This is a genomic window from Streptomyces sp. YIM S03343, assembly GCF_054729195.1.
In genome coordinates this window covers 1,145,316-1,202,986 of sequence record NZ_JBPUKX010000001.1, presented here as the reverse complement: position 1 = coordinate 1,202,986, position 57,671 = coordinate 1,145,316, and the positions used below count along the sequence as shown (strand labels likewise).

The window sequence follows — 57,671 nt, the reverse complement described above, 5'->3', positions numbered from 1 at the left end:
CGATGCCGAAGCCCTGCCACTCCCGGAAGCACTCCCGCACCAACTCCCGCTGCTCCTTGGCGCCCACCCACGACACCCGCCGTGTCTCCCCGGTGCCGGGGACCGGGATGGCGGAGGCGTCGGCGTCGCCGTCGAAGAACCAGTAGTGCAGGACCGTGCCGTTGACCCACATCTGCCGCCCGCTCATCAGCGCGCTCAGCCGTTCCGCGGCCAGCCCCGGTGGATAGAAAGGGGCCGGCTGCTGCGTGAGCGAGCAGTAACGGGCGGTCATGCCCCAAGCCTGCCGCCGCCCGTGCCCGGACGCCTGAGTCGGGGGGTACTCAAGTCGCCCTGTATCAGAGCTGAGTACGGATGCTCATGACTCCGTGACGACTTTTGAGCTGCCCTGGCCTTTCATCGGACGAGAGGACGAACTGGAACTGATCCGCCGCGCGTTGACCGCGGGCCGCCCCGGCATCATGGTCACCGGCCCGGCGGGCCGGGGCAAGACCAGGCTGGCCACCGAGGCCCTACGGGGCACCGGCTGCGCCCGGGTGACTGGAACCCCCGAGTCCCGGGACATCCCCTTCGCGGCCTTCGCCCACCTCCTCCCCGAGCCGGTGTCCCTGCACCGCGCGGTGCGATGCCTGTCCGGGGCCGGTTCCGGTTCTGGCTCTGGCTCTGCTTCCGGTTCTGGCTCTGCTTCCGGTTCTGGTTCTGCTTCCGGTTCTGGGGCGAGGGTGCTGCTCGTGGACGACGCGCACCTCCTCGACGACGCCTCCGCGGCCCTCGTCCACCAACTCGCCGTCCACGGCCGCGTCCGCCTCCTCGTCACCGCGGCCGACTCCGGCCCCGTACCCCCACCCGCGGTGTCCCGCCTGTGGACCGGCGACCTGCTGCCCCGCCTCCCCTTGACCCCCCTGTCCCACGAGGACACGACACACCTCCTCACAGCCGCGACGGGCACCACCCCGGACCCCCTCACAGCCTCCCGCCTGCACCGCCTGTGCCAGGGAGACCTACGGCTGCTGCGGGACCTGGTGGCGGCGGTGCGCGAGGAGGGCTGGGTGAGCGCGGGAGCCCCGGTGGTGGGCGTGCACGGGGGAGGTTCTTCGGCGACCGCGGGTGTGGGGCGCGAGTCCGGTGGGCCGACCGCCGCGCTGCGAGGGGTTGCGGTACCGATCGACTCGGGGCGTGGGTCCCGTGAGGCGGCTGCCGCGGTGCCGGGTGCCGGCGTGTCGGCCGACGCGGGGCGTGTGCGCGGACCGCTGGGCGGTGGGCAGGGTCGGCTCGATGCCTCGAACCCCGCGCGCCATGCGGCGGAGGCGTCGGCCGGCGTGGCTTGCGGGGCAGCCGCGTCCGCCGAACGGACGCACGGAGCCGCCGGACCGCGCGGTCAGGCCCCCCTGTACGGCGCCGGAGAATGGGCCTGGCGCGGGCCTGTGCCCGTCACCGCTGCCGTGCGGGAGCGCACCGCCGCAGTGCTCGCCCATCCGCATCCCGGCGCCCGCGACGTGCTGGAGCGGCTTGCCTTCGCCGAGCCCCTGGCGCTGCATCTGGACGACGCGCTCGACGCCGTAGATCTGGCCGTCCTGGAACAGTTGGAGGCCGACGCCCTGATCCAGGTCGACGACCACGGCTCCGTACGTCTCGCGCACCCCCTGCACGGCCCGGCGCTTCGGGCCGCGGCCGGGCGGCTGCGGGCCAGGCGGCTGGCCCGCAGCCCCGAGCAGTGCGCCGCCGCCCTCGACGCCGAGGCGGCCGTCCTGCTGCGGCACATCGAGGAGGCGGACGTACGGGCCCTGCCGACGCCCGTGGGGGAGTGGCTGGCCGAGGAGGGCGTCCCGGTCCCGGCCGGGTACGCGGCGCTGCGGGCGCGGTTCAGCCGGCTGCGCGGCGAACTGCGGGAGGCCGTGGCCTGGGCCCGCGAGGGTCTGCGCACGGCGCCTGTCGACGCCGCGTGCCGTCTCGAACTCGCCCTGTCCGCCGCCCAGTCCGGCGACATCGCTACCGCGCACAGGGTCTTCCCCGACGGCCGTGCCCCGGCCCGCGCCGCCACCTGGCTCGCCGCCGCGCGCGCCGACGTGCCCGAGGCGCTCGCCGCGATCGACGAGACGGACCCGCTCTCCCGCTATGACGCCGTACGCATCGGCGCCGCCGAACACCTCACCGGCCTGCCCCCGGTCTGCGACCTGTTCGCCCGGCACGCCGAGGCGCTCGCCCGCGCCGACGGTCCTGGCCTCGACCGGGCCGCCCGGGCCCTGGAGGAGCGTGGCTTCCTGCTGTTCGCGGCGGAGGCCCACGCCCAAGCGGTCCGCGCCCACCGTGACCCGCGCGCCGCCCGTACGGCCCGGATCCGCGCGGTGGCACTGGCCCGACGCTGCCAGGGCGCCCGTACACCCGCCCTGTCCGGGCTGGTCCTCGGCGAGCTGACCGCCCGCCAGCGCCAGATCGTCACCCTCGCCGCCGCGGGGCTGAGCAACCGCCAGATCGCCGAGCACCTCACCCTGTCGGTGCGCACCGTCGGCAACCACCTCTACGGCGCCTACACCCGCCTGGGTGACGTCGACCGGGGCACGCTGCCCTGGTTGGTGGACCGTCCGGGCACGGACGGGGAGGGAACGGTGGGCACGGAGGAGGCCGCATCGGCCTAGCAGCCGGAGACCGTGGCAAGGGCAGCCGTACGGCCGTCTGTCGGCTATCCGCCGCCGTCGTTCCAGTCGTACGGTCCGCCGCCGCGCCACTCGATCAGCTCGGGGTCGTCGACGGCGGTGTCGTGGGTGGGCAGCCCGGCGGCGTGCAGGAACTCCAGCACGTCGAAAAGGCTGTAAGCGGTACCCATGCGCTTGCCGTTGATCGTCACCCGGCGCCCGCCGTCCGGCTGAGGCGGAAGCACGACCGCTGGGGGGCGCTCGTCCATACCCCCACCATGCGCCGGAACCGCGCCGCGCGCAGCCCCGTGTGGGCGAAACGGGTGTACGGCGGCGCACAGCGGCGGCGCGCTCCCGGCTGGGCCGCCGACCGCCCTCGTGCGCCGGGGGCGCGCGGTGCACCGAATCCGGTGAGGCCGCGCAACCGACGCGCTCGTGATGCGTGCTGTGCAGGCATCTTCCGGTTCCCAGGAGGGCAGGGAGCGGCTGTACTGGTAAGGCGAAGGGGGACCCATGCCCGCCCAGACACCGTCAGCGTCGTCGTCACCGTCGCCCGGGTACCAGCCGCAGCCCGTGCCGACGACAGGAACGGCCGCCGCCGTCTTCCTGGTCGTCACCGTCGAACCGGGCGGCGAGCCGGTGGCCCGCGATCTGCTGGCCGCACTCGCGGGTCTGGTGAGGTCCTTCGGCTTCGGGTATCCGGACGGCGGCCTCGGCTGTGTGGCCGGGGTCGGCTCGGCGGCCTGGGACCGGCTGTCCGGCGCCCCGCGCCCGGCCGCCCTGCACCCCTTCCCGGAGGTCACCGGGCCACGCCACCACGCCCCGGCCACCGAGGGCGACCTCCTCTTCCACGTCACCGCAACCCGCCCCGACCTCTGCTTCGCGCTCACCGCCGAGATCGGCAGGCGGCTGCGCGGGGTCGCCGTCGTACAGGACGAGGTCCAGGGGTTCTCGTACCTCGACCGGCGCAATCTGCTCGGCTTCGTCGACGGCACCGAGAACCCTGTGGGGCAGGCCGCCGCCCGCGCGGCCCTGGTCGGCGACGAGGACCCCGGCTTCCGCGGCGGCTCCTACGTTCTCGTCCAGAAGTACCTCCACGACATGGACGCTTGGGAGAAGCTGCCCACCGAGGCACAGGAGCGGGTGATCGGCCGCACCAAGCCGACCAATCTCGAACTCGACGTGCCCGGCTCCCACGTCGACGTCAACTCCCTCGTGGACGAGCACGGCACCGAACAGCGCGTCCTGCGGGCCTCGATGCCCTTCGGACGGCCGGGACAGGGCGAGTTCGGCACATACTTCGTCGCCTACGCCCGCGATCCCGGGGTCACCGAGACCCTGCTGAGCCGGATGTTCCTCGGGACGGGCGAGACCGGCCCCGACCCCATCCTCGACTACTCCCGCGCCGTCACCGGCACCCTGTTCTTCGCCCCGCCGACCGGCTTCCTGGAGGGCCTCCAGGCCTGACGGCGCCCCCGGGCGTCGTCTCGTCAGGGACGGCGTCTTCAGGGGCCGTGTGGACCCCGTAAGGACCCGTGGATCCCACATGCCCCCGCCCACGCCCTCTCAGGCCGCCCCGAAGGACTCTCAGGCCGCCCCGAAGGACCTTCAGGCCGCCCCGAAGGCCGCGAACGCCCACCCCGTCGCCAGATGCGCCGCGTCCCGGGGCACGGCGGCCCGGGCGTCGCGCAGGGCCTCGGCCAGGGTCAGACCCGCCGCCAGGCCCTTGTGCAACGCCAGCATCAACGGCACGACGGCCTCGTCGCTGACCGGCGCGCTCGACGCCACCACCCCGGCCGTGCCCAGCGGCAGCAGGGCGGTGACCAGCCCGAGCAGTTCGTCCGCGCCCACCGACGCCAGCCGGGCGGTGTCGCAGCTGGAGAAGATGATGCGGTACGGGCTGCGGGCGAGCCGTTCGAAGTCGTGCACGATCAGCGGGCCGTCGGCCATCCGCAGCGAGGAGAACAGCGGGCTGTCCGCGCGGAACGTGCCGTGCGCGGCGAGATGAGCGAGCGCGGCGCCGTCCAGCGCCTCCAGAACCCGCGGTACGCGCGCGTCGTCGTACTCCAGGACGGTCGTACGGCCGTACCGGTGGACGAGTTCGGTGAGTTCGGCCAGTTCCGGCACCTCGGCGCCGCCGGACGCCAGACCGGGACCGCGCACCAGCACATGGCGCCCGCGCCGCGGGGGCTCCGTCTCGCGGGCCCGCAGCCAGCTGCTCGCCGACGGCGACACGCTGAGCACCCGGTCCCGCAGCGACGGCAGCAGCGCCCAGGTCACCCGGTGCAGCGCGTTCGGCGGCACCACCACGACCGGGCCCGCACCCAGATGCCGCGCCGCCCCGCCCAGCAGCAACTCCTCCAGACGCCGCCCCGCGGCCTCCACCAGCGGCAGCCTGGCCTCCGCGCCCGGATGGGCAAGCCGCCGCAGGGCCGCCTGGATGTGCTCGGCCTCCTCGACGGCCTCCGCCAGCCCGCCCGCCACGAAGCGCCGTACCCGGCCCTCCCCGCACAGCAGCACATGCACCCGCCCGTCGAGCACGGCGAGTTCCACCAGCCGCCCGTCCCCCAGCCGCTCCAGCAGCCGGGCCGGGTCGAAACGGTGCCCGTCGCCGCCCGCCTCGCCGCGCAGATGCAGGGTGCGGGAGCGGATCTCCCGCTCCAGGCGCCGCTGCTCGCGCTCCAGGGCCAGGAGCGGGCGGCCCTCCATCCGGGCGTTCTCGGCCTGGTCGGCGCTCACCCGGTACGCCGTGAGCGCGCTGAGCAGCGCCGGGTCGGCGGGCGGCCGGGTGGGCGGTGCCGTCAGCACCGTGGCCCGCCAGCGCTCGCTCCACACCAGCAGCCGGCGCGGGCCACCGGTGGCGAGGCTGGCCTGCTGGGCCATCGCGGCCAGTTCGGCACCCTGCGCGGTGGCGCGGGCGCGCAGTTCGGGGGCGCCCAGGGTCATCCGGTGGTCGTCGAGGACGGCCAGACCCCGACGGCACGCCTCCAGCACACCCCGGCTGGAGCCGGCCGCCCGGTGCCGCAGCGCCTGCGCCGCCCAGCCGGTCATCCGGGCCAGCGGCGGCCCGCCGTGTCTGCAGCGGGCCGCGGCCGTCAGATGCCGCTCGGCGTCCTCCGTCCAGCCCAGCGCGAGCGAGATCCGGCCCGCCAGCAGCGACGCCTCGGGTGCGCTGGGCGAGCCGAGGGAGGTCAGCTTCTGAGCGACCGCGGCGGCGTCCGCGACCAGCCGTCCGGTGCTGCGGCCCGCGGTGAACCGCGCCTCGATCGCCACCAGCCGGGCATGCGTCTCCCACCAGGTGCGCCGCTGGGCCGCGAACAGCTTCTCGGCGACCACGGCACGGGCTATCGCGGTGTGCGGATCGTCCGCGAGCCGGGCCGCGCGGGCGGCGGCCAGCAGCAGCTCCGCCTTCCGGGTGGACTGGCCGCCGATCGTGTCGAGCACCTGGATCGCCGCGTCGGCCTCGGCCAGCGCCTCCGGGGCGAGACCGGCCGCCATCAGCACGTCGCAGCGGCGGATGCTGAGCATGAAGGTGGGGGTGCCGAGCTTGGCGTACCGCTCCTCGGCCTCGTCGAGCAGCCGCAGCGCGGCGGGGATGTCGCCCGCGCGGAACGCCGCGAGGCCCCGGCTCTCCACCGCGTCCGCCTTGTCGTGCTCCTGCCCCGTGGTCTCCCACAGCCGCTCCGCGGCGGCGAAGTCCGCGTCGGCGCGGTCCACCGAGCCGAGCGCGAGATGCACGGTGGCCCGCAGGGTCAGCGCCCGCGCCGTCCAGATGACGTCGTCCGCCTGACGCAGCACGGGGATCGCCTTGCGTACGTCGTCCAGGGCCTCCCGGTGGTGCCCCAGCACCCACCAGACGTACGCCCGCCGGAACAGCACGCGCGCGCGGGTGTGTCCCGCCCCGCGTGCGACCCCGCGCTCGAAAGCCGCCAGACCTTGCCGAGTGCGCCCCGCGTGCACCAATGCGACGCCGAGCGTCGCGAGGACGTCCGCCTCACGCTCCGCCGAGTCCGCGCGCGCGGCGAGATCACGGGCGCGCCGCAGATGCCTGAGGGCGATCCGCAGATCGCCGAAGTCCCGTTGCCAGATGCCGATCACCTGGTGCGCGACCGAGGCGTGCAACGGCGGAGGATCGGTGCCGAGCACCCCCTTCGCCCCGGCCAGCGCGTCGTTCGGGGCGGCGAACACCATCGGCAGCAGATCGAGAACCGAGTCGCTTCCCGCTGTCACTCCAGCGATGGTAGTGGCCCGGGGCGCACCCGACACGGGTCCGGCGGAGTATCAGACCGTATCCGGCGGTGTAGTGGACTGTATCCAGCCGTATCCAGCCGTATCCGCCGTGTCTGCTGTGTCCGCTGTATGTGCCGTGTCCGCATTCCATCGAAATTCATTTGTATCGAATTCAGTTGTGCCGAACCGGCCGATGTGTACGACGATGCAGTCGCGCACCCGCGGTGCGGCCGGTGGCCGAGGCTGTATCAACCGCGGGCCGTGAGGCTCTGACTGACAACCGCATCCTCAGGGGGAGGGGACTGACACCCCATGGCACTACAGCGATTCCACGAGCAGTTCGACCAGATCCAGCGTTCCCTGCCCGATGTCCCGCTGGCGATGGGGCCGGACGACTCGGCGGAGTTCATCTACGAGAAGGGCGTCGTCCTCGCAAGGGACGGTGAGGAGGCCGCGCTGGTCGAGGACCGGGTGCGCTCCCACTTCACCGAGGCCACCGGACTGACCGCCGACCTTGTGCGCCGCGCCGGTCCGCAGACCAACCGGTCGGGTATCACCCGTATCCAGGTCGGCGACCCCGGCCACGGCGACCGGCACGGCGACCGTGCCGTCCACCACGCGCTGCGCGCCCTCAGCGAGGCGGAGGGTCGCGCCGGACGCCGGCTGGTCAGCCGCAACCACGTGGTGTCGATCGCAAACGTCAACGCCTGCCCCGGCGATGAGCCGGTGCCCGCCCCGCTCACCCAGGGCGTCAACCCGGCCGCGGCCACCACGCCCTACGACACCGACACCGCCGTGGGCGTCCTGGTCATCGACACCGGCCTGATGAGCGACTACCAGGCGTACCCGCTGTTCGCCCACACCCAGGGCGACGCCCAGGTCAGCGAGACCGACGACGGGGGCGTCCTCCAGCAGTACGTCGGCCACGGCACGTTCATCGCCGGACTGGTCGCGGCGGTCGCCCCCAACACCGACATCACCGTCCGCAACACCCTCAACGACGCGGGCGCGATCCTCGAATCCGACTTCGGCATCGCTCTGTTCGACGCGGTCGACGAGCACGGCTGGCCCGACATCATCAGCCTCTCCGCCGGCACCTCCAACGGCCGCACCGACGGACTGCTCGGCGTCGACGCGTTCATGCGCGAACTGCGCACCCAGGGCACCCTGCTGGTCGCCGCGGCGGGCAACAACTCCAGCGCCACGCCGTTCTGGCCCGCCGCCTACGCCGAACTGCCCGACTTCCGGGACGTCGTGCTGTCCGTCGGCGCGCTGCGCAGCGACGGCGAGTTCGGGGCCTGCTTCACCAACCACGGCTCCTGGGTGCAGGCATACGCCCCGGGCGAGCGCCTCACCAGTGCGTTCACCGGTTTCAACACGCCTGTGCCGTACGTCTACCAGCACTCCACCTACGACGCCTGCCGCTTCGGTTTCACCTACACCTGCACCTGCCAGCACCCGCGCCACACCGGGCTGCTCAGCGAGGGCCGGGAGGCCACCGGGGCCAAGCCGGACCAGGTGATGTTCGACGGGTTCGCCCACTGGAGCGGCACCTCGTTCGCCACTCCGGTGGCCGCGGCCATGGTCGCGTCGCGCATGACGGAGCACAAGGAGACCGACCCACGCGTGGCACGCAGTCAACTCCTTGAAGCCACCACCGAGTTCGCGGAAGTGCGCGGGGCGCACGTTCCCGCGCTGCGGCCCGCGACCTGGCGCCCGGTGCCGGTCGTGCGGCTTGCACCGCCGTCATGACAGCCGGAACCATCCACTCCACGGCGTACGATGACGTGCCGTACACGAGGGGTGGGTCTGTGGAGCGTTCAGAGGCCGGGGCGTTGGTCCGGCTGGCCGTCGACGGGGACGCGGCGGCCTGGAAGGCGCTGGTGGAGGGGCTCAGTCCGCTGGTGTGGTCCGTGGTACGCGCACACCGGCTGTCGGACGCCGACGGTCACGAGGTCTACCAGACCGTGTGGTTCCGCTTCGCCCAGCACCTGGGGCGCATCCGGGAGCCCGACAAGTCGGGTTCCTGGCTGGCGAGCACCGCCCGGCACGAGTGCCTCAAGGTGATCAAAAGCCAGACGCGGCTGATGCCGACCGACGATCCGCTGCTGCTCGACCGGGTCAGCGAGGACCGGACGCCCGAGCAGTCGGTCCTCGACTCCGAGGAGGCCGACGCCCAGGCGGAGCGGATCCGGCGGCTGTGGCAGGAGTTCGAGAAACTGGGCGACCGGTGCAGGCAACTGCTGCGTGTACTGATGGCCTCGCCGCCGCCCAGCTACCAGGAGGTGTCCGCGGCGCTCGGTATCGCCGTGGGCAGCATCGGGCCCCTCCGCCAGCGCTGTCTGCGCCGGCTGAGGGCCCGGCTAGACGCGAGAGGGACGGTGTGATGAGCGACGACGCCACCAACGGCAACAACGACGGCGACGAGGCGTTCTCCGACGTCCCGGAGGGCGCCCTGGAGACCGCCCTGGAGGAGGAACTGCGCCAGGCGGCGGCGATCCTGGACCCGGTCCCGGCCGAGCTGCGGCACATCGCCATCGAGGCGTTCGCCCTGCACGACATGGACGCCCGGCTGGCCGAGCTGACCTTCGACTCCCTGGTCGACGCCATCCCGGTCAGGGGCGCCCTGGACGCGCCGCGGATGCTGACGTTCACGGCGGGCGATCTGACGGTCGACGTGGAGGTCACCTCGCACGGCCTGATGGGCCAGCTGATGCCCCCGCAGCCGGCCGGCATCGAGATCCTGGCCGGCCCCCACCCCAAGGCCTCACTGAGGGCCGACCCCCTGGGCCGCTTCACCGGCGACCTCACGGTCTCGGGCCCCTTCGCCCTCCGCCTGTACACGGACGACGAGGTGATCGTCACGGAGTGGCTGCGCGCGTAGCGCTTGAGCGCGGGCGGCGAGGACGGTTCTCGCCCCCGCCGCCCCTTCCCGTCCCGACCCGACCCGGGGGCGCTGCCCCCGTACCCCCGCTCCTCAAACGCCGGAGGGGCTGAATTTCAGCCCGTCCGGCGTTTGAGGACGAGGCCCGAAGGGCCGACAGGGGGGTCTGGGGGCGCAGCCCCCAGGGACGGGAACGGGAAGGGGCGGCGGGGGCGAACCAAACCCGGCAGCGCCGGTGGCCCCCGCCGTCAGCGGCTGAGACGGTCGATCAGGCCGGTCAGGGCCGCGGCCAGGCGGCGGAGGCCGGGCCCCGACGGCCCACCGGGCTCCGTCATATAACTGTCACGGCGAATCTCCACCATCAGAGCCTCCACACGCCGATCTCGCCCGTAGTGGCCCAACGGGACGTACGTCCCCGAGAACGGACTGTCCAGCCCCACGTCGCCGACCGGCCCGAAAGCCTCCTGGGCCGCAGCCAGAAGCCCGGGAGGGGTGTGGAAGGCATCGGTACCCAGACAGATCACCGGCCGGGGCCCGTCGCCGTGAAGCTCGTAGGGCAGCGCGCGCGTCGGGTACGAGTGGATGTCGAGGATGACGGCCCGCCCGGCCGAGGCCAGCCGGTCGGCCACCGCGTCCGCCATCGCCCGAGCGTACCGGTGGAAGTACCGCTCGATCAGCGGCGCAGGGTCGGTGCCTTGGCCACGCAGGGGCGCGAGGTGCGTGGTGCCTGTGTAGACGGCGCCCATCCCGACCGCCAGCATCTCCTCCCGCTCGTCCGGGAACCGCTCGGGGTCGACGACCAGCCGTGACAGCCGGTTGACGAACCGCCAGGGGGTGACCGAGGCCGACTCGGCGGCCAACGCGGCCAGTTCGGCGGTGTGCGCGTCGGTGATGTGGTCCAGCTCGCGCTCCAGCGCCTCGTCGTCCAGCACGATGCCCTGGCGTACATCCGCCGGTACGGCACGTGCCGAGTGCGGCACATGCAGCAGCACGGGGGAGCGGCTGCTGCCGGGGAGGACCTCGAAGGACGGGGGCTGCGGTGCTGCGTCGGGCATCGGACGGCTCCTGGTGTCGATCTTCTCGCCAACCAGGAAATAATACGAAACGGCCTGGTCGGGGCCGTTGTCAGTACCGTGGTGCAGTATCGGAGATGCCGGACCGAGCGAACCGGAAAGCAGCCCAGCCGACGGCACGGCCGATCACCCATCTGCACACCCGACCACACAACCCAGTGCACGACCCCGGGGGAGCCCATGCCCGTAAGCAATCTGAAGGTGACCGACCACCCGTTCCTCCACGTCCTCTACCAGGACCCCTACTTCCCCGACCCTGTCGTCGACCGAGGCAGCGCGATCCTGCTGCGCCTGTGCGAGCGCATCGAGGCCGAGCACCCCTCCGGCCTGCCCGCGCTCTACGCACTGACCCACGCCACGACCGAGGAGTTCAACGCGCTGGAGGCCGAGTTCGAAGCGGCGGGCAGCGAGATCGAGACGGTGGCGCGTGAGGAGATAGCCGGCGACATCTGGTTCATCGCCCAGGCATACGGCTTCCCGGACGCGGACGTGGAGGAGCTGATCGCCCCACGCGAGTGGTGAGCGGCGGCGCACGGCGGACGTGGCATCACCGGCGTACGGCGAAGGGCCCGCACCGGCACGGGTGCGAGCCCTCCGACGGCGGACGGGCGACAGCCAACCGGCGGCCGACAGCCGACAGCCGACAGCCCACCGGGCCCCGACAGGGCGTCAGGCCAGCGTGGCCAGTACCTCGTTCCAGGTGGCCGAGGGACGCATCACCGCGTCGGCCTTGGCCGGGTCGGGGCGGTAGTAGCCGCCGATGTCGGCCGGCTTGCCCTGGACGGCGAGGAGTTCGTCGACGATCTTCTGCTCGTTGGCGGCGAGCGTCTCGGCGAGCGGGGCGAACGCCTTGGCCAGGTCGGCGTCCTCGGTCTGCGCGGCCAGCTCCTGCGCCCAGTACAGGGAGAGGTAGAAGTGGCTGCCGCGGTTGTCGATGCCGCCGACGCGCCGGGTCGGCGACTTGTTCTCGTTGAGGAAGGTCGCCGTGGCACGGTCGAGGGCGTCGGCGAGCACCTGGGCGCGGGCGTTGCCGGTGGTCTTGGCGTACTGCTCGAAGGACGGCACCAGCGCGAAGAACTCACCGAGCGAGTCCCAGCGCAGGTAGTCCTCCTTGAGGAGCTGCTGGACGTGCTTGGGCGCGGAGCCGCCGGCGCCGGTCTCGAAGAGGCCGCCGCCCGCCATCAGCGGGACGACCGACAGCATCTTGGCGCTGGTGCCCAGCTCCAGGATCGGGAAGAGGTCGGTGAGGTAGTCGCGCAGGACGTTGCCGGTGACGGAGATGGTGTCCTCGCCGCGGCGGATGCGCTCCACGGACAGCTTGGTCGCTTCGATCGGCGACAGGATCCGGATGTCCAGGCCCTCGGTGTCGTGCTCGGGGAGGTACTGCTTGACCTTGTTGATGAGCACGGCGTCGTGGGCGCGGTTCTCGTCCAGCCAGAACACGGCCGGGTCGCCGGTGGCGGCGGCGCGGGTGACGGCGAGCTTGACCCAGTCGCGGATCGGCGCGTCCTTGGCCTGGCAGGCACGGAAGATGTCGCCCTCGGCCACCGGCTGCTCCAGGACCACGGTGCCGTCCAGGTCGACGAGGCGGACCGTGCCGTCGGCCGGGATCTCGAAGGTCTTGTCGTGGGAGCCGTACTCCTCGGCCTTCTGCGCCATCAGGCCGACGTTGGCCACCGAGCCCATGGTCGACGGGTCGTAGGCGCCGTGGGCGCGGCAGTCCTCGATCACGGCCTGGTAGACGCCGGAGTAGCTGTGGTCGGGCAGCACCGCGAGGGTGTCGTGCTCCTCGCCGTCCGGGCCCCACATGTGGCCGGAGGTGCGGATCATGGCCGGCATGGAGGCGTCGACGATGACATCGGACGGAACGTGGAGGTTGGTGATGCCGCGGTCGGAGTCGACCATGGCGAGGGAGGGGCCGTCGGTGATCTCGTCGTCGATGGACGCCTTGATCGCGTCGCCCTCGGGCAGTGCCTCCAGGCCCTTGAGGATGGCGCCGAGGCCGTCGTTCGGGGACAGCCCGGCGGCGGCGAGCGTGGTGCCGTACTCCTCGAAGGTCTTCGGGAAGAAGGCGCGGACGACATGACCGAAGACGATCGGGTCGGAGACCTTCATCATCGTGGCCTTGAGGTGCACGGAGAACAGCACGTTCTCCGCCTTGGCGCGGGCGACCTGCACGGCGAGGAACTCGCGCAGCGCGGCGACCCGCATCACAGAGGCGTCGACGACCTCGTCCTTGAGTACGGGCACCGACTCGCGCAGCACGGTGGTGGTGCCGTCGGCGCCGAGCAGCTCGATGCGCAGGGAGCCGTCGGCGGCAATGACGGCGGACTTCTCGGTGGCGGCGAAGTCGTCGTCGCTCATGGTCGCCACATTGGTCTTGGACTCAGGGGTCCAGGCGCCCATGCGGTGCGGGTGGTTCCTGGCGTAGTTCTTCACCGAGGCGGGCGCGCGGCGGTCGGAGTTGCCCTCGCGTAGCACCGGGTTGACGGCGGAGCCCTTGACCTTGTCGTAGCGGGCCCGGATCTCGCGCTCCTCGTCGGTCTTGGGGTCGTCCGGGTAGTCCGGCAGCGCGAAGCCCTTCTCCCGCAGCTCGGCCACCGCGGCCCTGAGCTGCGGGATGGACGCCGAGATGTTCGGCAGCTTCACGATGTTGGCCGCGGGCGTCCTGGCCAGCTCGCCCAGCTCGGTCAGGGCGTCCGGGACGCGCTGGTCCTCCTGGAGATACTCGGAGAACAAGGCGAGGATGCGCCCGGACAGCGAGATGTCACGGGTCTCCACGGCGACGCCGGCCTGCGCGGCGTACGCCTGGACCACCGGCAGGAACGAGTGCGTGGCCAGCGCCGGGGCCTCGTCTGTGTAGGTGTAGAAGATGGTCGAGTCAGTCACCGGGTGCTCCGCTCCACGTCTGCACGTTGCCAACATTGCTCGACATCAAGATATCTGGTGGCGGTGCACTGCTCGACAGGGGGCCGACGGGATCCGCCCGGCCCGCATCACCTACCAGGTCGGTTCCAGACGGCCGTGCGGCCCGAATCCACTCAGCGGATTGGCTCGATGCAGCCGCACGGTCTTGACGCCGATGAACAGCGGCCCGGCAGGTACCGCCGACCCGTGTGCGCACCGTGTAGGGGTCGCAACCCGGGGTAAATGGGTCCTGGGCCCGATGGAAACCCGGGAGAGCGGCGGCCAGAGTTGAAGCATGACCGATCTCGAAGCCCCCCGGACCACGGCGCCCCGGGCCGTAGCCCCCCTGCGCCGCCCGGCCGCCGTCCACGACGCCCGCCGACGCCTCGAACACGCCCGCACCACCTGCACCATCGACACCACCAGCACCACCCGCCTCACCCGGCTGCGGGAGCCGGCCGAGACCGGCCACAGCACGGACGACCATCTGGTGAGAGAGATCCTCATCCTCCCGGGCACCCCGCGTCGCTTGACCTGGCGGCACGCGGCGCGCTGAGATGCACCCCCGCCCCCGAATCCTCCCAGTCCGCTCAGCCTTCCCGGAGGGGTGAAGTGGTGAAGCACCGGACGATCGACGACAGTGGTACCCACGACAGTCGTATCCACGACAGTGGTACCCATCTGACACCCGAGGACCTCGCCGCCCTGCGCGAGAACCTCGACGAGCAGCGCCTGTTCCGCAACGAGCAGCTGGCCCAGCTCGCCCCCGCCCACCCGTCCCGCGCGGACCATTGGCTGGAGCGGCAGGCGGCGGCGCAGATCGAGGTCCGCGTGAAGCTGGCCGCGTCCGCCCGAGCTGTCCTGGCCGACGTACAGGCGGCCCTGCGACGCATGGACGAGGGCCGCTACGGCATCTGCCACCGCTGCCGGGGCCGTATCGACCGCGAACGCCTGATGGTTCTCCCGCAGACGCGCTACTGTGCCCGGTGTCAGAACGTCAGAGAGTCGGGCCGATGACCGCCGTACGCCACCCCGCTCCGCCCCTGCACCGCCACCGCCCCTGGCCGTCGTGCCGCCGGTGCTACGGCATCGCCCTGGACCTGGGCAGCGCCCGCACCCGAGCGGTCGTCCCCGGCCGGGGCCTGATCCTGGACGCCCCCACGGCCACCGCCCGGAGACCGGACGGAACGCACCCGGGCCGACGCGGCACGGTCATCGACGCACCGGCCTGCGCGAGCATGCTGGACCACCTGCTCGATGAGAACCAACTGCCCCGTTCGCTGCGCCCGTTGGTGATGATCACCACCCCGGTCCTGGACGGCCCCGCACACCGTACGGCGGCCCGGGCAGCGGTCGACGTCCTGCACCCACGCTCCGTATCGACGGTCCCCACCGCCCGAGCGGTCGCCGAGGCGGCAGGCACCGACCTCTCCCGCCCGCTCCTCGTGGTGGACCTCGGGGCGCAATTCATCGAGACGGTCCTGCTGACCGACGGCGCAGTGAGCGACGCCCGCAGCACGGCACTGGCCACCGGCGACCTGGAAACCGCCGACGCCGGCGACGCGGTGGTGTCGATGCTGACGGCGATGCTCCACCAGGACCGCACCTCGGTCACCCTGGACGCCCTCCGGCGAGGCATCCTCCTCTCCGGCGGCGGCGCACTCCGCCCAGGCATCAGCGACCACTTGACCGCCCGCCTCGACACCCCGATCCACCTGACCCCGGCCCCGCAAACGGCAGCGGTCCGAGGCGCGGCCGAACTCCTGGATTCGACCCACACCCACCCGCCCACACCGCCCCCGCCACGCCGACCGCCCGGCCGGATGCGCTAGAGACACCGGACGGCGCCGCCGAACGCCACCCCGGAACGACCAGGGCCCGCACCGGTCAGCCAGACTGGTGCGGGCCCGAAGCCCCTTAGCTGTTGTCGATCTTCAAGGGCGGTCCCAGCCGGATCTCGACATGACACCGCAGATCCTGCTGGTACTCGGTACCACCTTGCCGGTACCAGTAACGGCAACCGCTCAGCGCGCCATGGATGGGCCCGGTCACTTTCACGTACGCAGCGAAGTACTTGTCGGGATCCGTCTTGGGTTCAAGACTGATCGGCCGACCCGCATAGTTGTGGACCTTGGCCAGATCCGGCATGCCGTACTTCCCGTGGGCGTAGATGGTGTTCGGAAATCCGTCCGTCTCCTCGGCACTGATCACCCGGTACTCCAGGACCTTCAGCCCTTTGGGCACATGGGTGATCCGAGCTTTCCGCAACGTCACCGGCGTCGATGACCGGTTCGCCGCCATGGGCAGCGCAACCCAGTACTCGGTGCCGATCTGCGCGTGAGGGCTGATCAGATCCCAGTCCGACCCGCCGTCGAGCGCGGTGCCCCCGTGCTGGGCCGTGTAGCCGACCCAGGCGACGAACATCCAGATCGCTGCGAGTACGGCGATGCAGGCGGTTCCGAACAGCATCCACGACTTACGTGGAACCGAAGACACCGGCTGTGCCACCGCCGGTACCTACTCCCCGCGCCCCACCGGCACTTGACCATTCTCCTCCGCATGCCGCTGTTGAGGGATCGTCACCGTGCCCTGGGAGAGGGCGACCGTGCGTTGGGGGGCCGGGATGCGGATGCCCTCTTGTCGGAAGCGGCGGTGGAGGCGCTTCACGAACTCGTGCTTGACTCGGTACTGGTCGCTGAACTCGCCGACGCCGAGGATCACCGTGAAGTCGATACGGTATTCGCCGAAAGTGTGGAAACGGATCGCCGGTTCATGGTCGGGGACGGCACCGGTGATCTCCGTCATCACGTCGGCGACCACCTCGGACGTCACGCGCTCCACGTGCTCCAGGTCGCTGTCGTAGCCCACCCCCACCTGCACCAGCACCGTCAACTGCTGTTCCGGGCGGGTGAAGTTGGTCATGTTGGTGCCCGCGAGCTTGCCGTTGGGGATGATGACCAGGTTGTTGGAGAGCTGACGGACCGTCGTCTGGCGCCAGTTGATGTCCTCGACGTAGCCCTCCTCACCGCTGCTGAGGCGGATGTAGTCGCCGGGCTGCACGGTCTTGGAGGCGAGGATGTGGATGCCGGCGAACAGGTTGGCGAGCGTGTCCTGAAGGGCCAGGGCCACCGCGAGGCCGCCCACGCCGAGGGCGGTGAGCAGCGGTGCGATCGAGATGCCCAGCGTCTGGAGTACCACCAGACCGCCGATCGCCAGCACCACGACCCGGGTGATGTTGACGAAGATCGTCGCGGATCCGGCGACTCCGGAGCGGGACTGGGTGAGCGCGTGCACCAGGTTCGAGATGACCCGGGCCGCGGACATCGTCACCGTGATGATCAGCAGCACCTGGAGGCTCTGGTTGGTGTGCCGCTGGACCGTCCGGGTCAGCGGCAGCACCGCAGCGGCGGCTGCCGCGCCGCCCGCTATCGCCGCCCACGGCACCACCGTGCGCAGCGCGTCCACGATCATGTCGTCCCCGCTCCAGCGGGTCCGCTTGGCGTGCTTGGCCAGCCAGCGCAGCAGCGTCCGCGACAGGAACGCCGCCAGCAGGCCCGCGCCCACCGCTATGCCGGCGATGATCCAGTCGTCCAGGGTCGGTGTGCGGTTCACCGGTCACCTCCGGAGCGGAACGGGGCGGCAAGGGCGTCCACCGCCGACGGCCGGATGGGGAGTCTGGTCACGTTCTCACTCTCATCGGGGTACGGGATGTGCGGCAGTACCGGCCCACCGGAGCGGCGGGACCGGTACGGCCGTTCATCCTGCCCTATCCGGCAGGGGAGTTCGTACCGGGACCGGGGCCGTACGCAGGGCTTTCAGACGATCCCCTCCGCCAGTTCGGCCTGGTCGCGGTCCGAACCGTACGCGGCGGTGGTCGGAGTTCCGTACGAACGGCGGGCGATGTACCACCACACGCTGGCGAGGACGAGTACGACGGCCAGCGCGATGGACGCGTAGTTCATCGAGTCGACCGTCACCGGCGACGACTGCGGCAGACAGAACAGCACCGTCACCAGCGCCACCCACACCACCGCGATCCAGCCGATCGGCCGGCTGAAGCGGCCCAGGCTCCACGGCCCCGGCTGGAAACGGTCGCCCGCGCGCAGCCGCAGGAAGACCGGGATGGCGTACGCCGGGGTGATGCCGATGACGTTGATGGCGGTCACCGCGTTGTAGGCAGTCGCCGAGTACAGCGACGGCAGCGCCAGCACGCACGCCACCACGACCGACAGCCACACCGCCGCGACCGGGGTCTGGGTACGGGGACTGACGCGCCGCCAGAGTGCCGATCCCGGCAGGGCCTTGTCGCGGCTGAACGCGAACACCATCCGGCTCGCCGCAGCGACCTCGGCGTTCCCGCAGAACAACTGCGCCATGATCACCACCAGCAGCAGCGCGCTCGCCCCGTTCGTGCCGAGGCCGTCGAGGAAGATCTGCGCGGGCGGCACGCCGGTGGCGCTCTTGCGCGTCGCGTCGTAGTCCTGGATGGCGAAGGTCAGACCCGCCAGCAGCACGAAGCCCGCGATCCACGAGACCCAGATCGAGCGGACGATGCCGCGCGCCGCCGACACCGACGCGTTCGACGTCTCCTCCGACAGATGCGCCGAGGCGTCGTAGCCGGAGAAGGTGTACTGCGCCAACAGCAGGCCGATCGCCGTCACATACAGCGAGTTGGACCAGCCGGTGTCGTTCACGAACTTGGTGAACACGAACGACGCCGACTGATGGTGGTCCGGCCAGATCGCCAGCGCGCCCACGATCAGCGCGACACCGGCCAGATGCCACCACACACTGACCGAGTTGAGCACGCTCACCAGCCGCACCCCGAACAGGTTCAGCACGGCGTGCAGTAACAGGATCACCACGAAGATCAGCATCGTCTTGCCGGGCGTGGGCTCGAAGCCCCACTGGATGTTTGCGAACGCGCCTGTGAACAGGGCCGCTCCGTAGTCGATACCGGCGATCGCGCCCAGCAGACCGAGCAGGTTCAGCCAGCCGGTGTACCAGCCCCAGCGGCGCCCGCCGAGCCGGTCGGCCATGTAGTACAGCGCGCCCGAGGTCGGGTACGCGCTGGTGACCTCGGCCAGCGCCAGACCGACGCACAGCACGAACAGGCCGACGCCCGCCCAGCCCCACAGCATCACGGCCGGGCCGCCCGTGACCAGGCCGAAGCCGTACAGGGTCATACAGCCGGACAGGATCGAGATCACCGAGAAGCTGATCGCGAAATTGCCGAAGCCGCCCATACGACGGGCGAGCACCGGCCGGTACCCGAGTTCGCGCAGGCGCTGCTCCTCGTCGCGTTGCGGAACGCCGGGGGGAGCGGACGGTTGTTCAGAGGTGCTGGTCATGCGGAAACCTCCGAGAGAACGACATAGAGAGGGAACAAAGGAGAAAGACGGAAAAAAATAGGGGGAGTTGGCGCTCAGGCGGGGCGGTCCGGGTCGCGGGCCGCCGCCCGGCTGCGGGCGCGGGCCTGCACGAACACCTCCACGGCCTGGCCGCGGTCGGCGGTATCGGCCGTGCGGTACGCCCACGGCAGCGGTGTGCAGTACGGCCCCAGTGCCTCGAACACCCTGGCGGCGTCCGGGAATTGAAGCGCACCCCACAGCGCGTGCGCCAGATGGTTGAGATCGAGCTGGGAACGTTCGACGGGACGTGTCAGCTCGAACCAGGCGTGCAGCGCGTGCTGCGCCTCCCGCGCCGCGTCCTCCGCCACCCAGTGCAGATCGAGCGCGGCGGTACGGCCGCTGGTGCGCCGGTACCGCTCGACACGCACGTACAGCGGCAGCACATGCAGCGCCGAGCCCGGCGGCGCGGTCCCGGACGCCCACTGCGCGTACCCGACGGCCTCGGCGAGCCGCTCCCCGGAGCCGCGGGTGTAGAGGAACTGGAGCATCCGGTGGTAGGCCTCGCGGTTGTACGGGTCGCGCTTGTCGGCCTCGGCGAGCAGTCCCCACGGCCCCGGCGGCAGCATCGGCTCCGGGGCCCGCGCACGGTGCTCCTGCCAGCTCTGCTCCTTGTCGAGCTGGGCCAGCGCCAGCAGACACACCCAGGGCACCGGGTCGTGCGGCGCGGTCCGGGTGGCGCTCTGACTGGCGTCCCACGCCTCGATCCACAGTTCGTGCGTACGGCGGTGCCGCTCCCGGTGCGCCCGCAGCGCCCGCTCCACCGCGACCCGGGCGTGCATCACCACTGCCGGGACACTGAACGGCTCCTCCGCCAGCCAAGCGCGCACCACATCGGTGCCGGCCGCCGCCGCGCCGAGGACCTGGGTGCGCTGCGTCCACTGCCACCAGGCCCTGGTGTCCTCCAGCAGCCCGCGCATGGCCATCCAGCGGCCGGTGCGCAGATCCTGGAGCGCGGTGCGGAGCGCGGCGTCGTTCCCAGCCGGGTCGTACGCCGGTCGTGCTCCGTCTCTGGCCATCAGCCGCCCGCCCCGCGGACGTTGCGGGACTGGACGGACGGGTGGAGTAACAACAGCCCTCCTCTGGGCGGCAGATGAGGAGATCATGCGGGGACGGCCGTCACTATAGAGGTGCACGATCCGGATCACCGCGGTTTCTCGAACGTATCTAACGCGCCGTTCGATGGCGGATTCTGAGCGCCAGCCGGTACATCGTGTCAGTCAACTTGCCCTTGATACGTGTCAGTTGATTCGAACGCCGCGGCGGGGGCGATGCGCTTGACGGCGTGCTCGGCCCGGCGGCAGGCTGTCGCGCAGTGATCAGCCCTGCGACAGGTCCCAGAAGGGCTGACCGGCCCGGGAGGGGCTCGGGGCGGGGCTCGGAGAGGAACTCGATGACAGGTCCGGCCGGTCAGACAGGCCACCCGGCGCCGGTGACCGCGGCGGGTCCGGCAGCCCGGCCGGGCCCCGTGGCTCCGGCGGGGCCGGTGCTCGCCGTCGACCAGGGCACCTCCGGTACCAAGGCCCTCGTCATCTGCCCCGAACGGGGCGTCATCGGCAGCGGGTTCGCCGAGGTTCGGCCCCGGCATCTGCCCGGCGGACTCGTCGAGGCCGACCCGCAGGAGCTCTACGACTCGGTCGTCGCCGCCGGTCACCGAGCGCTCGCCGAGGCGGGCGAACCCGTCACGGCGCTGGGCCTGGCCAACCAGGGCGAGACCGTCCTCGCCTGGGACCGGGCGACCGGCCGCCCGCTGACCGAGGCCCTGGTGTGGCAGGACCGCCGCGCCGCATCCGTCTGCGACGAACTAGCCGCACACGCCGACGAGTTACGCCACCTCACCGGACTGCCCCTGGACCCCTACTTCGCCGCCCCCAAGATGGCCTGGATCCGGCGCCGGCTCACCCGCGAGGGCGTCGTCACCACCTCCGACGCCTGGCTGATCCACCGGCTCACCGGCGCGTACGTCACCGACGCCGCCACCGCGGGCCGTACCCAGCTCCTCGATCTCGACCGCACCGAGTGGTCACCCCGCGCCCTCGACCTCTACGGCCTGTCCGCCGAACGCCTCCCCGAAGTCGTCGACGTCGCCCAACCGGTGGGCACCACCGCGGCGTTCGGCCCCGAGATCCCGGTCACCGGACTCGTCGTCGACCAGCAGGCCGCCCTCCTCGCCCAACGGGTCACCACGCCCGGCGGCGCCAAGTGCACCTACGGCACCGGGGCGTTCCTGCTCGCCCACACCGGGGACCGGCCGCGGCGCAGCTCCTCGGGCCTGGTCGGCTGTGTCGCCTGGCGGCTGCGCGGCCGCACCAGTTACTGCCTCGACGGCCAGGTCTACACCGCCGCGTCCGCCGTCCGCTGGCTCACCGACCTCGGCGTCATCGCCGGTCCCGGCGACCTCGACCGCGTCGGCGGCGCCGTCCCGGACAGCGGCGGCGTCACCTTCGTACCGGCCCTCGCGGGACTGGCCGCCCCCTGGTGGCGCGGCGACCTGCGCGGCTCCCTCACCGGTCTCGGCCTCGACACCGGCCCCGGGCATCTGGTGCGCGCCCTGTGCGAGGGCCTCGCCGCCCAGGTCGCCGAGCTCGCCGACGCCGCCGCGGCCGACCTGGGCACACCGCTCGACGTGCTGCGTGCCGACGGCGGTCTGACCCGCTCGGCGCTGCTCATGCAGACCCAGGCCGATCTGCTGCAACGCCCCGTCGAGGTGTCCCCGCTGCCCGACGCGACGGCCCTCGGCGTGGGCGCCCTGGCCCGCCTCGGCGCCGATCCCCGGCTGACGATCGAGGACGCCCTGCCCGACGGGAAGCCCGCCGCCGTGTACGAACCGAGCATCCCGGCCGACCAGGCCGCCGAGCGGCGGTCCGGATTCCGGGCGGCGGTGACGGCACTGGTGGAGGGAACGGCCGGATGAAGGCCGGAGGGAGCGGCACGATGAAGGAACGGACGGAAGAGCCGAGTACAACGGTGGCGGAAGAGCCGAGTACAACGGTGGCGGAAGAGCCGGGGACCACGGTGACGGAAGAGCCGAGGACGACGGTGACGGTCACCGCCGAAGGCCCGCTGCCCCCGGTCACGTACGACGTGGCGGTCGTCGGTGCGGGCGTCGTCGGCTGTGCGATCGCCCGCGAACTCGCCCACCACACAAGCCTGCGCGTCGCTCTCGTCGAGGCCCAGGACGATGTCGGCCAGGGCACCTCCAAGGCCAACACGGCGATCCTGCACACCGGCTTCGACGCCGCCCCGGGCACCCTGGAGGCCCGCCTCGTCCGCGAGGGAAGCCGCCAACTCGCCGAGTACGCGGCCGAATCGGGCATCCCCGTCGAGCGGACCGGCGCGCTGCTCGTCGCCTGGGACGAGGAACAGCTCGCCGCCCTGCCCAAGTTGGCCGAGAAGGCCGTACGCAACGAGTACCGCGACACCGAACTCATCGGCGTCGACGAGCTGTACGACCGCGAACCCCACCTCGGCCCCGGCGCACTCGGCGCCCTCCACGTCCCCGGCGAGAGCATCATCTGCCCGTGGACCACGACCCTCGCCTACGCCACCCAGGCGGTCCGGGGCGGAGTCGACCTGCACCTCAACTCCGGGGTGCGGCACGTCAGCAGACCGGACGGCGTACACCAGCTCACCACCGCCCGCGGCCGTCTCCGCGCCCACCGGCTCATCAACGCGGCCGGACTGCACGCCGACACCCTCGACCGCGCCCTCGGCCACCACGACTTCACCGTCACCCCGCGCCGCGGCCAGCTCATCGTCCACGACAAGCTCGCCCGCGACCTCGTACGGCACATCCTCCTGCCGGTCCCCACGGCCCTCGGCAAGGGCGTCCTGGTCGCCCCCACCGTCCACGGCAACGTCCTGCTCGGCCCCACCGCCGAGAACCTGGACGACAGGACCGCCACCGACTCCACCGCCGACGGCGTCGACATCCTCCGCACCAAGGGCCGCCGCATCCTGCCCGCCCTGCTCGACGAGGAGGTCACCGCCGTCTACGCCGGGCTGCGCGCCGCCACCGAGCACGAGGACTACCGCATCACCGCGCACCCGGAGCAGGCGTACCTCACCGTCGGCGGCATCCGCTCCACCGGACTCACCGCCTCCATGGCCATCGCCGCCCATGTCACCGCCCTGCTGGCGGAGACCGGCCTGGACCTCGGCCCGCGCCGCCCGCTCGCCCCGGTGACCATGCCCGCCCTCGGCGAAGCGGACCCGCGCCCCTACCAGCGGGCGGACCTGATCGCCGCCGACCCGGAGTACGGCACCCTCGTCTGCCATTGCGAGCGCGTCTCGCGCGGCGAGATCCGTGACGCCCTGGCCAGTACGATCCCGCCGCGCAGCGTCGACGGGCTGCGCCGCCGCACCCGCGCCCGGGCGGGCCGCTGCCAGGGCTTCTACTGCGGCGTGGCGGTGCGGGAGCTCTTCGAGGAGGCACGGCCGTGAGTGACGTGAGCCCGACGAGTGACATGAGCCCGCGACTGACTACGAACGACCTGATGACTACGAATGACCTGAGGCCCGTGAGCGATGTGAGCCCCGAGAGCATGACCGCCGTACGCGAGGTCGACGTCATCGTCATCGGCGCCGGACCCGCCGGACTGTCCGCCGCGATCCGCCTGGCAGGTGCCGGGGTCGGCCGTGTCGAGGTCCTGGACCGCGAGCAGCAGGCCGGGGGAGTCCCACGGCACTGCGCGCACGGCGGCTTCGGCACCTGGACACGTCCGCTGACCGGCCCCGGCTACGCCCGTCGGCTCACCGAGACCGCCGTACGCGCCGGAGCGGCGGTACGCACCGGAGTCACCGCCCTCGACTGGACGGCCCCGCTCACCCTGACCGCCGTCGGCCCCGGCGGCCCGGAGACGATCAGCGCACGTGCGGTCGTCATCGCCACCGGCGCCCGCGAACGCCCCCGCACCGCACGCCTCGTACCCGGCACCCGTCCCGAAGGGGTGTACACCACGGGAGAGTTGCAGCAGGCGGTCCATCTGCGCGGACAACACATCGGCACCCGGGTCGTGGTGATCGGCGCCGAGACCGTGTCCTACGCCGCGGCGGCCACCGTGCGCACGTCGGGCGCCGAAGTCGTCGCCATGGTAACGGAGTTGCCGCACGCCCAGACGATCCCGGCCCTCGCCCGTCACGCCCGTCTGAACCAGGGCATCCCGCTGCTCACGCAGACCACGGTCACCGAACTCCTGGGCCACGGACGCCTGTCGGGCGTGCGCATCCGGCACCGGGACGGCCGTACGACCGTACTGCCCTGCGACACGGTGGTGTTCACCGGCGACTTCACGCCCGACCACGAACTGGCCCGCCGTACCGGTCTCACCCTGGACCCCGGCACCCGTTCCCCGGCGGTGGACGGGGGGCTGCACACCTCACGCCCGGGAGTCCTCGCCGCGGGCAGCCTGCTGCACCCCGCCGAACCCGCGGCCACCGCGGCCCGCGAGGGCACCCGCGCGGCCGGGGCGGCGCTGGAGTGGCTGGTGGAGGGGGAGTGGCCGGAGTCGGTGCCGATCGTCGCGGAGCCCCCGCTGCGCTGGATCGCACCGCACCGGGTGACCCCGGCCGACGACCTGCCGTACATCCTGCGCACCACGACCCCCCTGACCCGCCCCCTCCTCCGGGTCACCCAGAACGGACAGTTGCTCCACACCGAGCGCCCGCACCTGGGCACCGTCCAGCCCAACCGTGCCCTGCGGATGTCGGCGCGCTGGACACACCTGGTCGACCCGAAGGGGCCGGAGGTGCGGGTGACGGTCGCGGAGCGAGGACCGGCCAGGGGCCGGGGGTAGGGGCCGGGGGTAGGGGGATCAGATGACGTGGACGTATCAGATGACTTTGAAGCGGACCAGCGCCCCCAGCGTCAGCGCCCCCGGCAACAGCGGCACCCACACGGTGATGATCCGGTAGGCCAGCACCACCGCCGTGGCCAGGGCGACCGGCCCGCCCGCCGCGACCAGTGCCACGATCAGGGCCGCCTCCACGGACCCGATTCCGCCCGGCGTGGGCACCAGCGCGACGGCGACGGTGGCCGCGAGATACGCGAGCGCCATGTGCGTGGGCGGCACCGGCAGCCCCAGCGCCTGCCCCACCGCCGCGAGACCGGCCGCCTGGAGCGCGGGGAAGGCGAGCGACCCGCCCCACAGGGCCAGCGCCCGCGACGGCCGGGAGTGCACCGACCGCGCCTCGCCGAGCGCCGTCCGCAGAAAGCCGGTCACGGCCGACCGCAGCCGCCGTACGAGCAGTAGCGCGGCGCCGGCCGCGACCAGCGCCGCGCCCACGGCGAGCAGGAGAGGCCCCGACGCGCCCTGGGGAAGGAGGCCACCGAGCCGGAGCGCGTCGGGGAAGACGATGAGGAGCGCGGCCAGCAGACCGACGCGGGCGATGGTCTCGGCGAGAAGATAGAGCGCGAGGGCGGCGGAGGAGCGGGCGAGCGGCACTCCGCAGACGGTCATGAACCGCAGGTTGACGGCACTCGCGCCGAGCCCGGTCGGCAGCAGGTGATTGGCGGCTCCGGCCGCGAACTGGGTGGCCAGCAGCCGCCGTTTGGGCAGCGGTTCGACGAGAGCGCCCTGCCGGGTGAACGCGGCGGCGACCCACGTCAGACAGGTGGCGCCGCCCGCGGCGAGCAGCCACGGCCACTCGGCACCGCGCAACTGGCCGAAACCCTCGGCGAGTACGGAGCGATGCTGCACGGCGACGACGGCCACGAGGACCAGCGGGACCAGGCAGAGCACCTGGCGGACGGGGACGCGACGGGGGAGAGCGGTCACATTCCAAGAGGTTCTCCGCACCGCGCCAACGGGGGGTTGCGGCGGCGGGACCGGAGCCTTACGGCCGGAAATCGACTGGGGAGGAGGAGTCAGAAGACCCTTCGGAGGATTCATAGGACCCTTCGAGCGGATGCGGGGACGGTGAGGGGGACGGGGCGGGATCGGAGGCAAAGGGACCGAACATTGACCTCAACGACGCTTGAGGTCGTACGTTGCCTCGCATGAGCATGGAAACGACGGCATGGACGCAGTTGCACAGCGTCATGACCGCACAGCAGGAGCGCCGCCCCTTCGCCCGCGCGACGCTCCGCCGTATCGGCGCGTTCGCCCGCCCGCACCGGATGCGCATCGTGCGGTTTGTGGTGCTGGGGGTGGTGACGGCGCTGCTGGCCGTGGCGACGCCGGTGCTCGCGGGCCGGGTCGTGGACGCGATCGTGTCGGGCGGGAGCGAGGGGGAGGTCGTACGGCTGGCGCTGCTGATCGCACTGATCGCGGTGGCGGAGGCGGCTCTCGGCATCCTCGGACGGCGGTTGTCCGCGACGCTGGGCGAGGGCCTGATCCTCGACCTGCGCACGACGGTGTTCGACCATGTCCAGCGGATGCCGGTGGCGTTCTTCACACGTACTCGTACGGGAGCGCTGGTCTCCCGGCTCAACAACGATGTGATCGGCGCGCAGCGGGCGTTCAGCAACACCCTGTCCGGCGTGGTGAGCAACGTCGTCACCCTCGTCCTCACGCTGATCGTCATGCTGACGCTGAGCTGGCAGATCACGCTGCTGGCGCTGGTGCTGCTGCCGGTGTTCGTGGTGCCGGCGCGGCGGATGGGCAGCCGGATGGCGCGGATGCAGCGGGAGGCGGCGGCGCTGAACGCCGAGATGGGCACGCGGATGACCGAGCGCTTCTCGGCACCCGGCGCGACCCTGGTCAAGCTGTTCGGCCGGCCGGAGGAGGAGTCGGCGGAGTTCGAGGCGCGCGCGGCGAGGGTGCGCGACATCGGCATCCGTACGGCCACTGCCCAGACGGTGTTCATGACGTCGCTGACGCTGGTGTCCGCTCTCGCCCTGGCCCTGGTCTACGGTCTCGGCGGCTGGTTCGCGCTGCGCGGCACCCTGGAGCCGGGCGCCGTGGTCTCCCTGGCCCTGCTCCTGACACGCCTGTACGCGCCGCTCACGGCGCTCGCGGGGGCGCGCGTGGAAGTGATGAGCGCGCTGGTGAGCTTCGAGCGGGTGTTCGAGGTGTTGGACCTGAAGCCGCTGATCGAGGAGAGCCCGGAGGCGACGGAGGTCCCGGAGGGCCCGGTGGCGGTCGAATTCGAGGACGTCCGCTTCGGCTACCCCTCCGCGGACAAGGTCTCCCTGGCATCACTGGAAGAGGTGGCGGTGCTGGACGACCGGGGCGGCGCGGAGGTCCTGCGGGGCATCTCCTTCCGCGCGGAACCCGGCCGCACCGTAGCCCTCGTAGGCTCGTCGGGCGCGGGCAAGTCGACGATCGCACAACTCCTGCCGCGCCTGTACGACGCGGAGGGCGGTGCCGTACGGATCGGAGGCGAGGACGTCCGGAACCTGACCGCGGCATCCCTGCGCGCCACGGTCGGCATGGTCACCCAGGACGGCCACCTGTTCCACGACTCGGTCCGGGCGAACCTGCTGCTGGCGCGCCCGACGGCCGACGACCCCGAACTGTGGGACGCCCTGACCCGGGCCCGTCTGGACGACCTCGTACGCTCCCTGCCCGACGGCCTGGACACGGTCGTGGGCGAACGCGGCTACCGCCTTTCGGGCGGTGAACGCCAGCGCATGACCATCGCCCGCCTCCTCCTGGCCCGCCAGCGCGTGGTCGTGCTCGACGAGGCCACCGCGCACCTCGACAACACGTCGGAGGCGGCGGTGCAGGAGGCACTGACGGAGGCGCTGGAGGGCAGGACGGCGGTGGTCATCGCCCACCGCCTGTCGACGATCCGCTCGGCGGATCTGATCCTGGTGATCGAGTCGGGCCAGGTGGTGGAACGGGGCACGCACGAGGAGCTGCTGGCGGCGGAGGGCCGGTACGCGGAGCTGTACCGGACCCAGTTCACGGAACCGACGGCGCTGGCGGAACCGGCGTGAACCTTGGCCGAAACGGACGGACGAACTAGAAACGGACGGACGAGCCAGAAGCGGACGGACGAACTAGAAGGCGAACGACTCCCCGGCCCCGTAGGCCCGGACGGTGACGGTGCCCTCGGAGGAGGCGATGGCGGGCCGTACGACATGAACGCGCCCGGCCCCGGTTACGACACCCTGCCCGTCCCGTACGACGAGAGCGGTGCCCTCGTCGAGCGCGACACCCTGGGGGGCACCGCCGCTGCGGACGACCTCGATGAGCCGGGCCAGGGTCCCCCACTGCGTGGCGTGAACCTCGACGGCGGCCGGAACGAGCCCGAGCCCGGTCCGCACCTCGACGTCCTCAAGACCCTCGGCGGCATCACCGGGACACACCGGGGTGCCCTTGCTCAGCCACCCTCCGACCAGCGCGGACTCGGCGGCGACGGCAGCACCGGCGGAGAACCCGGCGAAGGGCACTCCGCGACCCTCGACCAGTTCACGCACCTCGTCCCGCACGGGAGCGAGGGCCTCCTGATAGGCAGGCGTGAGCCCACCCCCCACGAGCAGCGCGTCCGCGTCCCGAAGCGAATCAGGCACAAATGCCTCCCCGGCCGGAACCACCACAGCCACCGGCCGACACGGCGCGACCGACCGCAGCACGGACGCGTACCGCTTGAACTCCTCTACGGCGCCCCCGTCCCCCTCATCGACGAGCAGACAGGCCACCACGGGCCCGTCACCTCCCGGCTCCCGGCTCCCCGCCTCGTCAAGAAACGCCCCGTACACCGCAACCGCGGCCTCGGCCTGCCAGCCGCCACCTATCAGATGCACCGACAACGGGTGCCTCCTCCCTATTGATCTCTCACCTGCATGATCCCACGCTCAATAGAGCGGCACGCCCGATCCTATGCAAAGCAACGGCCACGATGTGGTCACGACAGTGCTGGGTGGGCTGTTCACGAGCGGGTTTGGTGTTTTCGGTGCGCACGTGATCGGAGTCGGGTTGCGGCTGGGAACTGCAATGCCGGAGGGGGCCGTGTACGTCGCCTCAGGGGCCCATGACCAGCACCCGGTCTCCGTAGAGCTTGCGCAGGCCACGCGCCGGGAACGCTTTCACATGATCGTGGTACCGCCCCCGGCACGGATTGACGCGAGAGCGGGAGCCTCCGACAAGTTTGTCGTGGTCGGCGCTATACCGTCGGCTGGGCGAGACGCCGGGCGGGCAAGGTGGCGGTGACCATCGGATGGCTGTCGTGGCGGGTGCGGCGGAGGCGCTGCAGATAGTGTTCTCGCGGTATCAGAACGCCGCCCATGCTGCGGACGTGCGGGCTGTCCCGCTGCGCGTCGAGAAGCTCGCCGCCGGCCTGTGCGAAGCGTGCCGCGAGGTCGATGACCGCGACCTTCGAAGCGTCGGGACGGCGGAAGAACATCGAGTCCATGCTGAAGACCGATCCGATCTGGAGGCCGAAGACGCCGCCGATCAGATCGCCGTTCTCCCAGACCTCGATGCTGTGGGCATGACCTAGATCGTGCAGGCGGATCAGACTTGCGATCAGTTCTTCGGTGAGCCACAGGGGGGTGCGGTCGGCGCGGCAGGCGTGGACGACCTGTTCGAACTGCCGGTCCAGGCTGGTCGACCACGGCAGCCGGTGGCGCAGCCGTCGGGCAAGGCTCCGGCTGAGGTGCGTCGCTGCAACGGGCAGCACCGGCCTGGGGTGGGGCGACCACCAGGAGACGGCGTAGGCGCCGGCCGATGCCTCACCCACGAACCGGATGCGGCCTTCCTGGACCTGCTCGCCGAAGACCACCTCGTTGAGGGCGCTGGTGTATTCGTCGGACGCCGGGAAGGGATAGACCCCGGCGCGGTACGCCGTCAGGAGGCCGGTGGGAGAGAGATCGGCGCAGAAAGCCACTGGACCGTCCGGCGCGGCTGTCAGTACGTCCAGAGATTCCCAGTCGGGGTATTGGCTCACCACCGTGCGGCTCCGGACTCTTCGCTCCACATGGGCCGGACGTAGTCGGCTTGTTGGACGAAGTCGAGTTGGCAGTCGAGCATCTTCTCGTTCACCGGGGGAATGGCGATGCCGACGTCTTTCAGTGCCTGCTCCGTGTTGGTGCGGGTGAACTCCGGGAAGACGCCCTCGAAGTACATCTCGCTGACGGTGATGTCGGCGTGGGCGCTGCGATCGACGAAGAGCGGGACGAACGCGGTGATGGGGTCGGTGGGGTGCCCGGCCGCGTACCGCACCAGAGCGGCGATCCACTCGGTGTACGGGATCTCCTGTACCGGTGTGCCCCGTTGGCGCAGGCGCTCGGCGAGCGAATGCAGCAGTGTGGGACGGGGGTTGGTGAGATGATAGACCTCGCCGCGGGCGGGAAGGCCGGTGGAGATGTGTCCGATGGCACGGACGAGGCAGTCGGCCGGCAGGAAGTCCAGCGGCAGGCGGACGTCAGGGCACAGCCCGGTCCTTGCTATGAAGCCGAAGAGGGCGGCCATCTCGCTGCCTGTGTTCATCTCGCCGGTTCCGCTGCGGCCGCTGATGTCCATCAGGCGGTAGACGGTGACCGGCAGGCCCGCGTCGGACGCCTTCTTCAGCAGCGCCTCGCCGACCCATTTGGTCTCGACGTATCCCACTGACAGATGCTCCGCAAAGGCCAGCGGCGTGTTCTCTGTCACCTCGCGCACTCCGGCAGGCCCGAATCCGGCGAGCACCGCCATGCTGGAGGTGAAGTGGATGGGGACTGCCCTGTGGGCTGCGAGGCGGATGATCTCGTATGTTCCGTCGACGTTGGCCGGACGCAACTCGTGGTAGGGATAGACGAAGTTGACCTGGCCGCCGAAGTGGTACACGGCGTCGATGGTCGATCCCAGTTCCTCGAACCGTCCGCTGGGCAGACCCAATCGGGGCTTGCCCAGGTCGCCGACGACCGGCTGGACGCGCGCACTGGTCAGATCGCTGCCCACGAACCGCCGGTGGCTCGCGCGGATCCTCTCCGTGGCGTGCTGGTCGTCGGAGGCCCTGACCAGGCAGAGAATCCGCCCCGTCGTGCTGCTCAGCAGCTCGTCGATCATGTGCGCGCCGCAGAACCCCGTCGCCCCGGTGAGGAGGACGTCGCCGGGGCGAAGGGGCTCGGGAGCCGGCGCGTGACGGCTCAGCGCCGGAAGGGGCCGATCGGCCTCGGCGCTGAAGTCGACGCTGCCGCCTTCCGGGTGGGCCAGTGTGCCGGCGCGTGCCTGGCGCACGGACTCGGCGAACGCGGCGAGCATCGGTTGGCGCAGCAGCGAACGGGTCAGGTCGCGGATCTGTGTGACACCGATGCCGAATATGACGCGGGTCCGGGCGAGCATTTCCACGGCCAGCAGTGAGTTGCCGCCCAAGTCGAAGAAGTCGTCGTGCGGACGGACGTACTCCACACCCAGGATCTGGCCCCACAACTGGGCCATCTGCTGGGGCACCGGACCGTCGTCGTCACCGGCCGTCGTCGGCGCGGTTGCGGGCTCCCGTAGGGCTTTGCGGTCGAGCTTGCCGCTGGGCGCGACGGGAAGCCGTTCCACGGCATGGAAAGCTGCCGGGATCATATGGCCCGGAAGGACCTCGGCAAGTGCCGAGCGCAGCCTTGTCGGCGGCACCGCCTCGCCGCCGGTCGGCGATGCAGCCGGCGTGTAGTACGCGATGAGGTCCCGGTCCCCGGTGTTGCGCGCCCGAGCCACGACCAGCGCCTGGCCGATCTCCGGGCGGGAGACGAGCGCGGCCTCGACCTCGGCCGGGTCGACCCTGAACCCACGGATCTTCATCTCGTCGTCGGCCCGGCCCAGCACTTCCAGGTTGCCGTCCGCGCGCCAGCGGCCCAGATCGCCGGTGCGGTAGATCCGGTCCCCCGGCACCGCGCCGTGCGGGTCGGGCAGGAACTGCTGTGCGGTCAGGGAGGGTTGTCCCCATACCCCGCGCGCCAGTCCTGGGCCGCCGATGTAGATTTCTCCACGCCTGCCGGGCGGCACCGGGCGTAGTTCGGCGTCGAGCAGGTGGACGTGAGTTCCCTCCAGGGGCCTGCCGACCGGGGCGACGGCCGTGTCGGGGACGGTGAGCACTTCCTCGTTCAGGTTGCACAGGGTGGAGGTGATCGTGGTCTCGGTGAGCCCGTAGGCGTTGACGAGCCGCGCGCCGGGGATCCGGCGCAGAACGGCGCGGCAGTCCTTCGCTGTGACGATCTCGCCGCCGACGATGGCGAGCCTGAGCGACGCGAGGGTGTCGGCGCGGTCCGCGACGGAGACGATCTGCTGCCAGTAGGTGGGGGTGAGGTCGGCGACGGTGATACCGAGCTCGGGGACGCGGTGCAACAGGTCGGTGGGCGCCCATGTCCGGATTCCGGCGAGGACGAGTGTCGCGCCGGTGATCAGTGGGGCGAAGATCTGCTCCACTGAGGTGTCGAAACCGAGCGCCGCTGCCTGCAGCACCCGGTCGCCGGGCGTCAGTTCGTATGCCCGGGCGGCCGCGGTGAGGGAGTGGGCCAGCGAGCGGTGAGTGATCATCACCCCCTTGGGAGATCCGGTCGAACCGGAGGTGTAGATCACATAGGCGAGGTCGTCCGGCCCAGGGCCAGGGGCAGGCTGTGGTTCCGCCGCCGGCGCCTGCGTGGCCGGTTCCCCGGCGTTCCCGGCGTGGATGACCGCCACCTCGCACCCGGCGAACATCGGGGCGTACTCACGGCTGGAGACGACGAGGCGGGAGCGGGTCTTTGTGACCAGCTCGACCATCCGTTGCCCCGGGGTCGCCGGGTCGAGCGGCAGGAAAGCGCCACCGGAACTCAGCACCGCCAGCAGTGCGACGATCAGCTCGGGCACACGGTCGAGGCACACGGTGACGACGGATTCCGCTGCGACGCCCGACTGCCGCAGCTCGTGGGCAAGCCGGTCGGCGCGGTCGGTCAGCTCGGCATAGCTGAGCCGCCCCTCATCCGAGAGCACCGCGAGGGCGGACGGCTGACGCCGCGCCCGCTCACGGACCAATTCGGGCACGGTGCTCAGCCCTGATCGCGGGGGGTGCCGCCCGGAGCGGGCAGTTGCGGGCCGCATGTCGGTCCAGAGGCTGTCGACCAGGCTCCCGCACCCGGCAGCGGACGCCGGTCCACGGATCCGATGCCACCCGGACGGGATCCGGCGATCGGAGGGCCAGATCGCGTACTGTTCCTCGTCGTTGCACAGCACGACGTACAGCTCAGCCGAAGCTGCCGATGGGTTGTCATGTTCCGTCACCCTGGGTCTCCTGCCTCGCGCGGCGTCCTGTGGAGCACGGCTTTCCCCCATCGCGGGTGAGGGCCGCCGTCATCACGGCTTCCCTTCCGCGGGTGCCCCGGGCACCCCGGCCAGGCGGCCGAGTGGCGGCGCGAGAACGAGGTGCTCCGCCTCCTCGGCGCTGACCGGTTCGGCGAAGAGGTATCCCTGGCCGAACCCGCAGCCCATCGAGACGAGCAGTTCCTGCTGCCTCACGTTCTCCACCCCTTCGGCGATCACCGTGAGGCCGAGTGTGTCCGCGAGGTGCGTAATACCCTCCACCAGGGCGTACTGTTCATGCGAGCGCCCAAGTTCGTTGACGAACGACTTGTCGATCTTGAGTATCGAGATCGGGAACTCACGCAGATAGCTCAGCGACGAGTATCCCGTTCCGAAATCGTCGATGGCGATGCGGATCCCGAGGTCGGTGAGCGAGCTCATCTCAGCCCGGATACGTTCGTCGTTGTACATCAGCACGTTCTCGGTCAGTTCCAGTACGAGAGAGGACGGTTCGATGCCGGAGAGATCGAGGGCGCGTCGAATCACCTGAGAGAAATCATCATCCCGGAACTGACGCGGCGACACGTTCACGCTGACATAAGGCATTTTGATGCCGGCTGCCCCGCCGCGTCTTACCGAGTTCTGCCACCGGGCGGCCTCAGCTGCGGCCCGGTCCAGCACCCAGGCGCCGAGCGGGACGATCTGTCCGCTCTCCTCGGCCAGCGTGATGAACTGCTCCGGCAGCACCATGCCCCGCGTGGAGTGGGGCCAGCGCACCAGTGCCTCGAAGCCGGATATCTTCCCGCCGGAGAGCTCCACGATGGGCTGGTAAAGCACCATGAACGATGTCTCGATCGGTGAACTGTCCAGGCCTTCCTGCAACTTGGCGCGCTCGGCCATGCCGCTCTGCAGATCCGGGTGGTAGCGGAGCCACTGTCGCTTGCCCGCCGTCTTGGCCGCGTACAGGGCGAGATCGGCGTGTGTCAGCAGTTCGACCGAGTCGATGCTGTCCTCCGTCGTGGCGACGCCGATGCTGGCGTACGTGCTCACCGGCCCCACACTGAGCCGGAACGGCTTGGCGAAGACGGACATCAGGTGTTCGGTGAACCGTTCCACGCCCGCCGCCGAGACGGAGCCCTCCACCAGGAGTGCGAACTCGTCGCCGCCGACGCGCGCGGCGGTGTCGGAGGCGCGGACGGTGGTCTGCAGCCTGAGTGACAGCGCGACGAGAAGTTCGTCGCCCACACCGTGACCGTGTATGTCGTTGACGACCTTGAAGTCGTCCACGTCGAAGAAGAGGACGCCGACCACCGTGCCGTCGCGCTGGGCCTGCACCAAGGCATGGTTGACCCGGTCCTGGAAGAGCACGCGATTGGCCAGGCCGGTGAGCGAGTCGTGGAAGGCCTGATGCGTGAGCTCGCGTTCGAGTTTGCGCTGTTCGGTGACATCGCGCAGGGTGAGCACCACCCCGCCGACGGTCGCCTCCTCGCGCAGGTCGCTCCACCTCACCTCGACCTCGATGGACGCCCGGTCGACGCGGACCATGCGCCAGTGCTCGCGCGTACCCTGGGGCTCGCCGTTGCGTATCCTGCCGAGTGTCTCGACCACGGCACGGCTGTCCTGCGGCGGCACCAGATCGATGAGGTGGGTGCCCTCAAGGTCCGGAACCCCGAGCACCTGGTCGGCCGAAGGGCTGGCGTAACGGACCCGGTCGTCGTCGTCGAGGATCAGGATGACGTCGGAGGCATTCTGCACCAGCGTGCGGAAGTACGCTTCGCTGTTGCGGCGGTTGACCTCCTGGGCGAGAGCGACCCGTGTCACCGTGAGTGCCGTCTGCGCGGCCAGAGTCGCCAGCGTGTCGCGGAGCACGAGCAGCGTGTGGTCGTCCCCGGTCACGATCAGCGCCCCGATCGTCGAATCGCCCAGCGGGTGATCCGACGAGGTGAGCGGGCAGACCAGCGCGTAGCCGGTGCGGGACGGCTCCTCCTCCGGGTCCGCGAGGCCGGCGGCAAGGTCGCGTCCCACACCGTCGAGAGCCACCAGACTGTTCTCGCCGGACGGGGTCAGTTCCCGTACGGCGGCGGACACCGGCCCACTCGGGCCATCGGGCGCCCCGTTCACCCAGAGGGGGGCGTCGGGCAGGGTGAGCAGCGCGGAACGCGGCGGACCGTGCGGTATCAACTCCGTCACCGCGGTGTGGACGGCGGCGGCCACATCCCGCAGATTGCTCGCGCCGCTCAGCGACGACACCGCGACACGCAGCACCCTCTCCCGGCCGACTGCATGCCGGTGGGTCGCCGCCACACCAGCCAGTCGGTAGAGCACGAGGACGAAGAGCACCGCGGAGAACACCCCGATGACGCCTATGTTGCCGCTGCCGCCGTACACCGCCTGGACCAGGAGGATGGCCGGCGCTATGAGCGACGCCAGGGTCAGGAGGCTCAGCCGGCCGCCCACTCCCGTCTCGGCGTGCCAGGTCACCGGCTCGGTCATCGACCGCATGGACGGATGGAGCGCGGCGGCCGCCCAGGCGCCGTACAGGACGGCCCAGCCGAGATCTACCGCGGTGCCCGTGCGCCACGTCCCGTGCAGCTGTATCAGACCGTAAGCCACGTCGGCGGCGAGCAGGCCGACACTGCCCACGGTGAGCAGCATGAGCGAGATGCTTTTGCCGCCACGGCTGGCGAGCAGGCGCAGCAGCATCGCCAAAACGAGAATGTCGCCGAGCGGATAAGCGATGGAGAACGCCTTCTGCACCCAGGTCAAACCCGCGGTGTGGGCATACGGCTCGATAAGGAAGAGCCACGACAGCAGTGCCAGCCCGACCGTCAGCGTCAGCGCGTCGACCAGGCTCGCACGGTCGCGCCAACCCGTGCGCCAATGGACGAAGCCCAGCAGTCCGGCCGCATAGAGCGGATACGCCGCGAGATAGAAGCCGTCGGCGATCGACGGAAACGGGTTCTGCTCGTGGAGCAACTGGATAAGGATGATCTGGGAGGCCTCGCCTGAGGCAAAGGCGAAGTTGCCTGCGGCGAGCATCAGCCACGGCAGTCGATGCGTCGGGTGGTTGAGAAGGACACCCACGACAATACCGGTGATGCCGACCATCCCAATGGCAACGAAAATGAGCCGCTGCTCCGGAAATATGTAATAGAACGTGGTCAGCACGACGACGCATACACTGACGGCGGCCATCACGGCCTCGCTTCGCAGTCGCGCGTTCACCCAAAGTCACCTCCTGGGAGGGTCGCTCGTCGGGCAGACCGCGCGCGACGAACAGCGCCGGACGACAGCGGAGAAGCCCAACGGGATCAGGCCGACAAGGGAGAAATTCACCGGGCCACGCCCCGGCCCTGGCCGCCTGTGAAGAAAAGCGCCGGTACACGCAAGAGCAGGTATAACGGTCGCCGTCGTCCGGGCTCCTGCTCGCCGAAAAATCGACGTGTCTGCCATTCAGCTTACCCGACTTGTCATTTCCCGCACGCGCACGCAGTGATACCGCGTCACGTAGCGGAAAGCAGCGCCATGCCCGAAAATGAAGGACGTGCCCGGTTGAACGGGATCGCCTGCCCGAGCACCATCGGAACGCCGGGGGGAGGGAGTTCCGTCCGGTATCAAGGACACCGCGTCCGCCGTCATGGTCCGAGTGCTCCGCAACCGAGCCGCACATCGCGGCTTCGCGGCTCACGAGGGGCAGTCCGCCGCCGAACTCGCCGTCCCCCAGCGGACCATCTCGTACGCCGACGCACCGCCCTCCGCCACGGCCCAGCGGGTGTACGGCCAGGAACTGCCCGCGCTCTCCCGCTCGTTCACCAGTGCCCGGCATGCCTCGCCCGCGGCCATGCCCGCCCAGGTCTCGATCTCGTCCTGGTCCCAGGCCACGTAGTCGGACCAGACGTACATCGCCGAATGCGCGGGGTCGAAGCCCACCATGATCTGCTCGTTGCCCAGTACGCGGTCGGTGCCCAGCGTGTAGCGCATGGCGTTCGAGCGGGTGATGATCTTCCGGGCGGCGCCGGCTGCGACCCGGATCTCGGCGTTGTCGGTGCTGGGGATCATGGCCTGGCTCAGGCCGCTGTCGTCAGGCTGCCAGTCGTCCGCCCCGAGGCTGTAGTCCTGGTCGGTGCCACCGGTGTTGTTGTCCGCCCCCGTCTTGCACTGGGAGTTGGTGACGAAATCGTCCTGCCACGTCACCTCGGGGTCCCCGCCGCTGGTCTCCTTCACCATGACGTACTTGCGGTACGGCAGATCCGGGTGCAGCCGGAGCACCACGTCCCGCACCGACAGGCACATGTCCTGCGCGATCGTGGTCTCCGCGTACATCGCGGTCTGCTCGTCGGCGGTCAGCCGGTACGAGAGGTAGACCTCCCGGCGTGAGGGGTGGAACCGTACGGTCTCCGGGGTGAAGTCGGCGTAACTGCTCAGGTCCTCCAGGGCGATGACGCCCTCGTCGTGCAGGAGGGCCCGTGCCACGTCGTGTTCGCCCGCGCCCTGCGCCGCCCGCGCCTGGCGCCAGTCGTCCACCGTCGCGGACGCCTCGGCTCCGGAGCTGTGCTTCGCCGCCGGTGAAGCGTCCTGCGCAGCACTCACCGTCGGTTGGACAGAGCCGGATGGGGAGGCAGAGGAGGACGACACGGCGTGCGTGCCGCCGCCCCCGGTGTCCCCCGGCAGCAGCGCCACCACTGCGCCCGCGAGGCCGCCGATGACACCTGCCGCCAGCACCACGGCACCCACGATCCGCTTCTTCGAGCGACGACCGCCCGGGCCCGCGGGCAGTTGCAACCGCCAGGTCGGATCCTCCGCCGTCGGCATGTCCCAGACCGCCGCGATCATGTCGACGGCCGTCCCCGGTATCGCGGCGTCGGGGCCGACCACCTGCGTGACCTGAGCGGCCAGCAGGCCCGAGCACTCCTCCGCGGCCTCGCCGGCCGAGGGCCGGTCGTCCGGTTTCTGGGAGAGCGCCCGTTCGACGACCCCGCGCAGGGCGGCAGGGACCCCACTCAGGTCGAACTCACCCGACATCACACGGAAGGCCACCACGTCAGGCGCCCCGGTCCCGAACGGCAGTTGCCCGGTGGCCGCGTACGCCACCAGCGCTCCCCACGCGAAGAGGTCGCCCGCCGGACCCGCCGTGCCCTCGCGGTACTGCTCGGGGCTGATCCAGCCGGGCGTGCCGGTCATCACCCCGGTCCGGGTGACGCTGGTGCCGTCGGCCGCGTGGGCGATGCCGAAGTCGAGGACGCGGGGACCGGCTGGGGTGAGGAGGACGTTCTGCGGCTTCACGTCGCGGTGCGTCACCCCGGCGGCGTGGATCGCGGCCAGCGCCTGCGCGGTGGCGGCGGCGAAGGCGTACAGGCTGCCTTCCGCGAGCGGGCCGTGGGCGGTGATGTGCTGGTTCAGCGTCGGCCCGGGTACGAAGGCGGTGGCCAGCCAGGGAGTCTGCGCCTCCGGATCGGCGGCCAGCAACGGCACGAGGTACGGCCCGGTGACCCGGGAGGACAGCTCCACCTCCCGCCTGAACCGCGCCCGGAACTCCGGCTCCTGCGCCTGCTCGGGGTGAACCACCTTCACCGCCACCCGCATCCCGTCGCCGGTGACTCCGGCGTGCACGGTCCCCATGCCTCCGGCGCCGAGACGGCCGATGATCCGGTACGGGCCTATGTGGGAGGGGTCGCCGGGGCGAGCCGGCTGGACTCTGCCGCCGGGAGCGGATTCGCTCACGAGTGTTTCCTTGGTCCGAGCTTTGAGTACGAGGGTGTCGACAGGGCGGCCGAAGCGCAGGGCCGGGTGCGGCGCAGGCTCAGAAGACGGAGCGGGAGATGGCCCGACCCCGGCACGCCACGAGGGCAGATTCCGCCACCGGCAGCCGTAATGAGCCACCGGTGCCGCCGACTAGCCGGGCCGCAACCCTCGCCGCCCTTGCCCTCTGCACGGGCGTCCCCTTCCCCCTTGTCGGCCTTGCTGTGAGCTGAGCTTATGCCTCCTGTGTGCCGGGCCCGGCCAGAATGTCGATCTTCGTCAAGGATTGTTGTGAACTCGGCACACGAACCGTCTGTCCCCATGGCCCCGGTCCGAGCAGTTCGCCGTCCGGCCAACCTGCTGACCGACACGTGGCCGCCCGCAGCACCGGACGAGAGGCGGCCAGCAGCGCTATGACCGACGCGGGATCTGCCGCACCGCTGGCCACAGGAACGTTTGACCTCTGCCTTCCCGGTCAGGCTCGGCCCCGCCTGAAACCGGCGACGAACCGAGCCCATGCGCTCCGGGGGAAGGCGAGCTGCGGGCCGCCGCGCTTCTTGGAGTCGCGAACGCATATGGCGGTTGTAGCGGTGGCGACCTCGATGCACTCGCCTCCTTCGTCACCGCTGTAGCTGCTCTTGACCCAGTCGAGCCGGGTGGGCTGTTCAGCGGTCATCGGACTCCCAGCATCTTCTCGATCAGAGCCAGTGATTCTTCGAGGGTGTGACCGAGCTTTGAACGCTGCCGTAGCGCACGGCCATTGGAATGGGTGAAGGCTGGCCGCCGACTCCGCCACCGAGGGGCGGCCGGTTGCGTCAGGACCGGTCACACCTGAGGTCGACAACGAACGCGGTCCACGTGCTCGGCGTGAAGGCGAGTTGAGGTCCGATCCGGTGCTTGGAGTCCCTTACGCGTATGGCAGTTGGGTCGGCGGTGACTTCGACACACTCGCCTCCGTCTCCGCCGCTGTATGTGCTCTTGAACCAGTAGAGCCCATTGGGCTGTTGGTCGTACATCAGTCTCCCAGCAGCTTCTCGATCAGAGCCGAGGACTCAGCCAGGTTGAGCGCCTGCCCTCGGACGCTTCCGTAACGTGCGGCCAGCATACGGACCTCCTCAGGGTCTGTGATGAGTCGGTTGACGCTCTGGAACTCCCCATAACCGACCTGCGGTCTGCCCTTCGGGGTAAGGAGGATGAACGGCCCCTCCATGCCTGCGTGTCCTTGGCACTTCAATGGAAGCACCTGGACCTCCACATTGCGCAGCTGGCCCAGCTTCCTGAGGTGCCGCAACTGCTCCCGCTGTACTTCGCGGCCGCCGATCTCCCGAAGCAGCACCGACTCCTCGATGAGAGCGGTGACCATGGGCGGAGGCCAGCGGGTCAGGATCTGCTGGCGGTCAAGTCGTGCGCCCACCCGTTGCTCGATGGTTTCCTCGTCCAGGAGCGGGCGCCGGGCGGAGAAGAGGGTCTGCGCGTAGCCTCGTGTCTGCAGGAGCCCAGGGATCGTCAGCGTGCTGTAGAAGCAGATCTCCACCGCCTCCGCCTCCAGTCGGGCGTAGTCCCTGAACCACTCCGGATGCCGTACCCGCCGCCGTGCCTTCGCCCGCTCCACGTCCTCCGCCGCCGCTGCCAGCAGGCCCCCGCAGTCCAGCTCCCGGTCCACCGCGATCAGCAGCTCCGGCTGAGGTGTCCTTCGGCCCCGCTCGACGGAGGAGATCGTCTCCTCTCCGTAGCCGATGCGGTCGCCCAGTTCCTTGCGGCTCAACCCGGCCCGTTCGCGGGCGACTCGGATCTGCCGGCCGAGGGCGCGGAAGAGGTCGGCGACCTCGTCCGTGCCGTTGGTCTCCTCGGCCGTGGGAGCCCCTGGGTCCGACTGTGCTGCCATGCCGTACCACCACCCTGTTTCCTGTACAGGGGACGAACGGCTGAACGCCCGCCCGGGTCATGGGCGTACGCCGGTACAGCCGTACCGTCCGTGCCGGGACAGTCACCCTGCGTACCGCCCCGTAGGCTCCACAAGGTAGGTCACGTCCGTCACCCTCGGTGAGGTGAACCAGGAAATTGTCACCGCACCCGGTGAACCGATTGTCGTCGCCCGTCACTTCAGCACCCTGTTCCCCACCACCGCGAGGGGCGCGCACACCGCACGTCACGCCGCCGTGCGCTGGCTGACGGGGGAGCAGGACCGGCCGGATCCGGACGACGCGGAAGACGACAGCACGGCCACGGTCTCGCTCCTTATTGCGGAACTGACGGCCAACGCCGCCGTGCACGCACGGGTGGCGGGCCGGAGTGCGCGGCTGGCCCTGACTCTGACGGGTTCGACCCTGCGGATCGAGGTCACCGACGCGCGGGGCGAGCGCCCACCGGTACCGAGGCCGGAGACCGGGGCGGACGGCGAGTCGGGGCGGGGCCTGCTGCTCGTCGAGTCGCTCGCGGACGCCTGGGGCTGCGAACCGCACCACCCCGGAGGCAAGACGGTCTGGGCGGACTACGTCTGGCGTGGCGAGGCGGCCCATTGATACGGCCCTGAGGCAGATTCCCGTGCTGCGCCGGAGATGATGCCCCGCCGTCAATTCACGTCCGGCCCGAACCGACGCTTGTATGCCGACGGAGTGATGCCCGTCTCGCGGCGCATCAGCGTGCGCAAATTGGCAGCGGTGCCAAGCCCGCTGCGCCGCGCGACCATCTCCAAGCGGGACTCACCTCGTTCGATCAACCGGCATGCCAAGGCAAGTCGTTCCCCCGTGAGCCACGTCAACGGCGTCGTTCCCAGTTGTGCCCGGAAGCGGCGATGCAGCGTTGCCGGACTGACCGCCGCGCGTGCCGCAAGGTCGGCGACCGTGAGCGGTGAGTCCAACCGTTCCTGAGCCCAGGTCAATACAGGCGCCAGGGATTCGTCAGGCAGATCGGGTATGGGGCGTTCCACGAACTGCCGCTGGCCGCCCTCCCGTGCGCCGCGAAGACCAGTCGCCGACTTACGGAGTTGGCGACCTCCGCGCCGTAGTCGCGGCGGACCACATGCAGCCCAAGATCGAGCGCGGCCGCGCTCCCGCAGACGTGAGGATGTCACCGTCGTCCACGAACAGCACGTCTGATTCGAGGCGGACAGCGGGGAAGCGGGCCCGGAAGGAATCCGCCCACTGCCAGTGCGCAGTGGCCCGGCGTCCGTCGAGGACTCCGGCTTCGGCAAGTGTGAAGGCGCCGCTGCAGAAGCCGACCAGGCGCGCGCCGCGCGCGTGCGCACGTCGGACGGCATCCAGCACAGCGGGGCGGCGGGGCACTTCGACATCGGGGCGGTTGGGGACGATCAAGGTGTCCGCCGTGTCGGCCGCTTCCAGATCGGCGACTTCCGTGAGCGTGAAGAATCCGTCCCGCATCAGGGTGCGGGGCTCGGGGGAGCAGAGCTTGAAATCGTAGAGATCACGGCCGATCTCCGGTCTTCGTAGACCGAAGACCTCGGTCGCGCAGCCGAGCTCGAAGGGGTTCGAGTTCTCGTCGACGATCACGACGACCCGGTGTACGCCTGCCGCGCGCAGTCCGTGCGAGGATTCTTTCGCCATGTGCAATTCCTAGCACTCACGCCAGCCATGCGAAACGGCTCAGGATGAGTCCATGTGCAATGAACCCATCCCCCTGAGTACGGCTCTGGCTTCCTTCGATGCCCTGTGGAGCCCCCGCATTGTCACGCGCGTCAACGACTATGACGTCCGCATCGCCAAGGTCGAGGGTGAACACATCTGGCACGTCCACGACGACACCGACGAGTTCTTCCTGGTACTCGGCGGAGAGTTGCACATCTCCCTGCGCGAGCCGGATGGGGAGCGCACGGTTCTGCTCCCGCAGGGGGCGGTCTTCACCGTCCCCCGAGGCACGGAGCACAAGCCGTACGCTCCGTCCGGCGCCGCAATCCTTATGTTCGAACCCACCGGGACGCTGACCGTGGGCGATCGCCACGACGAGGTCCCGGACCATGTGGACGCAACGACCGGGCACACACTCAATGGATGAGCTGGCGGGCCTCGGGCGTGCCCCGTCCAGGAGCATCAGCCCGTCACGGGTCGGTTCCACCCCGACCACCCGGCACGAGTGGCGCGGGGCCCAATCCTCGGCAGCGTCCGGATCGCGCAGCGGGCGCAATCCGCCGGGCAGGTCGGGGAGCTGGAAGGAATACCGCCCCAGCAGCGGACGCCCCACCCCGCTCGGTGCCGCCCTCGCCGCCGGTCACAGACGTGAATGCCTGGTTGGCCCCGGTCCACGAGAACACCTCTGGCGGGGCCTTCGGCAGATCGACGCGGGGCAATATCACCCCACTGTCGGGGCAGAGCCGCCGACTGAACTTCCGAGGACTTGAGGGGAAGGACTGACACGAAGTCGACGACTTGTCCGGGTAGTTGTTTGCGGGGAGCGATGTGCAGTTGTGATGATGTGCTGTATGTCTGAACACGGGGGTACGGTCGACGGTCCGCGGCGGGTTCCCAGGTCGCGTCTCTCGGATTACGCGGAGATGACGGTCCCGGCTGCTGTGGAGACGGCGCCGGAGGCTGATGAGGCTGCTGAAGTGGCGGAGCGCAGGCGGGAGTTCGCGGTGCTGCTGGGTGAGTTCCGGCGTACGGCGGTGCTGGTGCCGCTGGGGGACGGTCCGGGCCCGGACGATGAACGGGGTGTGCTGACCGCTGACTTGAATGGGGTCCGGTTCATCCTGGCGTTCTCGGACGAGGCGGCGTTGGCGCGTTACGCGGCCGCGCGGGGTGAGGTGGGGCGGGAGTGGGTGTACCGGACGGTATTGGGTGCGCGGCTGCTGGATGTGGCGGTACCCGCGGTCGGGGTGCCGTGCGGGGTGGCGCTGGACTGTGCGGACGGGGTGGAGGGGGTGGTGTTCCCGCCGGTGCGGGGGATCGTGCCGGATGCGGTGGCGTTGGACGCGGGTGACGCGGGTGACGCGGGTGACGCGGGTGACGACGGGACGGGGGATGCGGCGTGAGCGGTGGCGGCAAGGATCTGTCGACGGACGGTCTGGCATTGATCGCGAAGGGGCTGACGGAGGCGCTGGGTGAGCTGGGGGAACTGGGCATGGCCGGCGAGGCCGGTGCCGGGCGGGGTTTCGGTGACATCGCGCTGTCGGGTCTGGAGTTGGGGCATGAGGGGCTGACGGGGGAGCTGAAGTCGTTCTGCGAGCGGTGGGAGTGGGGGGTGCGGGCGCTGATCGTCGAGGGGAACGGGTTCGCGGTGAAGACGGGGTTGTCGGCGGGGACGTACTACGAGACCGAGCACTACGTGGAGGGCAGTTTCAAGGTCGTCACGAACGCGGCCGTGGGCAATCCGTACGCCTCCGAGGAGGACGTGCAGAACATGGGCTGGGGGGACATCGCGACGTCGGGCGCGTACGGCGGGGTGGACTACAGCAAGGAGTCCTTCGACCGGGCGCTGGACAACAGCGCGCAGGGCTGGAAGGACGCCGGGCGGGACGTGATGACCTCCCACACCGTCGGCCCGCTGCCGGGTATGAACCCGCAGGACCTGCACCAGGTGTTCGGCGTCTCCGACCAGGACTACGACCAGTACCTGGACGACACGTTCGGCCCGTCCCCCGAGGAGCGGGCGCAGACGGCCGAGCAGCAGGGTGGTGAGGGCTGATGGGTCTGGGGGACCTGACGAACGACCTGCTGGGCGGCGCCGAGGACCTGTACGACGCGGGGAAGAAGAAGGTCGGTGAGGGTGTCGACTGGGCCACCGACAAGGTCGGCGAGGGCCTGGACCATGTGGGGCTGCACGACTGGGCGGACGGGGTCGAGGACTGGGGCGACTCGATTGCCTCCGACCTCGGCGCGACCCCCGGTGAGCAGCAGCTGGGCCAGACCGAGGACCCGGACGAACTCGTGCACGGCAACCCGGGCAGCATCCGCCGGAGTGCGAAGCATCTGAAGGACTTCCATGGCGCGTTCGACAAGGTCAGCAGCGGTTTGAAGAAGGTGGACTCGACCGGCTGGAAGGGCCAGGGCGGGGACGCCTTCCGCAAGAAGTTCGGTGTGCATCCCACGAAGTGGGCGCAGGCGGCCGACGCCTGCGAGGCGGCGGCCGGGGCGCTGGAGTCGTACGCGGACACTGTGAAGTGGGCGCAGGACCGGGCCAAGGAGGCTATCGAGCTCTACCGCAAGGGTGTGAAGGCGTCGAAGGACGCGGCGGGCGCGTACAACAAGCGGGTCGACGCCTACAACGCGAAGGTGAAGGCGAACGAGGACCCCGGCCCGAAACCGGAAGCCTTCACCGACCCGGGCAGGGCGGACGTCAAGGCGGCCGTGGAGAAGCTGGCCGAGGCCCGCAAGCAGCGCAACACCGCCGCCTCCACGGCCCAGGGCAAGGTGAAGGCGGCCCTCGCGCACGCTCCCGCCGAGCCCCCGCCCCTGGAACGGCTGGGCAACGACCTGCTGGACGGCTACCAGGCGGCGAACACCGAACTGACCCATGTGGTCGGCGGCGCGCTCAAGGGCACGGCGGGCCTGCTGAACTTCGCCCGCGGCCTCAACCCCACCGACCCCTACAACCTCACCCACCCGGCCGACTACCTGCAGAACGTCAACATGACGCTCTCCGGCCTGGTCTCCACCGCCGCCCACCCCGAACGCGTCGTGACGACCGCGATCGACGGCTTCAAGAAGGATCCCTCCGAGTTCGTCGGCCGTCTGATCCCCGAACTCATCGGCACCAAGGGCGCCGGCCTGGCCCGCAGCGGACTGCGCATGGGCCTGAAGACCGCCGCGAAGGAGGGGCTGGAGGAGGCCGCGGAGCAGGGGGTGCGCAAGACGGCGCGCGGGGCGGCGGAGGAGGGCGCGGAGAGCGCCGCCCGGCGGCCGGGCGACAAGATCTGCGAAGGGGACCCGGTGGACGTCGCCACCGGCCGCATGGTGCTGCCCGTGACGGATGTCGCTCTCCCTGGCGCGCTGCCGCTGGTCTTCCGGCGGCAGTTCGAGTCGGGCTTCCGGCTCGGCCGGTGGTTCGGCCCGACCTGGTCCTCCACCCTCGACCAGCGCCTGGAGATCGACGCGCAGGGCGTGGTGTTCGTCGGCAAGGACGGACTGCTGCTCACCTACCCGCACCCCGCCCCCGGCGTCCCCACCCTCCCGGCCCACGGCCCTCGCCGCCCGCTGGACCGCACCGTCGACGGCTACACCCTCACCGACCCGGAGACGGGCCGCACCCTGCACTTCACCGAGGACGGCCGCCTGGAGCAGCTCGACGACCGCAACGGCAACTGGATCACCGTCGAGTACGACACGGACGGCACCACCCCGAGTGCCCTCACCCACAGCGGCGGCTACCGCCTGCGCGTCACCACCACGGACGGCCGCGTCACCGCCCTGCACCTGACCGGCGCCGCGCAGGACGGCGGCGACAAGGAGGTGCTGCGCTACGGCTACACCGAAGGCCACCTCACCGAGGTCACCAACTCGTCCGGAAACCCGATGCGGTTCGGATACGACGACCTCGGCCGCATCACCTCCTGGACCGACACCAATGACAGCCGCTTCACCTACACCTACGACGACCAGGACCGCTGCACCGACCAGTCGGGCGCCGCAGGCCACCTTCACACGATCTTCGCCTACGGTGCGGAGGGCCCGGACACCGGCGAACACACCACGGCCGTCACCGACTCCCTGGGCAACACCACCCGCTACCTGATCAACCGCCGCGCCCAGGTGATCGCGGAGACGAACGCGCTCGGCGCGGTCACCCGCTACCGGCGCGACCGCTACAACCGCCTCCTGTCCCACACCGATCCCCTCGGCCACACCACGTCGTTCCGCTACGACGAAACCGGCAACCTCATCACCGTGACCCGCCCCGACGGCCGTGAGGCAACGGCGGAGCACAACGGCTTCGGCCTGCCGGTGAAGGTGACGGGCTGCGACGGCACGATCACGAGGCGGACATACGACGAACGCGGCAACGTCACCTCGCTCACAGACCCGGCGGGCCGGACCACCCACTTCACCCACGACGAGACCGGCAATCTGGCGTCCGCAACGGACGGACTCGGTCAGACCAGCCGCTTCATCTGTGACCGTCTCGGACTGCCGTCGGCCGTCACGGACCCGCTCGGCGCGGTCACCCGCTACGAGCGCGACGCTTTCGGCCGTCCGACCGCCGTCACTGACCCGACCGGTGCCACCACCCACCTGGAGTGGACGGTCGAAGGCCACCTGGCCCGCCGCACGGCACCGGACGGCACGAGCGAGTCGTGGAGCTACGACGGTGAGGGCAACCGCATCAGCCACACCGACCCGATCGGCGGGGTGAGCCGCTTCGAGTACACCCACTTTGACCTGCTCGCCGCCCGCACCGCTCCGGATGGTGTCCGCCACACCTTCCATCACGACACCGAACTACGCCTCACCCAGGTCACCAACCCCCAGGGCCTGACCTGGCACTACGACTACGATGCCGCCGGACGCCTGGCCACCGAGACCGACTTCGACGGCCGGACCCTCGCCTACACCTACGACACCGCGGACCGCCTCGCCTCCTGCACCGACACCCTCGGCCAGACGGTCACCTTCGAACGCAACCCCCTCGGCCAGATCCTCCGCAAGGACGCCGCAGGCCAGGTGACGACATACGCCTACGACCTCACCGACCAACTCGCCCACGCCACCGGCCCGGACGGCAGCACCCTCACGATCCTGCGCGACCGGTTCGGCCAGGTACGGCAGGAGACAGTCGACGGCCGCCGGATGTCGTACGCCTACGACAGACTGGGCCGCCGCACAAGCCGCACCACCCCATCCGGAGCCACGACAACCTGGTCGTACGACGCAGCCAGCAACCCCACCACCATGTCCGTCTCCGGCCGCACCATCGACTTCGCCTACGACGGTGTGGGCAACGAACTCTCCCGCCGTATCGGCGAGACGATCACGCTTGAGCACGCCTTCGACGGTGTGGGCCGCCTGTCCGCCCAGACGGTGACCGGCACCGCTGGCCGCAGGGTGCAGCGCCGGACCTACACCTACCAAGCCGACGGAAATCTGATCGGCATCGACGACCAACTCTCAGGCACCCGCCGCTTCGACCTCGACGCGGCAGGCAGGGTGACAGCGGTGCACGCGGCTGGGTGGAGCGAGCGGTACGCGTACGACGAGGCCGGCAACCAGACCCAGGCGAGCTGGCCGGCCAGCCACCCCGGCCAGGAAGCCGTCGGTTCCCGGGAGTACGCGGGAACCCGTATCACCCGCGCGGGCAACGTCCGTTACGAGCACGACGCTCTCGGGCGCATCGTCCTTCGGCGGAAGACCCGTCTGTCTCGCAAGCCGGAGACCTGGCACTACGAATGGGACGCCGAAGACCGCCTGACCTCGGTGACGACCCCCGACGGCACCCCCTGGCGCTATACCTACGACCCCCTCGGCCGCCGCACCGCCAAACTCCGCCTCGCGGCCGACGGCGAGACAATCGTGGAGCGGGTGACCTTCACCTGGGACGGCACAACCCTCTGTGAACAGACCACCGCATCCCCCGACCTCCCCAACCCGGTCACCCTCACCTGGGACCACCAGGGCCTACGCCCTATCGCCCAGACCGAACGCATCACCGAGGCCGAAGCACCCCAGAACGAGATCGACTCCCGCTTCTTCGCCATCGTCACCGACCTCGTCGGCACCCCCAGCGAACTCATCGACGAACACGGCGACATCACCTGGCGCGCCCGCAGCACGGTGTGGGGTACAACGGCATGGACGACAAACAGCACCACGTACACACCTCTGCGCTTCCCCGGCCAGTACTACGACCCCGAAACCGGCCTCCACTACAACTACTTCCGCCATTACAACCCCGAAACCGCCCGCTACCTCAGCTCTGATCCACTTGGCCTCGTCCCCGCGTCTAATCCCGCCACTTATGTGGGGAATCCGCATACCTGGGCCGACCCGCTGGGCCTCGGACCGTGCCCCATCGGCGGTGCCGAGAATCACGTCCCTCTTAACACGGTACGCGGAGATGTCGTCTACACCACGCAAGAGGAAGCTTTGGCCGAGGCTCTGCGACGCCATGGCGTCACCGATCCTTCCGTCATTGAGCGAGCACCGCAGTGGGGTAAGAACCCCAATTTGACAGGTCCCGGAGGGGAGCCCTGGGAGACGATCTCCGCGATAGACGACAAGGGGAACATCATCGAGATCCATCACCACGCCAATGGGCATTATTTCAAAGATGCCGATCAGTGGGCACTCCCTCACTATCATGGCCCTAAAGGCGAACATGTCTATTACGGGAACATGGATTCCGGATATGGACTGCAAGGAAGGCCGAGAAGTGCAGAATAATTCGAATCGGGATTCGTCGAGCGTTGTTGTCGTCGGTCAGTCTGTATGGGATTCTGTAAGGGTCGGTTCGTTTCTCTCGCTTGAAGGCGACCTGCCTGGCATTTCTGCCTTCTGGGTCATGTGTGATGCGGCCGAAGAATTGACCTGTCTTGAGGAAAGTGTCGCCTCTGTTTCCAGAAACTGCTTGTTCAGTTGGTCGGCTAGAATTTCTACGGACGGGCAGTCGGATGGCCGGAGAGATCATCATGTATACCTGAAAAGGGCTGGGAGGCGGGCGGGGCTCAAGAAGTTTCCGTCCATGCCCTTTGTTGAGTCGCTGTATGGGCGCTACTTGAACTTCGGCTCGGATTGTCATGAGGAAATCGAACCGCTGTTGCGCAGAACTTCGGGTTACGCCATCGGTATCGGATATTCCGATACTGCCTCGGAGAGTTGGGTTGGGGCAGCGCAGCTGATGGAAAGCCATTTTTCGCTTTCCTTTGATTTTGAGAACACTATCGAGCTTGAATCTCTGCGCAGTAGGCTGGTGGCTCTGTATGTGTCGGTGGCCGTCGAGATGGATATAATGCCCGTTATTCCTCTGAATCGGCATCCGACGGCCGGTCACGTCATTTTCTGTCGTGCGAACGCTTATCGTTCGGTGGCCGAGAGGCTGGCCGAGCCATTCACCATGCTGGATGGCGACGCAGGCCTGCCGAAACTCACTGCGTTCCTCGGTGGTGGTGGGGGACTGGCTTACCTCTGACATCGCGGCTATCAGCCGTGATGGGTGACGAGTTCGCTGATCAGCCTTTGGCGGAGTCACGATCCCAGCACATCGTCTGGCGGCATCTGATGGATCACGGCACGGTTGCCGGACCTTCTGGTCACCCCCCGAGCACTTCACCCAATCGCCGAAGACTGAGCGCATGAGTGGCGCTGAGTGACCCGGGATCGACGGAACGGACCCGGAACCACCCCGCCGACCGGGCGTCGTCCCTGCCCTCGGCCGGGGGAGGGCTGCCCGGTGACTCCGGCAGCCGGATGTGGACGGCGCAGTTCTCGATCCACGCGTTGTCCGTGTTGCGCACCGACTCGTACGCGACCCCCAGATGCAGCACCCGCGCCTCGCCGTCGCCCGCCCTGACCCGTACCCCGGTCTCCTCCTCCGCCTCGCGCAGTGCTGTCCGTACCGGGTCCTCCAGCGCCCCGGTCGCCGGGTCCGTCTCCCGGAAGCCGCCGGGGAAGGCCAGTTGACCGGTATCACGTCGCTGCACGAGCAGGACCAGGGCCTGCTCCCCGGTGCCGTAGCTGAGCACGGCGTCGGCCGCGGGGTTCGGGCCGAGGTGGTGAAGTCGGCCCTGGCCGGTGATTCCCGTGGGACCGGCGGGGCTCAGCGGCCGTCCGCTCGCCGCGTCACGCAGCGGGTGCGGGTGGCAGGAGAGTTGGACCGTCCGCTGCCACACGACCGCGAGATCCTCCTCCGGACCGGGCACCGAAGACGCCGTGTACTCCACCGGGTCGTAGTCCGGGCCCAGCGCCGCCCAGTCGCGCTTCTCGGGGACCGGCACATCCGGATAACCGATGCGCCGCCGCAACTCCCTCAGCCCTTGCCGCGCCACGTGCCGTTCCTCTCCGGGACCAGGGTTCTGACCTTCCCACGCGCCACACGGATCGGCGCCACGCTGCTTCACGGAGTCCGGAAACCCCGGAAGGTGATGCCCTTACGGGTCTCGAAGCCGAGGCGGTCGTAGAGGGCCATCGCGCCGGTGTTCGTCTCGGCCACGTGGAGGAACGGGCGTTCGCCCCGCGCGAGGATGCGTGAGACCAGGGCGCCGATCAGGCGGGCGGCATGGCCTCGGCCGCGTGCCTCGGGGGCCGTGCAGACGGCGCTGATCTCCGTCCATCCCGGCGGGCGAAGCCGTTCGCCAGCCATCGCCACCAGGCTGCCGCCTTCGCGGATGCCGAGGTAGGTGCCAAGTTCATGGGTGCGCGGCCAGAACGGCCCCGGCTGCGTCCGTTCGACGAGCGCGCGCATCTCGGGCACATCGGCCGCGCCCAGTTCGACCACGCCGGCGTCCGCCTCGGCGGGGCGGGTGCTGCCGGTCCAGATCAGCTGCCGGCCTGCGAGCTCGAACACCGGCTCCCAGTCCGGTGGCGGGGTTGCCGGGCAGCTGAACAGGTCGGCGAAGCCGCCCCGGCCCAGCAGCCGGGCCAGGTCCGCCCAGTCCGCCGCCCCGGCGTCGGCGGGCAGCGCCGCGAAGGTCGCGACACCCGGGAGGTACGTGGCGGCCCGGCCGGTCCGGCGGGCCAGGTGCGCGTGGTGGCCGCGCAACGACTCGCCCACCGGGTCGTCGAGTACGAGGGCAGCATGCCCTTCTGTCATGGTGCGCCTTTCGGAGATGCTGTGCGGTCGGCCGGCCGGTTGTCCGTTCGCCTGGTCGGCCGGGCAAGGCCGCTCGGCGCCGCGATGCCGAGTGACCGTCGTCTTCCCGATCATCGCACCAGGGCTGTCCGCCACCGCATTCCAGGCGGTCCGCTACCGCAGCCCGGGCAGAGCGGCCCTCGCGGCCTCCCTGCGCGGGCACCGCAGGTGTAGGGTGCCGCCACCCGGGTTGACATGTCCAGGGCTCTCTTTCGACCGTTCTGAGAGCGCTCTCAGAACGCCGGAGAGTCCGTCTCGGTACGGAAGCCGAGCAGCCCGGCGGGCAGGGTCGTCCCCCCATCCGCCTCCGACGCGGCCCCGCCCCGGACGCCCTCGCGGTGCGGGCACCCTCCACCGCCGCGGCGTCCTGACGGAGGCCGATCAGGAAACGGGATGACTGGATCATGTCGACGCGCTGCTCGCGCTGATCGCCACCCTGGTCGAGGACTACGGGGACTGGTGACGCAACTGGCCCTCGGCGGCGGTCGGCCTGCGGCGGCAAGCCGTGGCTGCTGCTCAGAAGGTCAGGACGATCCGTCCGCGGAGGCCGCCCGCCTCCAGCAACCGGTGTGCTTCAGGCGCCTGTTCGGGAGGCAGGGTCAGCGCGACCCGTGGGGTGAGCCGGCCCTCCTCGGCCAACTGCCGCAGGCGTTCGAGCTTGGCGTGGTCACGGGCGTACTCCGGCACGAACGTCGTCCGGGTGACGATGCCGCGTTCGGCGGGCACCTGGATGCGATGGACCGACGACGCGATGCGGCCGTTGTCACGTACCGCGCGGCAGGCGGTGTCGGCGATGCCGGCGGTGTCGACGAGTCCGTCGACGCCGTCGGGCACCTCCTTGCGCACCAGCTCCGGGAAGTCGGTTCCACGGGGCAGGACGACGTCGGCGCCCAGGTCCGTGACCAGCCGCGCGTCCTTCAGTGCCGCGTCGGCGATCACCCGGTACCCGGCCGCCTTGGCCAACTGGACGGCACAGCCGCCGACCGCGCCGACTGCTCCGGTGACGGCGATGGTGGCGCCGACCGGGAGTTCCAGCAGGTCCAGGGCCATACGGGCCGTCAGGCCGTTCATCGGCAGCGTGGCGGCCTCGATGTCGCTCATGCCCGCCGGAACGCGGACCACCGACTCGGCGGGGACGACGAGGTGTTCCGCGTACGCTCCGTGTGTCCCGGAGACCACCGCGACGGCCATGACGTGGTCGCCGACGCGGAGGTCGGTGTCGACGCCCTTGCCGATCTGTTCGACTACGCCCGCGGCGTCCATGCCCGGGACGTACGGCGGCTCCGCGTCCGATACGAAGGCGATGCCCCGGCGCACCATCGTGTCGACCGGGTTGACTGCCGCCGCATGGACCCGGATGCGAATCTCACCTGTGCCCGCCTCGGGAGCTGGAAGCTCCAGTACCCGCAATACCTCGGATCCGCCGAATTCAGTCAGTCCAACGGCTTTCATGGAAAGTGCCACTCCTCGGGAAAATGCTTGTGTACCTGGGCGTACTTGGGCGTGCCTGCGGTGCAGTTCTGCCATGCTTTCTTCGGGCGCCTGCGAGCAAAAGAGGGGAATGTCTTCCCCGGGAGTGGGCAACCAGGGGACGGACCCTTCCCCCTCACCGGACCGCCGGTCACTCCACCGTCGCGCCTCCGGACAGGCGGATCTCCTCGTTGTCTAGGTCGGCCTGAAGGCGGCGTAGGACGGTGTCGTCTATGTGGCGTTCGTCGCGGAGGCGGACGACAGTGGCACGTCTGAGGCCGATGAGGGCCAGGTGCAGCGCGGTGTAGTCCCGGTGCAGTACGACCGCAGGGTCGTCGTCGGCACCTGCGCTCCGGGCCCGTGCGGACGCCAGGCGTCCCTCGTACTCCTGGCGCAGCCACTCGACGCTCTTCGGCCCGGTGCCCAGATCGGTGGCGAGCTGTGGCATCGCCTTGAGCGCCGCTTCGATGGCGGTGGTCTCGGCGAGGTGGCGTTCCTCGTCGACCGATGTGTCCGGGGGCAGCTTCGCCCAGCGCACGGCCACCGGGAGCAGGAGTCCCTGAGTCACCAGCGTCACGAGGATGACCCCGGAGGTGACGAAGATGATGAAGCTGCGGTCGGGGAACGGCTCGCCCGAGTCGAGCGTCCGCGGCACCGAGAGTGCCACCGCGAGTGCGACCGCGCCCCGGAACCCGGCCAGCCCGCTGATCACACGGGCTCGGCGACCGGCCCGGAGCAGCCGTCGCTGGGGATGGTGGTCGAGTATGCGGCTGATGGACGCGGACGCGAACAGGAACGCGAAACGTACGGCGACGAGCACCGCGCAGACGACACCCACGGCGATCAGCCCGTCCCTGAGGTCGGCCCGGCTGAGATCGCGAACGGCGTACTGCAGCTCCACACCCACCAGGACGAACAGCACGCCGTTGATGATGAACGTGGCGAGTGACCAGAACGCCAGGGCCTGCGTGCGGTGTTCGGCCCGGATGATGCGCGGCGCGATCTGGGACATGATCAGTCCGCAGGTGACCACCGCGATGACACCGGAAGCCTCGACCAGTTCGGCCAGCAGATACGCGGTGAAAGGCGCCAGGATCATCGCCATGTTGCCCAGCAGAGGGTCGCCCAGACGGCGCCGTACGATCGTGTTGGCGCCCGCAACGGCTGCTCCGACCACGGCTCCGCCACCGTAGGCGAGCAGGAACAGCCCGCCGACGTGCGGAATGCTCAGGTGTTCCTCACCGACCGTGATGCCGACGGCGAGACCGTACACGACCAGGGCCGTACCGTCGTTGACCAGGCTCTCCGCGCGCAGGACGGTCACCTGACGGCGTGGCAGGGCACGGGCCAGTGCGCCGACCGCCGTCGCGTCCGTGGGCGCCACGGCCGCGCCGAGCACCCAGGCCGGTCCCCAGGGCAGCCCGAGTGCGTGTCCGGCCGCCGCTACGGCCCAGGCCGTGAGGATGACGAGGACGGTGCTCATCAGCACGATCCCGCGCAGGTTGGCGCGGATCTCCCGCAGAGAGGTGGTGATGCTCTCCCAGTGCAGCAGCACCGGCAGGAAGAGCAGCAGCACCACCTCCGGCGGGAACTGTGCCTGTCGCACCCCCGGGATGAAGCCCAGGGCCACACCCGCCGCAAGCAGGAGAATCGGTGGGGCGAGACCGAGGCGTTGTCCTACGGCGTTGGCCACGATCACGGCCACGCCCAGGACGACGACGAGTTCCAGACCGTGCAAGTGTTGCTCCCGGAGCAAGGGGGGAGGGAGGGGCGAGGGATGGGCGAGGGAGGGTACGGGCACCCGCCCGCCGTGGGCCGACCGGGCCTAGCGAGTGGTCGTGGGGTCCCAGGCGGTGACGAGGTTCTCGTCGAGCGCGTCGAGGGTTTCCATCTCGTCGTCCGTGAGGGCGAAGTCGAACACGTCGGCGTTGCCAGCGATGCGGTCGGCGTGGGTCGACTTGGGCAGGACGACCAACTCGTGCTGGAGGGCCCAGCGGATCAGTACCTGTGCCGTGGAACGCCGGTGGGCGTCGGCGATCCGTACCAGCGGCGGGTCGTCGAGTTTGCGGCCCTTGGTGAGCGGGCTGTAGGCCTCCACCTGGATGCCGTTCTTGCGGCTGAGGTCGATGATGTCCGCGCGCGAACGGTAGTTGTAGGGGCTGAGCTCGAACTGGTTCACCGAGGGAAGGTGCTCCGCGTGCTCGAGGAGTTCCGTCAGATGGTGCGTCATGTAGTTGCTGACGCCGATGGCGCGGGCCTTGCCCGTCTCCAGGAGATGCTCCATCGCTCGCCACGTCTCCAGGCGGACGCCGGGCACCGGCCAGTGGACGAGGTAGAGGTCGATGTGGTCGACGCCCAGCAGGCGGCGGCTGCGCTCGTAGGCGTCGAGGGTCGATCGGTAGCCGTGATCCGCGTTCCACAGTTTGGTGGTGATGAACACCTCGTCGCGGTCAAGGCCGCTCTCGCGCAGCCCACGGCCCACATCTGCCTCGTTGCCGTAGACGGCGGCGGTGTCGATGTGCCGGTAACCGGCGTCCAGCGCGGCGGTGACGGCCTGCTGGGGGCGCGGCCGGCGGGGCTGCGGAAGACGCCCAGACCGAGGACCGGGATGTGCACTCCGTCGCGCAGCGGCCAGGTGTCGGCGGGACCGCTCGGGGTGCGGTGGGAATCTGGGGACGTGCTCATGGCGTCGGACCCTTTCTGTACGGGTGCCCGGCTGCACACTTGGTTCGGTCGGCAGAGCCGGCAGAGCCGGCGACGTGGACCGGTGTCGATCCACTGCCTCCGCAGGCACCGCGGTGTGGTCGTAGCCCGAGCCTCGCACCTGAATCGAGCACTGTGAGGGGGAAGAAACTCTCCCCTGTCTGCTGCCCTCCTCTCCTGCCCGCCGAGTCCCGAACGGCTCAGATGACGTTGGCGGACGCCATGAGGTTCTGGTCCGCGGCCCAGGAGGCGAGCAGCCGCAAGGCGTCGTGGGAGGGCGAGCCGGGTGGGGCGGTCCAGGCGATGATCTGCTGGTCGGGATCGGAAGCGCAGCCGAGGGTGTTCCATCCGAGGGTGAGATCCCCGACGACCGGATGGCGCAGCCTTTTCGTTCCGATGGTCCTGGCAGCGACGTGGCGCTCCGCCCACCACTGCCGGAACTGCGCATCCTGCGCCGAGAGTTCGCCGACGAGGGCGGTCAGCCTCGGGTCACCCGGATACCGCGCGCTCTCCATACGGAGCTGTGCGATGGCCAGGAGGGCGACCTCTTCCCAGTCCGCGTACAGGGACCGCAGCGCAGGGTCGCTGAAAAGCATCCGGATGTAGGTCCGGCGGTCCTCCGGGATGTTGCCGAAGTCGGCGAACAGGGCGGCGCCCAGTTGGTTCCAGGCCAGAACGTCGGTACGGCGGCCGATGACGACCGCGGGGCTGGTGGCGAGGTCGTCGAGGAGAAACTGCAGCTGCGGGTCCACCTTCTGCCGGGCATGGTGAGGGGGCAGCTCGTTCCTGGCGGCGAGCTCGAAGAGATAGGTGCGCTGGTCCGCGTCGAGTCGGAGCACCCGGGCAAGGTCGGCCAGCAGGGGAACGGACGCCTGCAGGCGGCCTTGCTCGATCCGCGCGTAGTACTCGGTGCTGATGGAGGCCAGCAGCGCGACCTCCTCACGGCGCAGGCCGGCCACCCGCCGTGGCTGTTCGCCGGTGAGCGGAAGGCCTACGTCGGCGGGACTGACATCGGCACGCCGTGCCTTGAGGAACTTCCCCAGCTCGTTCAGGTGCAGGTCACGACTCATGTTTCCAGACTGGCACGACGGCCAGGAGTGTGCGGAGCGGGGGAGAGGGTCGTCCCCGGGGCGGCGCCTGCCCCGGAGGAGGTGCGAGAGAGGACTCAGCCCGAGGTCTCAGCTAGAGGTCTGGGACAGAGGTCTCGGCCAGAGGTCTCGGCCAGAGGACTCAGCGAGAGGTCTCAGCGAGAGGACTCAGACGTTCAGCGCCTGCTGCAGGGCGTGGCTGTCCGCGGCCTGCACCAGGCCGGTGATCTTGCCGTCACGGACGGTCCACAGGTGGATGAACCGCACGTCCGCCTTGTTCCCGGTCTTGGTCTCGGCCTGGTAGTGCCCGAGTACGAAGACGTGGCCGTCGTCGTCCGCGTAGTACCGCTCGGCGATGGACCCGAACGACTCGTAGACCGGCCTCATCGGGCCGAGGAAGTCATGGGCCACCTGGTCCCAGCCGTGGTAGACCCCACCGTTGGGGAAGCCGGGTGTGATGTCCCAGACGAGGTCCGGCGCCATGATCTGCGCGGTGACCTCCGGGGCCATGCCGGATTCGTAGAGACGACGGACGAGGGCGATGTTCGACGGGTCGGACATGGGGGCTCTTTCGACGGGGATTCGGCTGTCATACGTACGCCGGATCAGGCGTTGACGGCGGTGAGGCCGGCCTGGAAGACCGCGGCGACGCGGGTGACGCGGGCGCCCAGGGCTTCC

45 protein-coding genes and 2 pseudogenes (2 of these 47 cut by a window edge) are annotated in these 57,671 nt (G+C 70.3%); 19 read left to right on the top strand and 28 right to left on the bottom strand.

Features of this window, described 5'->3' with window-relative positions; translation table 11 throughout:
• Positions 1-271, bottom strand: partial view of a beta-glucuronidase AbsR1 gene (gene absR1, locus ACSYGN_RS05170; protein ID WP_460392271.1) — the 5' portion only. Its footprint begins 815 nt before the window's first position; 271 of the gene's 1,086 nt are visible here — the first part of the coding sequence; it begins with the start codon at positions 269-271; its stop codon lies beyond the left edge, outside the window.
• A gap of 94 nt (positions 272-365) precedes the next feature.
• On the opposite strand from absR1, the gene ACSYGN_RS05165 reads away from it, so the two are divergent.
• A complete protein-coding gene (locus tag ACSYGN_RS05165) occupies positions 366-2,633 on the top strand; it encodes a LuxR C-terminal-related transcriptional regulator (protein WP_460392269.1) in 2,268 nt (755 codons plus the stop codon).
• A 44-nt stretch (positions 2,634-2,677) separates the two neighbouring features.
• On the opposite strand, the gene ACSYGN_RS05160 is transcribed toward ACSYGN_RS05165, so the two are convergent.
• Positions 2,678-2,899 (bottom strand): hypothetical protein, encoded by a 222-nt coding sequence (locus ACSYGN_RS05160; protein WP_460392267.1) that lies wholly within the window; start codon positions 2,897-2,899, stop codon positions 2,678-2,680.
• Between the two features lie 244 nt (positions 2,900-3,143).
• Here ACSYGN_RS05160 and ACSYGN_RS05155 point away from each other — a divergent pair, with 244 nt between their 5' ends.
• Positions 3,144-4,097 (top strand): Dyp-type peroxidase, encoded by a 954-nt coding sequence (locus ACSYGN_RS05155; protein WP_460392265.1) that lies wholly within the window; start codon positions 3,144-3,146, stop codon positions 4,095-4,097.
• A gap of 141 nt (positions 4,098-4,238) precedes the next feature.
• On the opposite strand, the gene ACSYGN_RS05150 is transcribed toward ACSYGN_RS05155, so the two are convergent.
• Complete coding sequence (locus ACSYGN_RS05150) at positions 4,239-6,860, bottom strand: CHAT domain-containing protein (protein WP_460392263.1); 2,622 nt, start codon at positions 6,858-6,860, stop codon at positions 4,239-4,241.
• A 312-nt stretch (positions 6,861-7,172) separates the two neighbouring features.
• Between ACSYGN_RS05150 and ACSYGN_RS05145 the strand changes: the two genes are divergently transcribed.
• The 3 genes from ACSYGN_RS05145 to ACSYGN_RS05135 are packed head-to-tail and all read left to right on the top strand — an operon-like array spanning position 7,173 to position 9,744.
• Entirely contained in the window at positions 7,173-8,612 is a 1,440-nt protein-coding gene (locus ACSYGN_RS05145; RefSeq protein WP_460392261.1) for a S8/S53 family peptidase, read from the top strand.
• The gene (locus ACSYGN_RS05140) at positions 8,609-9,247 is read left to right on the top strand and encodes an RNA polymerase sigma factor (RefSeq protein ID WP_460392259.1); all 639 of its coding nucleotides are present in this window, start codon (positions 8,609-8,611) and stop codon (positions 9,245-9,247) included. The genes ACSYGN_RS05145 and ACSYGN_RS05140 overlap by 4 nt, the downstream gene beginning before the upstream one ends.
• Positions 9,247-9,744, top strand: a complete 498-nt coding sequence (locus ACSYGN_RS05135) for a hypothetical protein (RefSeq protein WP_460392257.1) — start codon at positions 9,247-9,249, stop codon at positions 9,742-9,744. The genes ACSYGN_RS05140 and ACSYGN_RS05135 overlap by 1 nt, the downstream gene beginning before the upstream one ends.
• A 248-nt stretch (positions 9,745-9,992) precedes the next feature.
• Here the strand turns inward: ACSYGN_RS05135 and ACSYGN_RS05130 are convergent, their stop codons facing one another.
• Entirely contained in the window at positions 9,993-10,799 is an 807-nt protein-coding gene (locus ACSYGN_RS05130) for an N-formylglutamate amidohydrolase (RefSeq protein ID WP_460392255.1), read from the bottom strand.
• Between the two features lie 198 nt (positions 10,800-10,997).
• On the opposite strand from ACSYGN_RS05130, the gene ACSYGN_RS05125 reads away from it, so the two are divergent.
• Complete coding sequence (locus ACSYGN_RS05125) at positions 10,998-11,339, top strand: DUF5713 family protein (RefSeq protein WP_460392253.1); 342 nt, start codon at positions 10,998-11,000, stop codon at positions 11,337-11,339.
• Between the two features lie 147 nt (positions 11,340-11,486).
• Here the strand turns inward: ACSYGN_RS05125 and ACSYGN_RS05120 are convergent, their stop codons facing one another.
• The gene (locus ACSYGN_RS05120) at positions 11,487-13,706 is read right to left on the bottom strand and encodes an NADP-dependent isocitrate dehydrogenase (protein ID WP_460392251.1); all 2,220 of its coding nucleotides are present in this window, start codon (positions 13,704-13,706) and stop codon (positions 11,487-11,489) included.
• A 313-nt stretch (positions 13,707-14,019) separates the two neighbouring features.
• On the opposite strand from ACSYGN_RS05120, the gene ACSYGN_RS05115 reads away from it, so the two are divergent.
• From ACSYGN_RS05115 to ACSYGN_RS05105, 3 genes are read left to right on the top strand one after another with little or no spacing between them, the layout of a single operon-like run.
• The gene (locus ACSYGN_RS05115; protein ID WP_460392249.1) at positions 14,020-14,280 is read left to right on the top strand and encodes a hypothetical protein; all 261 of its coding nucleotides are present in this window, start codon (positions 14,020-14,022) and stop codon (positions 14,278-14,280) included.
• A gap of 56 nt (positions 14,281-14,336) precedes the next feature.
• Positions 14,337-14,741, top strand: coding sequence for a TraR/DksA family transcriptional regulator (locus ACSYGN_RS05110; RefSeq protein WP_460392247.1), 405 nt, complete (start codon positions 14,337-14,339; stop codon positions 14,739-14,741).
• The gene (locus ACSYGN_RS05105) at positions 14,738-15,556 is read left to right on the top strand and encodes a rod shape-determining protein (RefSeq protein ID WP_460392245.1); all 819 of its coding nucleotides are present in this window, start codon (positions 14,738-14,740) and stop codon (positions 15,554-15,556) included. Before ACSYGN_RS05110 ends, ACSYGN_RS05105 begins: the two co-directional genes overlap by 4 nt.
• A gap of 85 nt (positions 15,557-15,641) precedes the next feature.
• Here ACSYGN_RS05105 and ACSYGN_RS05100 read toward each other — a convergent pair whose 3' ends face one another.
• The 4 genes from ACSYGN_RS05100 to ACSYGN_RS05085 form a co-directional block, all read right to left on the bottom strand.
• Positions 15,642-16,232, bottom strand: a complete 591-nt coding sequence (locus ACSYGN_RS05100) for a hypothetical protein (RefSeq protein ID WP_460392243.1) — start codon at positions 16,230-16,232, stop codon at positions 15,642-15,644.
• A gap of 9 nt (positions 16,233-16,241) precedes the next feature.
• Entirely contained in the window at positions 16,242-17,336 is a 1,095-nt protein-coding gene (locus ACSYGN_RS05095) for a mechanosensitive ion channel family protein (RefSeq protein ID WP_460392241.1), read from the bottom strand.
• A gap of 203 nt (positions 17,337-17,539) precedes the next feature.
• Positions 17,540-19,075, bottom strand: coding sequence for an amino acid permease (locus ACSYGN_RS05090; RefSeq protein ID WP_460392239.1), 1,536 nt, complete (start codon positions 19,073-19,075; stop codon positions 17,540-17,542).
• 74 nt (positions 19,076-19,149) lie between these two features.
• Positions 19,150-20,151: a hypothetical protein gene (locus ACSYGN_RS05085; RefSeq protein WP_460392237.1), complete on the bottom strand. Its 1,002-nt coding sequence runs from the start codon at positions 20,149-20,151 to the stop codon at positions 19,150-19,152.
• A 374-nt stretch (positions 20,152-20,525) separates the two neighbouring features.
• Between ACSYGN_RS05085 and ACSYGN_RS05080 the strand changes: the two genes are divergently transcribed.
• The 3 genes from ACSYGN_RS05080 (at position 20,526) to ACSYGN_RS05070 (ending at position 24,927) form a co-directional block, all read left to right on the top strand.
• Positions 20,526-22,046 (top strand): FGGY family carbohydrate kinase, encoded by a 1,521-nt coding sequence (locus ACSYGN_RS05080; protein ID WP_460392235.1) that lies wholly within the window; start codon positions 20,526-20,528, stop codon positions 22,044-22,046.
• Positions 22,047-22,171: 125 nt separating this feature from the next.
• Positions 22,172-23,575, top strand: a complete 1,404-nt coding sequence (locus ACSYGN_RS05075) for an FAD-dependent oxidoreductase (protein ID WP_460403245.1) — start codon at positions 22,172-22,174, stop codon at positions 23,573-23,575.
• A 101-nt stretch (positions 23,576-23,676) separates the two neighbouring features.
• Positions 23,677-24,927 carry an NAD(P)/FAD-dependent oxidoreductase gene (locus ACSYGN_RS05070; protein ID WP_460403243.1) on the top strand — a complete coding sequence of 417 codons (1,251 nt, stop codon included), beginning with the start codon at positions 23,677-23,679 and terminating at the stop codon, positions 24,925-24,927.
• A 36-nt stretch (positions 24,928-24,963) separates the two neighbouring features.
• Here the strand turns inward: ACSYGN_RS05070 and ACSYGN_RS05065 are convergent, their stop codons facing one another.
• Positions 24,964-26,022, bottom strand: coding sequence for a lysylphosphatidylglycerol synthase transmembrane domain-containing protein (locus ACSYGN_RS05065; protein ID WP_460392233.1), 1,059 nt, complete (start codon positions 26,020-26,022; stop codon positions 24,964-24,966).
• A gap of 113 nt (positions 26,023-26,135) precedes the next feature.
• Here ACSYGN_RS05065 and ACSYGN_RS05060 point away from each other — a divergent pair, with 113 nt between their 5' ends.
• Positions 26,136-28,013 (top strand): ABC transporter ATP-binding protein, encoded by a 1,878-nt coding sequence (locus tag ACSYGN_RS05060; protein ID WP_460403241.1) that lies wholly within the window; start codon positions 26,136-26,138, stop codon positions 28,011-28,013.
• 63 nt (positions 28,014-28,076) lie between these two features.
• Here the strand turns inward: ACSYGN_RS05060 and ACSYGN_RS05055 are convergent, their stop codons facing one another.
• From ACSYGN_RS05055 to ACSYGN_RS05015, 9 genes and pseudogenes are all read right to left on the bottom strand, one after another.
• Complete coding sequence (locus tag ACSYGN_RS05055) at positions 28,077-28,823, bottom strand: Type 1 glutamine amidotransferase-like domain-containing protein (RefSeq protein ID WP_460403239.1); 747 nt, start codon at positions 28,821-28,823, stop codon at positions 28,077-28,079.
• Positions 28,824-29,182: 359 nt separating this feature from the next.
• Positions 29,183-29,965 (bottom strand): leucyl/phenylalanyl-tRNA--protein transferase, encoded by a 783-nt coding sequence (locus ACSYGN_RS05050; protein ID WP_460392231.1) that lies wholly within the window; start codon positions 29,963-29,965, stop codon positions 29,183-29,185.
• Positions 29,962-33,009 carry an amino acid adenylation domain-containing protein gene (locus ACSYGN_RS05045; protein WP_460403237.1) on the bottom strand — a complete coding sequence of 1,016 codons (3,048 nt, stop codon included), beginning with the start codon at positions 33,007-33,009 and terminating at the stop codon, positions 29,962-29,964. Before ACSYGN_RS05045 ends, ACSYGN_RS05050 begins: the two co-directional genes overlap by 4 nt.
• 90 nt (positions 33,010-33,099) lie before the next feature.
• Positions 33,100-33,297 (bottom strand): annotated as a pseudogene (locus ACSYGN_RS05040) (MbtH family NRPS accessory protein); the annotation flags it as partial.
• A 21-nt stretch (positions 33,298-33,318) separates the two neighbouring features.
• Entirely contained in the window at positions 33,319-36,489 is a 3,171-nt protein-coding gene (locus ACSYGN_RS05035) for a putative bifunctional diguanylate cyclase/phosphodiesterase (protein WP_460392229.1), read from the bottom strand.
• A gap of 459 nt (positions 36,490-36,948) precedes the next feature.
• Complete coding sequence (locus tag ACSYGN_RS05030; protein WP_460392227.1) at positions 36,949-38,985, bottom strand: serine/threonine protein kinase; 2,037 nt, start codon at positions 38,983-38,985, stop codon at positions 36,949-36,951.
• A gap of 493 nt (positions 38,986-39,478) precedes the next feature.
• On the bottom strand, positions 39,479-39,679 hold the full coding sequence (locus ACSYGN_RS05025; protein WP_460392225.1) for a DUF397 domain-containing protein: 201 nt from the start codon (positions 39,677-39,679) through the stop codon (positions 39,479-39,481).
• Between the two features lie 139 nt (positions 39,680-39,818).
• The gene (locus ACSYGN_RS05020; RefSeq protein WP_460392223.1) at positions 39,819-40,019 is read right to left on the bottom strand and encodes a DUF397 domain-containing protein; all 201 of its coding nucleotides are present in this window, start codon (positions 40,017-40,019) and stop codon (positions 39,819-39,821) included.
• Positions 40,019-40,888, bottom strand: coding sequence for a helix-turn-helix domain-containing protein (locus tag ACSYGN_RS05015; protein ID WP_460392221.1), 870 nt, complete (start codon positions 40,886-40,888; stop codon positions 40,019-40,021). The genes ACSYGN_RS05020 and ACSYGN_RS05015 overlap by 1 nt, the downstream gene beginning before the upstream one ends.
• A gap of 163 nt (positions 40,889-41,051) precedes the next feature.
• Here ACSYGN_RS05015 and ACSYGN_RS05010 point away from each other — a divergent pair, with 163 nt between their 5' ends.
• Complete coding sequence (locus tag ACSYGN_RS05010; protein WP_460392219.1) at positions 41,052-41,525, top strand: ATP-binding protein; 474 nt, start codon at positions 41,052-41,054, stop codon at positions 41,523-41,525.
• Between the two features lie 50 nt (positions 41,526-41,575).
• On the opposite strand, the pseudogene ACSYGN_RS05005 reads toward ACSYGN_RS05010, so the two are convergent.
• Positions 41,576-42,566 (bottom strand): annotated as a pseudogene (locus tag ACSYGN_RS05005) (GlxA family transcriptional regulator).
• A gap of 52 nt (positions 42,567-42,618) precedes the next feature.
• Here ACSYGN_RS05005 and ACSYGN_RS05000 point away from each other — a divergent pair.
• The 5 genes from ACSYGN_RS05000 to ACSYGN_RS04980 all read left to right on the top strand — a co-directional run bounded on the left by ACSYGN_RS05000 (position 42,619) and on the right by ACSYGN_RS04980 (position 50,073).
• The gene (locus ACSYGN_RS05000) at positions 42,619-43,014 is read left to right on the top strand and encodes a cupin domain-containing protein (RefSeq protein ID WP_460392217.1); all 396 of its coding nucleotides are present in this window, start codon (positions 42,619-42,621) and stop codon (positions 43,012-43,014) included.
• A gap of 550 nt (positions 43,015-43,564) precedes the next feature.
• Positions 43,565-43,987, top strand: a complete 423-nt coding sequence (locus tag ACSYGN_RS04995; RefSeq protein WP_460392215.1) for an SseB family protein — start codon at positions 43,565-43,567, stop codon at positions 43,985-43,987.
• Positions 43,984-44,640: a hypothetical protein gene (locus ACSYGN_RS04990; RefSeq protein ID WP_460392213.1), complete on the top strand. Its 657-nt coding sequence runs from the start codon at positions 43,984-43,986 to the stop codon at positions 44,638-44,640. Before ACSYGN_RS04995 ends, ACSYGN_RS04990 begins: the two co-directional genes overlap by 4 nt.
• Positions 44,640-49,328 (top strand): putative T7SS-secreted protein, encoded by a 4,689-nt coding sequence (locus tag ACSYGN_RS04985; RefSeq protein WP_460392211.1) that lies wholly within the window; start codon positions 44,640-44,642, stop codon positions 49,326-49,328. The genes ACSYGN_RS04990 and ACSYGN_RS04985 overlap by 1 nt, the downstream gene beginning before the upstream one ends.
• Positions 49,294-50,073, top strand: a complete 780-nt coding sequence (locus ACSYGN_RS04980; protein ID WP_460392209.1) for a hypothetical protein — start codon at positions 49,294-49,296, stop codon at positions 50,071-50,073. Before ACSYGN_RS04985 ends, ACSYGN_RS04980 begins: the two co-directional genes overlap by 35 nt.
• Before the next feature lie 121 nt (positions 50,074-50,194).
• Here the strand turns inward: ACSYGN_RS04980 and ACSYGN_RS04975 are convergent, their stop codons facing one another.
• The 8 genes from ACSYGN_RS04975 to ACSYGN_RS04940 form a co-directional block, all read right to left on the bottom strand.
• Positions 50,195-50,929: an NUDIX domain-containing protein gene (locus ACSYGN_RS04975; protein ID WP_460392207.1), complete on the bottom strand. Its 735-nt coding sequence runs from the start codon at positions 50,927-50,929 to the stop codon at positions 50,195-50,197.
• Positions 50,930-50,997: 68 nt separating this feature from the next.
• The gene (locus ACSYGN_RS04970; RefSeq protein WP_460392205.1) at positions 50,998-51,693 is read right to left on the bottom strand and encodes a GNAT family N-acetyltransferase; all 696 of its coding nucleotides are present in this window, start codon (positions 51,691-51,693) and stop codon (positions 50,998-51,000) included.
• Positions 51,694-52,248: 555 nt separating this feature from the next.
• Entirely contained in the window at positions 52,249-53,184 is a 936-nt protein-coding gene (locus ACSYGN_RS04965; protein ID WP_460392203.1) for an NADP-dependent oxidoreductase, read from the bottom strand.
• A 169-nt stretch (positions 53,185-53,353) separates the two neighbouring features.
• Complete coding sequence (locus tag ACSYGN_RS04960) at positions 53,354-54,940, bottom strand: Na+/H+ antiporter (protein ID WP_460392201.1); 1,587 nt, start codon at positions 54,938-54,940, stop codon at positions 53,354-53,356.
• An 87-nt stretch (positions 54,941-55,027) separates the two neighbouring features.
• Positions 55,028-55,924 (bottom strand): aldo/keto reductase, encoded by an 897-nt coding sequence (locus ACSYGN_RS04955; protein WP_460392199.1) that lies wholly within the window; start codon positions 55,922-55,924, stop codon positions 55,028-55,030.
• Between the two features lie 181 nt (positions 55,925-56,105).
• Positions 56,106-56,975 carry a helix-turn-helix domain-containing protein gene (locus ACSYGN_RS04950; RefSeq protein WP_460392197.1) on the bottom strand — a complete coding sequence of 290 codons (870 nt, stop codon included), beginning with the start codon at positions 56,973-56,975 and terminating at the stop codon, positions 56,106-56,108.
• A 186-nt stretch (positions 56,976-57,161) separates the two neighbouring features.
• Entirely contained in the window at positions 57,162-57,554 is a 393-nt protein-coding gene (locus ACSYGN_RS04945) for a nuclear transport factor 2 family protein (RefSeq protein ID WP_460392195.1), read from the bottom strand.
• 44 nt (positions 57,555-57,598) lie between these two features.
• Positions 57,599-57,671 carry the end of a flavodoxin family protein gene (locus ACSYGN_RS04940; RefSeq protein WP_460392193.1) on the bottom strand. It continues 527 nt past the right edge of the window, so 73 of the gene's 600 nt are visible here — the last part of the coding sequence; its start codon lies off the right edge, out of view; its stop codon occupies positions 57,599-57,601.

Excerpts from the sequence above, each read along its gene's own strand:
- ACSYGN_RS05115 (WP_460392249.1), top strand. The coding sequence starts at position 14,020 with ATGACCGATCTCGAAGCCCCCCGGACCACGGCGCCCCGGGCCGTAGCC.
- ACSYGN_RS05020 (WP_460392223.1), bottom strand. The coding sequence starts at position 40,019 with ATGTACGACCAACAGCCCAATGGGCTCTACTGGTTCAAGAGCACATAC.
- ACSYGN_RS05025 (WP_460392225.1), bottom strand. The coding sequence starts at position 39,679 with ATGACCGCTGAACAGCCCACCCGGCTCGACTGGGTCAAGAGCAGCTAC.
- ACSYGN_RS05060 (WP_460403241.1), top strand. The coding sequence starts at position 26,136 with ATGGAAACGACGGCATGGACGCAGTTGCACAGCGTCATGACCGCACAG.
- ACSYGN_RS05135 (WP_460392257.1), top strand. The coding sequence starts at position 9,247 with ATGAGCGACGACGCCACCAACGGCAACAACGACGGCGACGAGGCGTTC.
- ACSYGN_RS05160 (WP_460392267.1), bottom strand. The coding sequence starts at position 2,899 with ATGGACGAGCGCCCCCCAGCGGTCGTGCTTCCGCCTCAGCCGGACGGC.
- ACSYGN_RS05090 (WP_460392239.1), bottom strand. The coding sequence starts at position 19,075 with ATGACCAGCACCTCTGAACAACCGTCCGCTCCCCCCGGCGTTCCGCAA.
- ACSYGN_RS05105 (WP_460392245.1), top strand. The coding sequence starts at position 14,738 with ATGACCGCCGTACGCCACCCCGCTCCGCCCCTGCACCGCCACCGCCCC.
- ACSYGN_RS04970 (WP_460392205.1), bottom strand. The coding sequence starts at position 51,693 with ATGACAGAAGGGCATGCTGCCCTCGTACTCGACGACCCGGTGGGCGAG.
- ACSYGN_RS04950 (WP_460392197.1), bottom strand. The coding sequence starts at position 56,975 with ATGAGTCGTGACCTGCACCTGAACGAGCTGGGGAAGTTCCTCAAGGCA.
- ACSYGN_RS05065 (WP_460392233.1), bottom strand. The coding sequence starts at position 26,022 with ATGAATCCTCCGAAGGGTCTTCTGACTCCTCCTCCCCAGTCGATTTCC.
- ACSYGN_RS05000 (WP_460392217.1), top strand. The coding sequence starts at position 42,619 with ATGTGCAATGAACCCATCCCCCTGAGTACGGCTCTGGCTTCCTTCGAT.
- ACSYGN_RS04980 (WP_460392209.1), top strand. The coding sequence starts at position 49,294 with ATGGACTGCAAGGAAGGCCGAGAAGTGCAGAATAATTCGAATCGGGAT.
- ACSYGN_RS05145 (WP_460392261.1), top strand. The coding sequence starts at position 7,173 with ATGGCACTACAGCGATTCCACGAGCAGTTCGACCAGATCCAGCGTTCC.
- ACSYGN_RS04985 (WP_460392211.1), top strand. The coding sequence starts at position 44,640 with ATGGGTCTGGGGGACCTGACGAACGACCTGCTGGGCGGCGCCGAGGAC.
- ACSYGN_RS05155 (WP_460392265.1), top strand. The coding sequence starts at position 3,144 with ATGCCCGCCCAGACACCGTCAGCGTCGTCGTCACCGTCGCCCGGGTAC.
- ACSYGN_RS05080 (WP_460392235.1), top strand. The coding sequence starts at position 20,526 with ATGACAGGTCCGGCCGGTCAGACAGGCCACCCGGCGCCGGTGACCGCG.
- ACSYGN_RS05070 (WP_460403243.1), top strand. The coding sequence starts at position 23,677 with ATGACCGCCGTACGCGAGGTCGACGTCATCGTCATCGGCGCCGGACCC.
- ACSYGN_RS04965 (WP_460392203.1), bottom strand. The coding sequence starts at position 53,184 with ATGAAAGCCGTTGGACTGACTGAATTCGGCGGATCCGAGGTATTGCGG.
- ACSYGN_RS04945 (WP_460392195.1), bottom strand. The coding sequence starts at position 57,554 with ATGTCCGACCCGTCGAACATCGCCCTCGTCCGTCGTCTCTACGAATCC.
- ACSYGN_RS05130 (WP_460392255.1), bottom strand. The coding sequence starts at position 10,799 with ATGCCCGACGCAGCACCGCAGCCCCCGTCCTTCGAGGTCCTCCCCGGC.
- ACSYGN_RS05015 (WP_460392221.1), bottom strand. The coding sequence starts at position 40,888 with ATGGCAGCACAGTCGGACCCAGGGGCTCCCACGGCCGAGGAGACCAAC.
- ACSYGN_RS05125 (WP_460392253.1), top strand. The coding sequence starts at position 10,998 with ATGCCCGTAAGCAATCTGAAGGTGACCGACCACCCGTTCCTCCACGTC.
- ACSYGN_RS05085 (WP_460392237.1), bottom strand. The coding sequence starts at position 20,151 with ATGGCCAGAGACGGAGCACGACCGGCGTACGACCCGGCTGGGAACGAC.
- ACSYGN_RS05140 (WP_460392259.1), top strand. The coding sequence starts at position 8,609 with ATGACAGCCGGAACCATCCACTCCACGGCGTACGATGACGTGCCGTAC.